Consider the following 57,671-nt stretch of genomic DNA (forward strand, 5'->3'; position numbering starts at 1 on the left):
CGCAGGCCCCGGCTCCGGTCGCCCCGGTCTCGAACCGCCCGACGATCCAGCTCACCCCGGGCAGCGCGCTCGCCCTCGCGGCCGGCGGCGGTGCCGTGGTCCTCGTCGTCGGAGCCGTCCTGGTCTCGCTGCTCCTCGCGGTCGCCATCACGGGCATGTCCGTCGCCGTGGTCGCGGTCGTCCTGCGCTCGCTGCTGAAGGACCTCAACAACCAGCGTTAACCGGCACCCGGAGCGGCCTCGGTCGCCAAACTTCCGCCGCTCCGGGCGCCTCACCCATTCCTGATCCAACGGACCCGAAAGGGACAGCCCCATCATGCCCCAGCACGCCCCGAACACGCCCCTCTGCCGCGACTGCGACGGTTTCGCCACCGCCGCCATCACCACCGGTGCCCGCCACCGTGACGGCACCCGCGTGACCCTCCGCGTCACCTGCCCGGCCTGCAAGGGCACCGGTCACACCGCCCCCGCCACCGCCCTCGTCCGCGCCGGGAGGTGACCGCCATGTTCCGCAAACTCCCTGCCGACCTCACCCCGACCGAGGACCGTCCCGGCCTGCGCGTCAAGGTCGGCACCCGCTACAGCAGCTCCCAGGGCGACTACATGTGCGGCGGCTGCGGTGCCGAGAACCACGCCAACGGCGACACCGACGTCACGGCCCTGGTCGAGGACTACAGCGCCAACCACGGGCCCGCTCACCGGAACGGCAGGTGATCGCGTGACCGACACCGCCACCTTGGCGGGTCTCGACTCGGCCACCCTCAGTGACGTGCTGAGGGTGGCCGGTTCGGCTGACTTCGACCGCTGGCAAGAGCAGATCCGCCGCACGGGCGGTTGCTCCGACCCGATCCGGCTCGCCGGTGCCACGAAGACCATCGACCCGACCACGAAGACCGTGCTGTACGCCTACAGCACCGAGAACGAGCCCGGCGGCATGCTCCGCATCGCCTGCGGCAACCGCCGTGCCTCTCGCTGCCCGGCCTGCGCCTGGACCTACGCCGGCGACACCTACCACCTCATCCGTGCTGGGCTCGTCGGCGACCCTGCCAAAGGCACTCCGCACACCATCCGGGACCACCCCCGCGTCTTCGCCACCCTCACCGCGCCCTCGTTCGGTCCCGTCCACAACCGACCGGGCAACCGGCCTTGCCGCTGCGGCACCCGCCACGACGAGGACGCACCCGAACTCGGCACCCCCCTCGACCCCGGCACGTACGACTACGCGGGCGCGGTGCTGTGGAACAACCACGCCTCCGACCTGTGGCGCTACTTCACGATCTACCTGCGCCGCGAGATCGCCCGACGTGCCGGCCTCACGCAGAAGGAAGCTCGCGAACAGTCCCGCGTGGCCTTCGGCAAGGTCGCCGAGTACCAGAAGCGCGGTGCCGTCCACTTCCACGCCGTGATCCGCTTTGACGGACCGGACGGCCCCGACAGTCCCCCGCCGGCCTGGGCGACCCTCGACCTGCTCGACGGTGCGATTCCTGCTGCTGCTGCTCGTGTTGCGGTCGAGGTCGACCCGGCTGAGGATGAGCCGGCTCGCACGCTGCGGTGGGGCACCCAGCTCGATGTCCAGCCGATCGGCGCTTTCGGCCACGGTGAGGAGATTACGGAAGCGGCCGTGGCTTCTTACGTCGCGAAGTACGCCACCAAGGCAGCGGAGACCACGGGCACGGTCGACCGTCGGATCGGCAACAAGGAAGCCCTCGTGCTGCTCGGCGTGCCCGACCACCCGAGCCGGCTGATCGAGGCGTGCTTGGACCTGCACGCGCTCTACCCGGACCGCAAGCTCCGGGACTGGGCTCACATGCTCGGCTTCCGGGGCCACTTCTCCACCAAGTCCCGCAGCTACTCGACCACCTTGGGCGCCCTGCGACAGGTCCGTGCCGACTACCGGGCGGCCCAACACCGCGAAGCCCTGGGCCTGCCCGACCCCGACGACCATCCGGAGGCAACCACGCTCACCCTCGCGCACTGGATCTACGCCGGCCACGGCTACACCCCCGGCGAATCCTGGCTCGCCGCCAACATCCGCCGCGACATCCAACGCAACCGCGAGACCGCCCGCGAAGCCCTCGCAGACTTGCCCGACCCCGGCACAGAGGGGGAGTGGTGATGGCTGATCAACTCTTGGACGTCAAGCAGGTTGCCACTCGCCTTGGCACAGGCGTCCGCTTCCCTCGTCGGCTGATCGAAGAACGCCGCATCGCCTTCGTCAAGGTCGGTCGCAACGTCCGCATCTCGGAACGCGTGCTGGACGAGTACATCGCCGCGAACACCGTGGAACCGGTCGTCCTCCGACCGACAGGCTTCAGGAGGGCTGCCTGATGGCTGGGAAGCGCAAGTCTCGCCGGGGCTTCGGCAGGATTCGGAAGCTGCCCTCAGGGCGGTACCAGGCTCGCTACCCGGGGCCTGATGGCGTACTGCGGCCTGCCGACCGCACGTTCGCCACGACCACGGACGCTGATCGCTGGTTGGCAAAGAAGCGCATCGAGATCGAAGACGGCCGCTGGATCGATCCTGCTGAAGGACAGACAACGGTCCGGGACTGGTCGGCTCGCTGGCTTGCCGCTGTGTCACCGCAGCTCAAGCACAAGACACAGGCTTCGTACCGGTCGCTGATCAACTCGCTGATCAACCCGGCGCTCGGGGACCGTGAGCTGTCGAGCCTGCGTCCGATCACCGTGACAGAGTGGGTCGCGCAGATGCGAACCAGGGGGCTCAGCCCATCGCGCATCCGGCAGGCGTACCGAGTGCTGTCCCAGGTCATGGCCTCGGCCGTCGACAACGACCTGATCGCGCAGACACCTTGCCGGGGCGTACGTCTCCCCCGGATGCCACAGACCGAGCCGCACATCCTGACGCCGCTCGAAGCCTCTCGCGTCGTGCGGAATGCCGACAAGCCGCATGACCTGCTGATCGCGCTTCTCGCCTTCGCCGGCCTGCGGGTGGGTGAGGGCTTCGCACTGCGCCGCGATGATGTCGACGTGGCGGGCGGCACGGTGCTGGTTGACGAGAACCTCGCTGAGGCGAACGGTGCCCTGGTCTTCGACACCCCGAAGTCCCATCAGAAGCGGCTACTGCGCGTGGCACCCACCCTCGCGAAGCGGCTCGGGAAGCACCTGGAGACCCTGCCGGACGATGGCCGCGCGCTGCTGTTCACCACGGCTGCGGGCAAGCCCCTGCACTACAACCAGTGGCGCAAGGCCTACTTCGACCCTGCCGTGTCAGCGGCCGGCCTCACCGACGTGACCCCGCACGATCTCCGGGCCTCGCACGGGACTTGGGTAGCCGACAAGTACGGTGTCATGACGGCCGCTCACCGCCTCGGACACTCGAACGCGAGCGTGACCACTCGGCACTACGCCCGTCCGGTCGCCGGCCGCGATGACCAGGTGGCCGAAGCCTCGGACGCGTGGGTCAACGGGCACGATCTCGACCGAGGGGCACGTAGCGGGCACGACGACGATGACGATGGCCTCTCCGGGGCACTCGTACCCGTCTGACCTGCGGCGGAGACCTCACCGCCCATGATCGGCGAAAGGTCTTGAAAACCGTAGGGACGTGAAAGCGTCCCCGTGGGTTCGAATCCCACCGCCTCCGCAGGTCAGAGATATGCAGGTCAGAAAGGGTGCTCCTCGTTTGAGGGGCACCCTTCTGCATAGAGCCTGTCTCACCCTGCATCACTGATGTGTCGCTCGGGTTCAGTGCTCACGGACCAGCCACGGACCAAAAAAGGCCCCGCCCTAGTTTGGGCGGGGCCTGTCGTGGCCGTTCTACTCGTCACTCTCCGCAAGGGCCTTGTCGATGAGCGCGTTGGCGCTCTCCTGCATACCGCGGAGCACCTTGGCGTAGAAACGGTAGAGCACCGCCAAGCTGTGGCCGGCGCGGCGGGCGACCTCCACCTTGTCGACTCCCGCCTTGAGCCAGAACGAGATACCTGCGTGCCGGAGAGAGTACGGAACGGCTGCGAGCGGACTGTCCGCTTCCTCGGGCGTGAGCGCCTTCTGCCGAGCGGCGTCCCACATCTTGGTGTACTCGGTGGAGCGCACTCTGCCGCCGCGCACGGCGCGGAAGAGTCTGCCGTCTTGCGCCGTGCCGTACTTCTTCAGATGCTCTCGCAGCATCTTCACCAGGACGGGCGGGATGGGAATTGGGCGTGTGGCCTTACGGGCGCGTCGCTTCAGGCCGCGCGCCTCGTAGGACTTTCCGTCATCGGTCCACGCTGAGCCGACCTCGGGACGGCTCTCTGCGAGGATCAGTTCCCCCCATCCAGACTCCGGCAAGCGGCAGTCTCGCCGAGTAAGAGCCGCGATCTCGGACGGCCGCATGGCCGCGTGGTAGAAGCAACCGAAGAAGGCGTACATGTGCTCGCCGCGCGGTCCCTGTTCGCGTACGGCTTCGATGAGGTGCTTTACCTGCTGCGGCCCCGGCACGTATCGGAAGTCGATCTCGTCATCCGTCTCCGGCGCCTTCCAGTCGATTTTCGACAGGGGGCTAGTGGGCACCAGGTCGAGTTCCACCGCGTACCGCCAGCAGTTGCTCAGGACGGCGAGTTTGCGCTTCACCGTGTTCTCCGCTGCCTTTCGGCCGTTGAGTTTGAGCGAGATCGCGTCAAGGGCCGGACGGAGGTGAGCGGCTTGGGCAGCTTCTTCGACCTTCAGAGACTTGTCCGAAAGCCACTTCAGAGCGGCGGCTATCTCGGCAGGAGGTTCCTCATTGTCAAGCCGCGGCTCCGTCTTGCCCTCGTCGGTACGGATCATCTTGAACGCCCACTCCTGCAAGGCGCGTCGCAAGATGCGGCGGTTGGGGGCACCCCGGGTACTGCTCACCAGCACCGGAGTTACGACGGCGAGTGATTCGGCGATGCTGGCGCGGTGCTTAGCCGCGACCTGGGGCCACTTCATCAAGGCGTAGGCACGGGCGTGGTCGTACCAACTGGGAGCCTTCAGAGCGCGCAACTCGGACTCGGGCAGACCGGTTTCGGTATCGAATCTCTGGTGGTCGCGGAGCGCGGCGCGGAGATCTGTCTGACGTCCTTCCGCCTGGGTTTTCGTGAGGTAGCTCTTCGAGTGCTCCTCAACCCCCACCCGCCAGCGCAGCATGTGCGCTTTGCGGCGGTCCTTGCGGATGCGGATGTTCCATATCTCGACGTCGTACGTCAGCAAGTGAGGTCTTCTTCCAAGGTGTTGAGCCACTGCTCGAAGTCCGCTCGGCGGAACCGGAGTTGGCCGTTGGGGAGCTTGAGGCACTTCGGGGACTGGCCACGGGCGCGCATGCGGTAGAAGGCGGCCCGGGACATGCCGAGTTCGTCCAGGACGTCGGTGAGCTTCATGTGCGGTTCGCGATGCTGGCGCAAGGTGATCAGCCCTCTGAGCGGTTCAATTTGTCTCGCGCCGGTCTTGATCAGTCCGGCATGGATCAGTACGCCGATCATCGAAATCTGTTACAGCCCGGCGGTCGATCACCGTCCGCACGATGAGGTTGCTCCCGTACTTGCTCCGCTCTTGATCGCGCCGCCGAACACCAACTCGGGCCGGGTCTTGCCCGGCCGTCTGTCAGGTGGGTGATCTTGCGGCGGTCGTGTCTGAGCGGCAGCGATACCTAGAGCGACATGGAGTTGCGGCGCCTGCGGCGCGGTCCGGGGTAGACGCGCATGACGTCCTGGTCGGCTCCTGCGCCACGGGTTCGCAAGACGCCACGCCGACGACCCACGCGAACGACGCTGGTGGCAGCGTCCTCATCGATCTCGGCGCAGCGCGCGGCGGCGGCGAGGGAGATCCACTCCTCGAACGGCAGGAGCATCAACGCGCGGTCGGTAGCACTCATGTACGGGGGCATGGCCGTAGCCCTTTCGCTTCGGGTCTTTGTGGGCGCCGGGTTGCTCTCCCAGCACGTGCCCGCACGATACTTCACGGCGGCCGTCACAAGCTATCGCTAACCCGTTCGACGCGTTACGTAGACAGCCAGTTATGCTGCCTCGCGTCGCATCGGAACGTGATCTTCCCTCTGTGGGGGAGTAGTGGAGACCGTGCCCGAGGTGGCGTTGCAGCTACAACGCAGCATCGGCTCTTGGGGGGACAGCACGCTGTGACCGACATTCTCGAATCCCTAGTCGCACGCGCCGCAGCGGGCGGAGAAGACGGGGCCGATGCCATCGGTGTGCTGTACGACGAACTCAACGACACCGTGTACCACTGGGTTCGGTACTACATCCGTGATGGACACATTGCGGAGGATCTGTGCCAGGAAGTCTGGTTGAAGGTCTCCCAGAACATCGGCAAATACCGGCCGGGCACGAACCTGATGGGCTGGCTGCGCACGATCACGAAGAACACCTCTCTTGACCACCTGCGCTCGGTGCAGCGACGCCCCTCGGAGGTCCTGTACGCCGATCACCTCGAACTCGACCGGCCGCGAGCAGGGGAGGGCCCGGAAGAGTACGCCGAGCGTCGTGAACTGGCGCGGGCCGTTGAGGCGCATCTGCACAAACTGAGACCCGAACAGCAGCAGGTTCTGATCCTGCGGTTCTTCGACGGATTGAGTCCGACGCATGCCGCGCAGATCATGGGCAAGACGGACGGTGCTGTACGCACATTGACGGTACGGTCTCTGCGCAAGCTCGCCGAGGTCATGCCGGCCGGGGACTCATCCTCCCAACTGGTGGAGGCCCTGCTGACCGCAGCAGTGAGCAGGGGGAGAATCGGTGCACAACGGGTTGAGAGACGAGAGGCGAGGGCGCATGTCGAGACGCGCTGACCAGAGCGAGCGTGTGGAGCAGGCGCTGGACGGCGGCCCGGTTCCTCACGACGAGGAGACCCGCCGCCTGCTCGCCGCCGCGGGCGCCCTGCGGCCTGGCTTCCAGCGCAGCTCTGCGCGGGTGCGAGACACCCGCGCGGCGATGCTGCGCGAGTACGCGCGCGCTCAGAACCCGCAAGACACACGCGAAGACGCCGGTTCGGGCGATGGGCTGGACGAGCCGGAAATCCATCGCGCCGAGGTCGAGCTGCCCGGCGGCGGCCACGTCGTCCTCACGGACATCGAAGCCATCACGCCCGAGCGTGCCGAGAAGACCGCGGCCCGCATCGCCGAGATCTTGAAGAGCAAGGAAAGCGACCGGCAGGCGTGAGCAGCGTGATACCCGGCAGGCTGGAGGCGCGGCCGTGACCTCGTCCTTGCCGCCCATCCAGATTCACGTCCTCAAGCCTGGCGAGGACGATGACGATGAGTCGCTCACCGATGTGGGCGTGGTCAACCTCAACGGCGAGCGCCACCTGTTCTTGATTCCGCAGTCCTTCGGCTCCGCCGTCCGGCAGGTCAGCTCCGCGATGCCGGACTTGCCGTTGGAGCAGGTCGAGAACCTGGTACGCAAGCACTGCCCCGAATTCAAGGACCTCGACGAGCTGTTGGGCCCCGTCGATCCTGCTCCGCCCATCGATACCCCTGGCCCCTGGGCCAAGCCACCCCAGCCCGCGCGGGTTCCTGGCCGCGCGAAGAAGTGGGCCATCGTCGCAGCGCTGGTACCCGTGCTCGCCGGGACCTGGGCGCTGGGCTACGTCACCGGGGGCAACACGGCGGGCTCCGCGGCCAGCGCCCCGGACGCGGCCGACAAGGTAGAACCGTTCACCGCATCGGACTTCATGAACTTCTCCGACGCGGGGAAGATCGACTGCAACCCGATCGACGATCTGGAAGCGGAGTGCACTGACTCCGACGGGATGGTGATGGCGTCCAAGGCCGCCACCGGCCCGGACTCGACGATCTTTACTTTCAGCTATGGGTCCGAACGTATTGGGTTGCGGATTTTCAGGGACGCCGATTACGCAGCCACCTGGACCCGGCAGGACGGTTCAAAGGAGCTGTACCCGAACCTTGCCCGTTCCGGCCGCTACGTGCTGTGGGGCACGGACAAGGAGCGGCTGGACGAGTACCTGGAGCTGCTGCGCACGGCCCCAAAGAAGGCTTCTTCCTCACAGGTCGTGGGCGCCGGTGCCCTGCCGCCACGCCTCGCCGCGCTCACACTGGGCACCCTGGGCCTCAACGAACACGACGTGCGCACCATCTTGTTGGCGCCGCAGGACTCCCCAGTAGGCACGCCTGTCCTGATGGCAGCCCGAGCTGTGCTCGGCGTGAACGACGCGACGAGGTCGATTGTGATCGCGGGTGAGGACGACATCGTGGCGCTCGCCGTCGGGATCGAGCCCCAGCCGGTCGTCACCCAGCCGAGCACCCACAGCGAGGGCAGCGTCGTCCTCGTCACCACCCAGGTGGACTCGGGGTCGACGTCTCCAGACGGCTCGGCCGGGGTATCGCAGGAGGTCCCGGCTCCTGCCACCGATCCTGCGCCGGATGAGACTCGCGAGCCCTCCGGGGACGGGCAGTCGCAGATGCCGGTCGAGGAGAGCCCCACGCCGGAGCCCACGCAGCCGACCGAGCCCGAGCAGCTTGATCCGTCCCCGACGGACCCCACGCTGCCGGTTGCCGAGACGCCGGTTGTTGAGACGCCAGCACCGTCGCAGGACCTCGACTCTGCCGAGCCGCAGCCGTCCGCCGAGGACGACGCTGACGCGGCCGAGGAGCCTGTCCCGCCCGCGCAAGAGGACACCGTGGCCGCAGGCGATGAGGAACCCACGGGCGGCGTCCTGGTGGCGCTGCCCGAAGCCTGGATCGCCCCCGCTGCCTAGAACGAGACGCGCCGCGCGGGTGGACCAACCTCCTGCGCGGCGCGTACTGGGGTAGTGCCAGTTTCAGAACGGCGGCTGCGGGCCCGCCCACTGGTCGTCGGCCACTGGACTCCCCCCGGGCGGGGCCGCGCGCCGTCCGCCGGTCTTGGTGACCCTGGCGGTCGCGTTCTTCAGGCTCACGCCGACGTCCTCCACGTCGAGTTCGTACACGGTGCGCCTGATGCCCTCGCGGTCCTCGTAGGAGCGCTGCTTGAGGCGACCCTGAACGATGACGCGGGTGCCGCGCGTTAGGGACTCGGCGACGTTCTCCGCGGCCTGGCGCCAGACGGCACAGGTCAGGAACAGGCTCTCGCCGTCCTTCCACTCGTTGGTCTGACGGTCGAATACCCGGGGCGTGGAGGCGACACGGAACTTCGATACCGGCGCTCCGCCAGGGGTGAAGCGCAGTTCGGGATCGTCGACGAGGTTGCCGACGACGGTGATGGTGGTCTCGCCTGCCAAGAGGAACCTTTCAGGAGGCAGGGCGGTCGGCCCGCGGGCAGCGGGCCGACCCCGGACGGTCAGGAGAAGAGCGAGTTCCAGGTGAGCGGGCCGGGCAGCCCGTCGGCGTCGTTCTTCAGCTCGGCGCGGGACAGTTGGAAGTCGCGGACGTTCAGGCGGTCTGCCTCGCCCCACGTCTGCGACGGGCCGACGCGGTAGTGCTTGCCGTAGCCCTTGGCGACCAGGCGGTCGCCAAGCTGCTTGACGTACTTGTTCTTCTTGCCGGGGCCGAACTTGTCCCGGCCGGGGAACGCCGGCGCGGTCGGCTTCGGCTTCGGCGTGGTGGTCGAGCTGCCGCTCGACGACTTGCCGACGATCGCCTTCGCCTTCGCGAGGATCTTGGCGAACGGGAGGCTCCCGGGATCTCCGTGCACGTTCTCGGGGGCGTGGAGGTGACCGCAGACGCCCTTGAAGGCGTTCCACTCGGCGAACGTCATGCGAGCCGACGTCGCACCGTACGAAGACGGGTAGGCCGGCCATTCCGACGGGCCGGAGAGCGGGATGCCCATGTTGGTGTGCATCCACGCGATCAGTTCGGCGAGTTCGTCGTAGGCCCACTCCGGCGCGTCCGGCCAGTAGACGTAGTCCTCTCCGGCCTTGAGGCCGTTCCAGGTGCTCTTGTGCTTCGGGTCGCAGGTCCCGACCAGTTCCACCTGGATGACGTTGTTGGTGTTCGTCTCGACGCCACCCGCCTGGTTGACCAGGGCGCGCGCTGAGCGGTTCAGCGCGAAGTGCTGGTAGACGTCGATCGTCTTCTTCGCGAAGTTCGGCTTCGCCGTGAGGTTCGGGGCCGAGGCGCCGTTGCCGTAGGAGACGACGGTCGTCCCCTCGGTGGTGTGCAGCACGAGGGTGTTGGGGTCCATCAGGTCGCCCTCGTACGTGTCGCCGTACCAGTTGGTACCGCGGATGGCGCCCGGGTACAGGGTCGTGGTCACAGTGCTTCCTCCGGTGCTGGTGAGCAGGAAGGGAGCACCGTGACCGGCGGTGCGGGCTAGTGTCGCGTGCTGCCTGCGGAGCCTGCTGGCCCCGGTGGTCAGCCGTCGACTACCTCGGCATCCACGACGTCCTCCAGTTCGGGCGGGTCGGGGTACTGCACCGCGAACAGCGTCTGGTTCAGGCGTTCGGCGAGCGCGCCCAGGTCCACGCGTTCGTCCGGAGCAGATTCGCTGCTGTCGAGTCCGGTGATTTCGATTGCGAGGGCCGCGTCCTTGCCGTAGTGCTTGCGGTGCTGACGCTCCAGGTACCACGCGTCGGCGCGCCAGTCTGGGGCCGTGCGGTCCTCGGTGACCTCTTCGACGATCTGGCCGGTCTCCGGGTCGCGGAACTTCCTCGTGGTCACCTTGGTGACGATCCCGCCGTCCGCGACTCTCCTGATGTTGGCCATGGCACGGGCGGCTGCCATGGCGCGGGCGGTGCGCACCTTCTCGAACAACTCGACGTACGGGTCCTCGTCCCGGTTCGGTGGTTGTCCGTCCTCGCGCATGGCTACTTCCGCGCGGCCACGGGCCATCCACCGGTGGTAAGTGGCGCTTGAGATGCCGGCGGCCTCGGCGGCGAGTTCGACAGCGATGCCGGTACGGGACGCGGTGATGATGCGGGCCTCGACCTCCTCAGAGAGCAGGGAAGGACGTCCGGCGCCAGGGCGGTGGGACTTGCGGCGGCTGGCCACGGGGCGACTCCTCAGCGGCCGGACGTGAACGCGTGGCCGCAGGCAGGGCAGGTGGCCAGGCGGGCGCGTCCCTCGTCGTCGAGGCTGAAACCGTCACCGCCCGGGACGTCCCCGTTGTCGTCCGGGAGGTGAAGCACGGGCGTCTGGCCCTCGTTGACAGCACCGGGCAGCGTTTCGGGGTCGACCTGCCGCAGCAGTTTCTCCAACTCGTCCTCTGGGATGGCGAGTGAGTCGTACAGCGCGGCGTCCTCGGTAACGATGTCCTCCAGGTAGGCGGCAAGGGAGCGTGGTCGCCAACCACCGTCGGCGCCGATCTTGTTGAGCTTGATGTTCAGGGCCTTGGCCTCGACGTCGGAGCGGGAGGCCCAGCCGCGCTGAACTGGCACCAGCCATCCGCCGTCGTGGTCCAGGAGCAGGCCGCCCGGCAGCCGTGCGCCGCGGGCTTGCATCTCGATCAGGGCCTCGCGGCGTCCGTGGCCGCCGAGGATGGTGCCGGTGCGCTCGTCGGCGATCGGCTGGTCGACGAAGCCGTGCGTGCTGATGCTCTCGATGATCCGCTCGACCTCGTGCTTCTTCGGGTTGCCGGGTGCCGGCGCGAGGTCGGTGAGCGGTACGTAGGTGGTGTAGCGGGGGGCGGGCACGGTCTCGGCCACGGCTGTCCTTCTGGCTGATTCGGAGGTGCCGGCGGCGGGCGTGGTCTGCGAGCCCGCGGACTTCAACCGCGGCGCCCCGCCTCGCAAGCGGGGTGTGCCGTCATGGCCGGGCCGCGCCTGCCGCCGGGCCGGGGCCGCCCTCGTTCCGGATGGGGCGACCCCGGAGCCCACCTGCCTCTGACGACGTCATCAGAGGTGGGAGAGCCGCGCGGAACGTAGAGGGCCTAGCTGGCTTGTGTCGCGGCTCCGGGCTGATCGAGAGGCTCGGACGATGGCCTGAGGCCCTGTAATAACGCGGACCTGTACCGCTGAGGAGTCGATACGGCCGCCGTTTCGAACGGCACTCTCGCCACGGCGCGACGCTTGCTGTACTATTTCGCACGGCTGGGAGAGCAACCCAGCCGCCTGGGGCTAGGTGTCACAGATTTCGCCGGTCGACGTAATTACTGGCGACACCCTGTGCACCCAGCCCGGGAAAGACCCGAAAAGCCCTGGGCCACGCCTTGGGTGAGAAAGGACCCGGCATGTCGTACGACGACACCGAAGAGAAGCCGCTGCCCACCCTGCCCCTGGGTGATGCCGCGCTGCTTTCCGTCTTCGCCAAGCTGTTCAAGGAACACGTCGTGCCCGCGATCGACGAGAAGATCGCCGCCGTGAAGGGTCCGCTCCTGAGCGCGTACGACGACCCCGAGAGCAGTACCAAGTCCGTCGACGCCAAGGTCAACGGCATCGCTGTCGCGACGCACACCGTGGCGATCTCCAAGGACAAGTACATCGTCGGCGACGAGGACTTGTTCAACGCGTTTGCCGAGGAGCACGGAGAGGTCGAGGTCATCATCCAGGCCCGGCCCGCGTTCCGCGAAAAGATGCTCAAGAGGGTGAAGTACGACAGGGCGACGGACTCCATCGTCGACAAGCTCACCGGCGAAGTAGTCCCCGGACTCACCCGTATCCCCGGTGGCAAGCCGACCGGAACTGTGACCCTGAGCTGGAAGGAAGGCGGCCAGGAGGCCGTTCTGGAGGCGTACGAGCAGGGACAGCTCGACAGTCTCCTGCGCGGTGTGCCCATGCTCCCCGCCGCGCCCGCCCGCGACGGCGATAAGTAGCCCGCGCACAGTCGAACGACGGCCCGGCCGCACGCCCTTTGACGGCCGGGCCCCTCCTCTAAGGACCATCGCCTTGTCCACCCGCACCAACCTTGTCCCGGCACTTGCCGAAGGGATATCCGACCGTGCGTTCCGCCTGTACTGCTACCTCGTCTTGGAGAGCGACGGCGGTTGGGTCACCGTCCAGGACGTCGCTGATGCGTGCAACCTGACCAACCACCAGGCTCGTGAGCCCCTCTCCGAACTCCGCGACGCGTGCATGGCTGAGTCCCGACGCGTGTATGAGATGGGCGCCCACGGACGCAAGACGTGGCACACCCACTTCCGGCTGCCGCACGAGACGGCGAGCGGGGCAGCAGCGTGACCAATCGCAGCGGTGTGCGCCGCAACAGGCGCTCCCACTTCGTCCAGGTCGAGTCCAAGACCGCCCGCGACACGCGCGTCAGCTACCGCGCACTCGGCCTACTGACGTACTGCCTCGACCAACACGATGGCTGGAACGTGCGCTCCGAACAACTTGCTCGCGGTGCAGGGCGCGAAGGACGCGATGCCGTCCGTAAGGCCCTCCATGAACTTGCCGCACACGGCTACTACCGACTTGAGAAGCGTCGGTTCCTCGACGGCAAGACGGCCATGGGCGCAGCGATCAGCGAGTACGCCAACGAGCAATGGGCCCAGGACTACGTCACCTTCGGCGGCAAGCTGGACATCCCTGTTGTCGAGCAGGAGGACGGATCGTTCCGCGTCCGCTACCCCGACGGCACCCTCGGCCCGGACGGTTTCGCATCCGACTCCGACTCGGTCTCCCCGGACGAGGAAGTCACAGAGGCCACTCCGGAGCCCGAGCCGAAGGCGAAGAAGCAGCCGCGTGTCACCCCGCCGGCCGCCGCCCGTTCCGCTGCGCAGAAGCGGGCTGGGCAGAGCGATACGCCGGACGCGGAGGACAAGGGGGCCACGGCGAAGGAGAAGACGCCCGCCCAGGAAGTCGCCACCTGGTACTACGACCACGCCAAGCAGCACCTCGGCCCCTACGCGGGCAACAAGAAGTCCGGCTGGTACTTCGCGCTCGTCAAGCTCAGCCAACAGGCCCTGGACGCCGACTACACCCAACGCGAAGTCGCGAAGGCGTTCCAGCGCACCGGTGTCCACTTCCCGACGGCCCACCAGTTTCAACGAGCGCTGAGCGACGAGCGGAACAACAAGCCGATGCCCGCCCAGTACGGCGGGCGCCCCGCGCCCTACAGCGATGCCGCCACTTGGGGTACCGGCGCCACGGGCGTCCCGATCACCCCCAACGACCTTGACGACGATGCCGCGTTCGGCATCGTCCCTGCCTGACGCGAGAGGAGAAGGAGCAGTGAGCACCCTGGCAGCCGAACGCTTTGTCCCCGAGCGTGAGCCGAAGCGGCTGTTCGAGATCACGGACCGCATGATCTCGGCCCTCAAGCGCGGAGGCGCAGACCTGTCCCAGCTCGGAGTGCCCGCCCCGGACGGGGAAGACGACGTGGAGCTGTGGGAGGACGTCTCCGTGCCGCAGGCCCACGCCCGCAGTCTCGCCTGGACGAACAGCATGCGCAGGGCCGCGCACGACGACTATCTGAAGTGGCGCTTCGCCGACCTGGACGACCACCAACGCCCGCAGACGCTGAACGGGTGGCTCGACTCGCTCGTTGAGGCGAAGAGGAAACAGGCGCGGCCCAGCACGATGCACTTCATCGTTTCCGGGAACATCGGCTCGGGGAAGACCACGGCGGTCGCCGCGCTCGGGAACGAGGCCAGCGCCCGAGGGCTGCTCGTGCGATTCGTGCAGCACGCCACCTACCTCTCCTGGCGCCGCCCCGACGGCGGGCCCGACGGCATGAGTTCCTACACGGTCCGTACGCGGCATGTCGAAGACCCTGACTTGCTGATCATCGACGAGTTGTGCGGCGAGATGGACGGTGTGCAGACGGAGTTCGTCCGCAGGGAGACGACCGACCTGATCGGCTCTCGCCTGGCGTCAGGCAGGCCCACGGCGTTCTCCACGAACTTGCGGCGTGACGGCATCGTCTCCGTCCTCGGCGAGCGCCTGCTGTCCCGCATCGAGGACCGCGCCTATCTGGCGAAGGTCGTGGGGCCGGACCGGCGTACGCCCCGCAAGCCGCTGGACTGGTGAACTCTCCAGCTCCGAGGCGGTGATGACGGGCCATCTGACGATGGGGAGCAGCGCGGGGGGCGCGAGACCCTATATCGTTTGGGCAGCCTGAGGACCGATGAGCATAGGTCCTTGGGAAGACCCGAACGAAAAAGGGGAGTGTCTTGCCCAAGTTGCCTACCGTACGTGCGATCACGCAGGGCGAGCGGGAGTTGCGAGATTGGCACCGCAACCTCCGCATCGGAGCCGCCGCCGCAGGCTTCGGCATGATGCTCGCCTCCCTCTACCAACTCCACTGGGCCGGAACGCTCATTGGGTTCCCCACCCTCGCGGCGGCGGCGATGGCGGGTTCCCTGGAACTGCTCCTCGCGTTCAACGCAGGCGCAGTCACCTCGATCCGCAAGCGCACGGACAAGGGCGCCGAGGGCGGTTACTACTGGTCGCTGTGGTGCATCTTCGCGTTCCTGCTGTGCATATCGATCGCCGCGAACGTCGGCCATGCCGTGATCGCGCTCTCCGAGTGGTTCAGTGCCGGCGGTGCGCCGACCGTGATGGCGGAGAACCGGGTGTACGTGTACGCGGTCGGCAGTGCCGTCGCCGCGATGGTGCCCCTTGGCGGCAGCTTCGGGCTGCACATCTCCGGATTCGTCCGCGCGCGTGGCGCGGGCTCGGATTGGGTCGATGCGGACGGGACCGGAGCACTGCTCGACTCCGGGGCGCCTGCTCCAGCGGCGCAACGGAAGACACTGCCGCCGCGCCCCGAGGTAAAGATCCCCGCCCAGAAGTCCAAGGGACCTGTTCCCGAGCAGAAGCAGGCTGAGGACCCTGAGCCGACCGAGCAGAAGCAGGCTGAAGAGGAGCCGGAGGAGGCGCCGGATAACGAGCCGGTGGAGGTCGTGTCCGAAGACGAGCTGTACGCCATCTACAAGGCGGCCATGGACGCTGGCGAGCACCATCGGTTCGGCCCACGCGGGGATTTGAACCCGACGCAGCTCGGCCGCCGAGTGGGGCAGAGTCCACAGAACGGCCGGAAGAACGTCGGCCCCCGTTTCAAGTCCCGGTACCAGGCAGAGAAGCAGGAAGAGCGGGGCGACGGTGTGGACATGGACGGCCTTGCAGCCGGTAACGGGTCCGCTCAGGCATCCTGACGTTCCGCACCTGCACGACCTTGCGGCGGGCGCTCCCGATTAGGGGCGCCCGCCGCTGGCACGATCGGACCCTTTCATGACCCCCGAGATCCTTGCCCGATTCACGGCCGCCCGCGCTCACCGCGATCTCTCTGACCTCGCCCGGCAGGGCGTAGGCAGCATCAGTTCGGCCGCGAGCACCCGTGAACGGATCGAGGGGGCCCGGCGACTGAGGGTTCTGGCCAACGAACTGGTCGACCTGGTCGTGCTCGGCGAGGCACTGGCCGGGGCATCGTGGGAGGAGATCACGCAGGCCCTGAACCGGCGGGATGCCGAGACCGTACGGGCCGAGTACGAGGACGCCGTCAACCAGTGGCAGGCCGCGCCGGCAGAAGCGTTCGACGGGGTCGACGACGATGCGCGGTCTCTGGACGCCTGGTACCAGATCCACCGCGAGGACGCTGATCCGGCCGTGCAGAATCCGGTATCTGACCTGCTGTAGCGGATTGTTTCTCTGCCTCCAGAGACGCTAAAATAATACAGCGAACGTCAGGGCGAGAAGCTAAGGCCCTGCGCGCCGCAGCATCCGGGAGAGCAACCCGGAAGACCCGAAGCGAAAGGCCCCGTTCCGTGGCTGGAATCACCGTGCCCCAGCGCACCCGAAAGAGCCGGAAGCCCACCGGCAAGCCGAACCCCCCGATCATCCTGCTCACCGGCCCGGAGAAGACCGGCAAGAGCTTCGAGGCCGCGCGCGGCACCGGCTCCGACCTGATCGGCCAGTCGTACTGGATAGAGATCGGCGGCACCGAGGGGACGGCTGACTACTACGGCCGTGTACCCGGCGCCGACTACGAGATCGTTCCGCACGACGGCTCGTACCAAGACATCCTTGACTCGATCCGCTGGGTGAACCACCAGCCCCGCGCCGACGGTAAGCCCAACCTGCTCATCGTCGACTCCGGGACGTCGATGTGGGACATGCTCAGCGACGAGATCGCGATGTACGCGCGCAACCGGGCGATCCGCAAGGCCCAGCGAGACCGCTCCCGCGTGCCAACCCTCGATGCCCCGGTGGTCATCGACCCCGATCTGTGGAACCGGGCCAAGGATCGGTGGGGTGAATTTCTGTGGCTGCTGCGCCGTCACCCTGGCCCCGTCCTGCTGATCGCGCGCCAGGAGGTTGTGACGGCCTTCGAGAACGACAAGCCCACCAGGAACACCACTCGCAAGGTGAAAGCGGAGAAGAACTTGCCCGCGGCCGTCGACGCGATCGTGGAACTCCACGCCATCGGCGAAGCCTGGCTGACCGGCGTGCGCAGCCTGCACATGCAGATCCAGTCCGGCGAGACCCAACGGTTCACCGACTTCACCGTGGACGCCCTGCTGCGCCGCCTCGGCCTGCAAGACGCTGTCGAGTCCCGCTCCGTGTCCGAACTGCGCCCCGACGCCGATTTGCTGGAGCACGGCCAGCAGGCCCAGCAGTCGGCCCCGAGCCAGGAGCCCGTCCGGCAGGCCCCGGGCCTGAACGGTGAGCAGGCCGCCAAGCTGATCCGCGACGCCCTGATGCACCCAACCGACCCGGAATCGGCACTGCGAGAGGTCCGAGAGGATCACGGCCGTCGCACCCTCAGGGCGGTGAAGACGGACACGGCCTGGGGCGTGATGAGTGCCGACGAGCTGATCACCAAGTCCCTGGACCACCTCAAGGCGAAGGCGGAGCAGGCCCACACGGGCGGAGGCAGCGAGCAGTCCGGCAGCAAGCAGGAGACGACCGGCGACGAACAGGGCGACGGTAGCGCGCCCCCGGACCCGGACGGCGTGCCTGACCCGATTGGGGAGGGCGCGCCGCCGCCCCCGGACCCGGCCGACGAGCCGCCCGTCGCTGAGCACCCCGAGGAGGTCAGCGAAGCCGAGGAGCCGCAGGATCTCCCCCGCGCCCGGACTCAGCCCACCCAGACGAACCGCGTGAACAAGGTGATGGCGGTGTTGCTCACCGAAGCGGAGATCCAGGCCCGTATCTTGGGCGTGACGATGGAAGAGCACCTTGCACCGGTCTCCGGGCCGGACGAGGGGATGCCGCCGCCGATGACCAGGCTGCGGAAGTACGTCGTCGATCACCGTCCCACGGTGATCGAACTCCTTGACGGGCGTGGCGAGCGGGACATCGCCAACGCCTACCGGCTCGCGGGAAAGCCGGAGCTGAAGATCGCCGACATGTTCTCGACGCTCTACAGCGACCTCGCCACGGTCGGGTGAGGTGACGTGCTGTGACGCGCTCCGAGAGCGCCTGATCCACTCTTGGCCGGGACGGTGGGCGCGCCCTCGCATCACGTCACATCATCTGACGAGGCGCGCCACGCGACTCCAGCCACCGCGAGGGCGCGCCTTTGGCGAGCGCTGTCCCATCACAGGCCGCGCGCCGTGGCGCGCCGACGGTGCGGCGGCGCGCGCCGGGCTGGGCGCGCCGCCGGCACTACCGCGGAGCGCGTCTTCACACCATGAGCCTTCGGGGGCGCGCCTACCCAGTTCGGCGCGCCCGGCAATGGCGCGCCGTACCGTCGGTGGCGTGCCATTCCGAGTGGCACCCCGCGCCAGGCGCGCGCGTCCTCAGGTAGCGCGCCACAGGGTGACCTGCGGTTTTGCCCGGCGCACCTGGGTATGGCGCGCTGGACCCTGCTGCCGCCACAGCACGGTGGCGCGGACGGGACTCGACCGGATGGTGGCGCGGACGCGCCGAACGAGCGCGCCACCGCGACGGGGGCGCGCTCGGGCATGACGAAAGGCGCGCCCGAGCCGGGCGCGCCGAGCACACAGGTGGCGCCGTCAGCTTGCCGGGCGCGCCTGCCTACGACGCGCCGTCCGTCGCTCCTGGCGCACCTGCGCGCGCGCCTTCTGCGCGTCGACGCGTACCGCGCTGCGCAACTCGGAGAACTCCTCGGGGTACTTCTCGGCGAGGAGTCGCATCGCTTGGAGACGGTAATTCGGCGCGCTCGGCATTCGCCCCCACCGCGCCTCCAGGTAGTTCAAGGTGTACTGCAGGAACCGCAGCTCGGCCTCCAACCGCGACCGGAGCTGCGTGACCCGCGCCTCGTGCGACGTGCGCGACTCACCCTTCACGGCCGGCAGGAACTTCTCAGGGGTACGCAGCATCTGCACGGCCAGCGCCCGAGTGCGTGGCGCTACCTCTGGGGAACGGAACGCCAGGCCCAGGACATAATCGCGGCCGGTCCGCGCGTTGCCAGCGACGGCCTGAACGAAAGACGACCACTCCTCGGCGAACGCCTCGTCGTTGAGCTGTGCCAGATACTCGGCCTCGTCCCAGGAGAGTTCCTCGACCGCGGCCACGATGGGCTCCCGCGCGACCTGGAGCTGAGTCCGGAAGTCGGTGATGCGGGTCTGGTAGTCGCGCTTGGACTCGCCGTCGTTGCGTTCGATGACCGTCTTGAGTTCGCGGGCGGCGCGATCGGCTGTGGCAAGTGTTCGAGTGGCCAAGTCCCGAGAGCGGAAGGCGGCAGCCTGCACCTCGCGTGGGGTCCGCTTGTCGGTGCCGCCCTGTACGTATGTGGTCCACGCCGTGAAGAACGCCTGGTGCGACATCTCCTTCAGGCGCTCGACCTCTGCCGTGATCTGCTCGGCAGGTGGCTGCGCGTCGGACATCCCCGCGGTTCCTCCTGGTCGGGGCGGCTCGCTGCTCTCAAGCCGCGGTGTTCCGCGCATGGCGGCTCGTGCGTAGTACGCGATGGCCGCCTCGCAACCGAACCCACTCCGTGTGCCGGGTCGTCGCAGGAGCAACCGCTCTCCGGCCCTGGGCGCTCTGCACGCGCGCAGTGGTCTCGGACTGTTTGTCTGCTGTAAGACCCCGGAGGAAAGGGAAGACCCAAACTCCAGAACCAGCAGCAGCCCTCGACGCAGTGAGTTCGGCGGCGAAGCGGCCACCTTGGTGCGGATGATACCCGCCGGCATTCCGGCGGGCCGACGCCTAGGGTGCTACCCGGCCTGTTCCGGACGCTTCGGGCTGGTAATCGACTCGATCGCCGGGGCGACCTTGCTCGGCTTCCAGATCAGGTCGTACGTCGTCTGCGAGGCCGCGAGGACGGCGGCGAGCGTGGCGGACGTGAGCGCGCCGTGCTGGAACTGCTCCAGTCCGCCGGACGCTGTCACGGTGGCGATGCCCGCGACCAGGGCGACGACGACGGCGACCACCTTCTTCGCCCTCGCCGACCAGGCCGGGCGCTGCACGATCGCAGTGAGCAGGGGGAGGGCGGCGCCGACCTGGGCGCCGGTGGTGATCGAGTCGAGGGTCGACATAGGGGTTCTGCCCTTCTGGTTGGAGAACGTGAAGGGCAGAGCATCCGGGGGGCCAAGGGCTTGCGTCGCGTGCTGGACTAGGTGGATCAGCGCTCGATCCATTCCTTCGTGATCACCGCGCCGAAGCCTCTAGCAGCGGATTGGGCCGAGGTCCCGGGGGAGGCTGGCAGCGTGCTTCTCCTGCGCCTTCCGCTGTTGGTCTCGGTGCAGGGCGTCCGCTCGGGCCTCGGGAGTGACGGCCCCGCCGAGGGTGATAGCTGCCCCGTCTGTGACCGGAGCCAGTGAATACCGGACGGGAGAGCGACTGGACCGCGTCGGCAGGTGAAGGCGGGCGACACCGGCTGGGAGTTCGGCACGCAGCGCCCCGTGCCAGCGGACCCATACCGCGGGGCGCCCGCGGAGTGCTTCGTCGCGGAGCTTATCCACGGCGGTGCTGTCGTCCTCACGATCGATCTCCACAGCGACTGGGGGGTTGTCCTTGCGGATCAGACGAAGGTCCAGGTAGGCGGACCAGGGTGGCGACCAGTAGATGCGGCAGCCCCCGTCCATCCTGCGAGGCGGGTCGATGTAGCGCATCGGTGCTTCCCACCTGCTCCTCCAGCCTGACGCCTTCGCCCACCCCGTGACCGCCCGGGTGATGAGTTCGGTTGCCTCCTTGCCGGTTAGGCCGGTGAAGGCGAAGCGGGTCTCGGACAGTGCGCGCGTAAGGCAGTGGCGAGGATTGCGGACTCGCCGGCCGCCGTCGGTTCGAAGGCCATCCGCCGATTCTCCGCCCGCGCACTGACAATGGCCGGGCAAGATCTGGAAGAAGCGGCTTATTCGACGTCGGCGGCGATCTCGTCGGGCGGCTCGGGGGCCGGGCGGTTCAGCACGTCGCGGACCAGGTCGCGCAGGTCGTGGATGTAGTCGATCGCGGCGGCCTTCCAACGGCGCCACTGCCGCTGCTCCTCCTGCAGATGCTCGACACGGCGCTCCAGGGTGTCGTACCGCGCTTCGAGCGTGGTCATCCGCTCCAGGGTCTGGCTCGTTGACGCGCGCTGTTGTTCGAGGAGGCTGGTGAAGCCGTCGGTGAGGCTCTTGATGGCGGTCGCCTCGGAGTTCTTCTTGTTCTGCCGGTACACCAGCCACGCGCCGCCCAGTGCGCCGAGCATCCCGAAGAGAGGAGCGAGTACGGGCGCCAGCGAGACGAGCCGATCCACTGGCACTCCCTCGGTTGGTTGGTCACGGGTGCGCGGGAGCCGGGCCGTGAGGCCCCGGCTCCCGCAGTCCGGCACACTGCACTACTCCCGGGCCTTACGTCGTCGCCTGCGCCGACTCGGCGGCCCTGCTCGGGTTCACGCCGGCGACCGCGCCCCATCCGCCGCGGACGGCGTCAATGATCTGCTGGTCGGTGATTGCCGCCGCCATGGTCGCGGGATCGGTGGACCCCGCTCCGGCGGCAGCGGTGAGCAGATCCGGCGTTACGACGAGGCCGACCATCATCGACGCCGCTTGGGCCTCTGTCGGGCTGAGGATCGTGCGGGCAAGACTCCAGCGCAGCGGGTATCCCGTTGTGGCCGAGTCCTCCGCGATGACCTCCTGGGCCACGATCGCGATGGCAGCACGGACGCGAGGTAGTAAAGACGGCTCGCAGGCCAGGGCGCAGATATCGGACAGCGAAAGCGGTAGGGAGGGCATGCCGGGCTCCTTACTTGGTGTAGGTGACACGTAGTTTCGGGGGGTTGGTCTGTCCGTAGCCGCGCGCGCGGCCGTAGTAGGTCAGGCCAGAGGTGTTTGGGTCCAGGGCGATGCCCCTCCACTTCGTTGAGTCGAAAACCGACGTGATGTCCACCCATTTGCCGACGTTCTTGGCCCAGGAGATCGTCATGGACTCGGAGTCGCTGGAGAACGTCGACGGGCGTGCAGTGTGGCTGTGTGCCTTGATCACTGCCTTGCCGCCGGTGTTGTAGTACCAGTGATCGAAGTAGAGGTAGAGCGACGCCTTCTGGATGGTCGCGCCCGAGAGATCGGTGGCCAGGGACGACGGGAAGCCGATCAAGCTGGCTTGCATGCCGTTGGTCGACGAGTAGTAGCCCTGGTAGCAGGAGTTGCCCCAGTACGAGTTGTAGGAGCCGCGGGCCGAGTACGAGCCGGACCAGGTCGCCGAGTACGTCTTCGTGTACTGCACGATGGGCGGATCGGCGGTGCCACCGCCGGTGTTGTAGACACCGGTCTTCGGTACGGCGGCTCCGATGTCCTCCACGACGAAGAAACAGGAGCGACCGGTGGTCGGCAGGCCCAACTCCATGGTCTGGCCGCTGGTGCCGCCCTCGTTGAAGAACGAGAGCAGAAACCGGTGCAGTCCGGCACCGAGCGTGCTGCCGGGGACGATGTACTCCAGGTCGGCCTTCCAGTACCGGCCCGTGTGGCTGGGCGTCATGATCACCATGTGGCGCAGCGTCGAGGTGATCGTGGGGGACACGGTGCCGCCGTCGCGCAGGTAGATCCGGGCTTCGCCGTCGTTGTAGTAGTCGAAGTCGGCCGTCGCCTGGAACGTGATCCTGTACATGCGCCCGGACTCGATCGTCGCGGGCAGCTCATAGAAGCCGATCTCGGTGCCGGTCGAGGTCACCGTGGTAGCGGGTACGCCGTACGAGAGGATGCCGCGGGGCCGCTGGTCGAGGATGGTGGCGATGTCGTCGCCGCCGATGGTCAGCCCGTCGGCGATGGCCAGGGACTGAAATCCGGCGTTGCCGTCCTGGTCGATTGTGGCGACGGGCACGCTGTCGGCCGCCAGGGTCAGGTAGTTGGGGCGGCCGGTCATGAGGGACACGGCCTCGTTGCCGTCGGCGTCGAAGAGCTGGACGCCCAGCGGGGACAGCTCGGCGCGCTGGCCGGACGAACTGGACGCGGTGACGTAGCGGGCGACGGCGTTGTCCCACAGAACGCTGCCCGCCGTCGAGGTGACCGACTTGAGCCGTACGACGACCTGCGCCGTGTTCTCCGGTGCGGCTACGTCGGCGATGCCGGAGATCCGTGTCCAGGAGCCGAGGACGGCGTTGCCGGTGCCTGTGGTGATGACCGCGTAGCCGAGCGGGGTGCCGGAGGCGTCGCGCCACTCGGCGTAGATGCTGATCCGGTCCCCGACCCAGTCGGTGGAGGCGTAGTAGTCGACCGCGAGGTAAACCTTCTGCCCCGGGACGGCGGAGATCGGACCGACGAGCGTCGGCTCGACGCCTGACGTAGCGTCCAGGCGCAGCGCCTTCGCGGTCCCGTTCCCGCCGGTGACGAGGGACATAGCTGTCGAGCCGGACACACGCTGCGCGCTGACCGCGCCCTCGAAGCTGGGGTCGGCGATCAAGTTCTCGCCCCCGGTGCCGATCGCGAGCCGGTCGGCGGTGAGGGAGCCAGCCTTGATGTGGGTGGCGTCGATGACGCCCGCGGCAATGGCGGTCGCCGTCACGCTGTTCACGGCGAGCTTGTCCGCAGTCACGGCCAGCGCGTTCAGCTTGTCCGTTGTGACGGCCAGAGCGGCGATCTTCTCCGCGGTCACCGCGAGAGCGGTCAGCTTGTCCGCGGTGACGGCGCCGGCGATCAGCTTCGGGGTGGTGATCGCGCCGTCCGCGATGTTCACGGTCTGGACGGCGCCGGTCTCGATCACCTCGACCGTGATCATGCCGATCTCGGTGGTGCCCGTGCCGCCGGAGTAGTTCGCGTAGAACACCGGGCTGATGTAGCGAGCGTTGGCGTGCAGGACGCCCGGCGACGTCGGCGACGCGGCGGCGGACGTGGTGCCGGTCGCGCCCGAGGCCGCGTACCCCTTGAGGTAGCCGGTGAAGCGCTGCCAGCCGCCGCCCGCGGTCAGGTTCTGCGCAGCGGCGGCCACGTAGTGCTGGGAGCCGGCCGACGCGCTGCCTGACGTGTTGACCAGGGTCGTGCCGTCCGCGGCAATCCCGGCGACCCCGAAGTAGAACCGCTGCTGGGTGGTGTCCGAGCCCGCGGCGGTCTGCCGGACGGTGACGCTGACGCGGTAGAGGACGGCCGAGTCGTACGGGATGAGGATGTCCGGCCGCCAGCAGGCGCTGACCGCGCCGACGGCCCGCATCACGTACCCGCCGGATTGGGCGTCCGTGACCTGGACGGAGGTCAGGTTCGTGAGGGTGGTCGCGGTGGTGGTGCTGGAGCCTGCGGTCCGCCAGCGGGCGGCGTCCGCTCCGGCGTCGTAGAGCTTCTGCACGACGGACGCCGCGGTGGTCACCGACAGTTGGCTCGTGGTGATCGAGCCGGAGACGATCCGGTCGGCGGCCAGCGAACCGGCGGCGATCCGGTCGCCCTGGATTGACCCGGCGATCATCTTGGGCGTGGTGATCGCACCGTCCGCGATCTGCACCCCGCCTATGACCGGGCGGACGGCGGCGTTGTCGAACCACAGGCTGCCGGCGGCTGCCTGGTACGACTCGGCCCAGATGGAGGCTTGGACTGTGGCGGCAGGTGCGGTGACGGTGCCGGAGACCCGGGTCCAGGTCGTGCCGCCCACGGTGAGCGTGGCGGGCTGGGCGACGCCCCAGCCCAGCGTTGTCCCTGCGGAGTCCTCCCACTTGGCGTAGAGCTTGACCATGCCGGTCGCCGTGTAGTCGCTGCTGGTGAGGTAGTCGTAGGCGAGATACAGCTGATCGCCCGCCAGGATGGGGACGGATGTGATCTTCAGGGAGCGGGTGGTCGCGGCCGTGGCGACCGCGTTGACCTTCAACGACTTCGCGGAGTTGTTGCCGGTGGAGTCGACGGAGAAGACGGTGCTGCTCGCGACGAGACCGGCACTGTAGGAGCCCTCGAAGGACGGGTCGGAGAGGACATTGGAACCCCCGACGATGGTCAGCTTGTCCGCGGTGATCGCGCCCGCTGCCACGGCCTGCGCAGTGACCGAACCTGCTGAAAGCTCCAGGGCCGTGACCGAGTTGGCCTGGAGTTCCCGCGCGCTGATCGCGTCCGCGGCGATCTTTCCTGCGGTCACCGAGTCCGTCGCGAGCGCCGCGGTGGTCACGCTCCCGGCGACCAGATTGCTGGAGTCGACCAGGCCGGTCTTGAGGGCCTCGATGGTGAACGCGTCGACCTGCATGACGCTCGCGGAGGCGCCGCCGCCCACCGCGTTGTAGTTCAGCCACAGGTACGGGGAGACGAACCGGACGTCGGCGTGGACTAGGCCCGCCGCGCGCGGGTCGGTGTTCGGCCCGGCCGCACCGGTCGCCCCGGCGGCGGCCCGGTCCTTGAGGTAGCCGACGACGGTGACCCAGCCGCTCGACGTCGTGATCGTCTGCCCGGACGCGGCCACGTAGTAGTGCGAGTTGGCGCTGTTCGCACCGTTGCGGTTCACCAGCGTCGTCTGGTCCGCGCCGACGCCCAGCACGCCCACGTAGAAGGTGTCCGAGCCGGAGGTGGCCGCGGTGAGCCTGAGCCGGGCGCTGACCCGGTACAGGACGCCCGGCTCGTAGGGGATGAGGGTCGTGCCGCGCTGCTGGACGAAGCCGGATGCCTGGCCGACGGTTTGCCCGGTCGGGGCGTCGGTGACGCCGCTTACGTGTGTCCAGGAGGCCCCGCTGCCCTTGGTGATGGTCGTCCAGGCCGCGGCGTCGCCCATCGCGTCGACATAGCGCTGGCTCGCCGAGTCGCTGAGCGCGCCCCCGAGCGCGTTGAGGGTCACCGCGCCGGAGGCGATCTTGGAGAGGGTGACCGCGGACTTGGCCAGCTTGTCTTCGAGGACCGCGCCGTCGGCGAGCGCGGTGGCGTTCACGGCGCCGGCGGCGAGCTTGGCGGCCGTCACGGCGTCGTCGGCGAGCAGCAGATCGTTGATCGCGCCCTGCTGGATCTTCTCGCTGGAGATCGCTTCCAGCGCGAGCTTGGCCTCCGTTACGGCGCCCTCAGCGAGCTTGACCTCCGAGACAATGCCGTCGAGGAGATCCTGTTCCACGGCCTGTCGGGGCGTGCCTGACGCAGCTTCTGAAGGGGAGCCCGTGAGCCCGGCCGTGGTGATGGCGAGCAGGCGCACCCACCGCTCGGTGTAGCCCTCCAGCGCGATCGTGACGCTTCCGCCGGAGACGTCGGTGATCGCTGCGCCCAGCGTGGTGACATCGGGGGTGAAGTCGGTGGTTTGCCCGACGTGCACCTGCATCGCTGCGAAGTCCGACGGCGGAGCGTCGGAGTCGTCCCACCAACCGTCCCAGGTGACGACCAGGCCGGAGAGCGCTGAGGTCACGACCGGGGGGCCAGGGGTGGGGGGCACCGTGGCGGCTGTGGCATCGGGGACGAGCGCGATACCGCCGTCCGGCTGGACCCCGACCGAACCAGCAAGCTGCCCGTCATCGGTGTAGATGTCGAGCGTGCCGCCCTCGATGGAGGTGTAGGCGGCTTTGGATGTGCGTTCGAGGGCCTGGAGCCGCCGGTCGTAGTCGGCCAGCAGCGCCGCGAAGCGCTTGGCGTCCGACTGGTTGTCCAGGAAATTGACCATGGCGCCGGATGGTCGGCGCCTGCGTGGCTAGTGTCGCGTCCTGATCAGTAGTGGAAGCTGTCGGAGCGCTTCAAGGTGAGGGTCACGAACCCATTCGCGCTGATCTCGTCGGAGACGATCCGGTGCCAGACGTCGATGTCCCCGACCCACGGCACGTGGACCTGCACGCGGATGTCGTCGCCGAGGGACCATGCGCCGAACTCGGCATTGCGGTGGTCGACGATCTGGATGGCGGGGATCTGCAATGCGGCGGTACGGCCCGCGAGTTCCTTCTGCCCGCGCTTGCGGAGCGCCGAATCCGAGGCGAGCGTCTTGTCGGTGACGGTCGCCACCCTGCGCAGCCGTCGACCGCGGTTGCCCACGACCTGCGCCCGCTTCATCTTCTGGCCTTCGCCTTTTCCCAGGACGATGGCCTCATCGGCGTAGTCCTCGCCCATGCCCTCCGGTTTGGCGATGGCGACCACGTTCTCGCCTTGGGCGAAACGGAGATCGCTGCGCTTCCGGCCGAGGCGCGGTGTGCCCAAGCGCAGCCTGTGAATGATCGTGTTGCTGGTCGAGTCCTTCCAGGTGTGGGTCTCCATCCAGTCGAACTGGTACTGGCTGACCAGCGTGTCCAGCGTCTGCCCGCAGTCGGGGTTGTCCCACCAGGCCAGCTCCCAGGGGTCGCTGCCGTCCTTCGCGCCCAGCAGCTCGCCCTTGTCGTGCGTGTCCAGGGTCAGGCCGACATCCCCGTGCGGCCGGGACTGCACGTGAGACCAGACCTTCCGGAATGCGTCGAAGACGTCCACGCGCGGACCGCCGTACGGCTTCGGCGCTGCCGGCACCTTCTGCTTCGGGCTGCTCCCGTCGATGTAGCCGTCGTGGTTCTTGTCCTTACCCGCGTACGGGTCCTTCGGGGTGATCAGCTTCCCGGAGATGATGTGGTCCTCGAACGGGATGCCGTGCGGGTACGACGCGAAGCCCTCGCAGGAGATCGTGGCCTGCGCTCCGTCGTACGCGGTCTTGGTGACAAGACCGCCCCACCGGAGATCGCCGTCCACCTCCAGGTAGAGCTTGGTGCCCCACTCCTGCAAGATCGGTTGGCCATCCGGACCGAGCAGCCGCGCGTACTCCGGCTCGACCGTTCCTGCCATCGCTCCCGGCCCCGACAGATCGCGCGTCGGATTCGAGGACAGAGTGAACGGCACTTGCCAGTCCAACACCTCCTCCGTCAGCGCATCTTGCGCGATGAACCGCCACCCGGTCGGCACAGCTCACACCTCCTCTTCGTCCGGGTGCTCGACGAATTCGACGTCGGCGATGATCGAGGTGTTGGCGTCGACGGACACGTCGCCGGTCGGGCTCTTGTACATGTACGTCTGCACGGAGAGGGTCTGCGTCGTACCCCGCAGCGCGCTGGTGATGGCGTAGTTGTCGGCGAGGACGATGGTGGAACGCCGGGTGTTGGCGCCCTGGTCGTCGTCGATGCCGGTGTCTTGCCCGAGGAGGGAACCGAACTTGGTCTGCATCCGCGCGTACACATCGGCTTTCGTCATGCGGAAGCCCGCGAACGTGATCACGAGCTTGGCCCGGGTCGCCCACGACGGCACGTCGATGTCCCAGCTCGCCGCGCCCGGCCAGTTGTGCCACTTGGCGTCGGAGTAGGCGAGCGTCGACAGGTCGCCGGGGAAGGCCGTGTAGAGGCGCCGGTCCCGGCGCGGGCTGACCATGTCCCGCAGGTCCTTGATCATTGCCTGTGTGATCGACGAGGTTCCCGCCGGGATGTCGATACGGGCCAAGGCGATGGCCGAGTCGGTGGGACGTACCTCGCGGACGTTGGTGGTCGTCTTCGGCACCCCGGAAACCACCCGGGTGAAGATGTACGGGCCGATAGTGGGATCGGTGGGGTTGGGCCAGGTTTCCCCGTAGGAGTAGGGGTTCTCCACCCGGGCGACAATCAGGTCCGAGCGCGCGGACGTACCGGTCCCAGCGATGTTCACCGTGTCCGACGCGGGCAGTCGGCCCGCGTACGCCTGATACGTCGCGCCCGCGGCCCGGTTGAGGACGGCACACGCTCCCGGTCGGACCTGTACCTGGGCGGCCGGTGACGACAACGCTTTCACCGCCAGGTCCCCGGAGCCGACGACGCCCTCCGCCCCGCCGAACGCGGCGTACGCCAGGAGCCGCGCCACCTCGCTGCTGTGCTCAGCACTTCCCTCGGTGAACCAGGGCACGCTGTCCCACATCTTCATCCTCCTTGCTGACGGCCTCTGGGCGGACAGCGGAGGATTACGAGGGACAGCCGTTTACGTCGCCTCCTGGCGCCGGACAGCTTGCTCAACTGGGCAGGATTGATCTTGGGCATCTACAGGTAGGCGTAGGCATCCCGCCAGGCCACCGTCATGTACGCCGTGGCAGTGGCGTCCGTTCCGCGGAGCACGAAGTCTTGCCGACCGGGCGGGATGAGCAGGTCCTCAAGCAGCGGAGACTTCCGGGTGATCAGGCCGGCCACGCTCGCGCTGCCTTTGAGCACCGTGCGGACCCACGGCCGCGGATCGACGGTGACCCGCTCGCCCGCCTTAAGAGTCAGGTCAAGTTGGAGCTTCCACTGGCTGACGAGTTCGCACACCGGCTGCGAGATCGGCCCGTAGATGTTGATCACCGGCCACGCAGGGCGATTGCCGCTCACGTCTATCTGCCCCGGGACGCGGACAGCTCCCTCGCCGATCATCGTGAGGGGCGACTTGAGCGGCCCCACCAGTCCGCGGTGGGGCGGCGGGGCCATGTCCACGCGAACGGTCTGCTCGACCTCGTCGAAGCTACCCGTATGTGACACCGCGAAGTTGGCGACCACTGGCGTGTATCCCTGCCGAGTGAGCTGGGACGCGGCCGGTGCGCACTGCCGGGGCCGTCCGTACCACCGACGTGCGCGACCGCCCTGCGTTGTGGACAACACCGCCGGTGTGGCCATGCGTGCGCGGACCGCTCGCGCATCCCAGACCTGCCGTATGACGGATACCGCATCCAGATTGGCGCCGTGCCGGGTCATCCGGTCACTCCCGGCGTCGACCGTGTCGACACCAACCTCGAACGTGATCGTGGCGCCGGTGGTGAAGTCCTGACCCAGCCGGACGCCGTCCTCCCGCGGAAGCGGGGTGTCGCCCGTAGTCGGATCGGAGTCCTTGATCTCGAACGGTTCGAGCAGGTAATAGCCGCTCCGCAAGGTCCCGAAGGTGAAACTCGCCCCCGGATGCACGCCGTTCGCGCCGTACGTGAGTTTCCACTCGCCCTCAGCCGGTGGCATACGCACCTCCCAGTCGAATCCGGCGCAGCTCGAACATCGCGTCGCCCAGTGCCTCCCCCGGGCTCATGGGGCGGCTGGCCATTGTGAGGTTGAGGTCACCACCGACGAGGGCGGCGGTCCTTGCGGCCTGCGGGACGGAGGCACGAGGCGCGGATGCTCGCGTGCCGCGGTTGATGGTCACCGCGCCATCGGCGTACTGGCGCAACGCTCCGTTCGCCCACGCGACGACGCCGCCGAACTCCTGCACCACCTGCTCGACGATGGCCTTCGACCGGGTTCGCTTAGCCGCGCTGAGCGGCACGTAAGCCTCGCCCCCGGTCTCCGGCTCCGCCCACAACCGCCACTCGCCCGGCCGGGCGATTTGCGCGACATGCCGCTCGGCTCCGGCCGCGAACGCCCTGATGCGGTTGCCGGCGCGGCGGATGCCGCCGTTGGCGTACCGCACGATGCCGCCGTCCGCGTGCTCGGAGACGTACGGCTTGCCCTGCGTCGTGTACCGGATGGTGACGGTGACGGTCTTGCCCGTGAGGCTGTTGATCTTCCCCTGAATCGCCTGGACTTGGGCGATGGGCAGCTTGTTCGGGGCGGTGATCCGGACCGTCTTGCCGGCTGACCCGTCGACGGTCCGGATCTTGTATCCGAGATCCTTCAGCGCGGCCTGGGCGGTCTTCGTCGGCGCCTTGACGTCAATGGATTTGCCCTTGGGTAGACCCGCGACCTTGTCCTGGACGCTCTTGAGGTCACCGGCTGCCTGTTTGATGATCGCCTGGACGGTGACCCGCTTCTTGTCCGGCGCCGCGGCGATGTCCTCTGCCAGGGCTGCGATGTTCACGCGGGCTGCGCCCGTAGGCGCCGTGACCGTGATGTTCTTGCTGCCCGGGATGCGCTGCACCTTGAAGCCCAAAGCCTCGATCTGGTTCCGGGCCGCGATGGTCGGCGCCGTGATCTGGATCGACTTGCCTGGTTTGATGCTCTCCAACTTGCTGCGCAGGCCAAGGAGTTCAGCTGTCGCCTCCGGGATTCCCTGAGCCGTGATCAGTGTGGTGATGGTCGCGGGTACGAATCCCATCTGGTCAGCCAGTGCCTTGGCCTCGGCCTTCGGGATGCCCATGTCCCGGGCGAGTTCGATGGCCTTCGCTCGGGCCTTCTCCATGGCGCCCTGGCTCTTGTCCATCGCGTCGGACATGGGCATCAGGCCCTGTTCCGCGGCCTCCTGCGCCTTCGTGGCGACGCCGAGCATCGAGTCGCGCAACTCGGTGAGCTGGCTGTTGAGGGTCTGGCCGTTGCGGGAGGCCGTGTTCACCAGGCCATCGCTGTCGACGAGCGCCTTGCCCCAGCCTTCGGCCCGGTCGGTGTTGCTCTTCATCGTGTCGTCGATCTGGAGCATCACGGAGTTGAGCTGGGCCGTCGCGTCGTGGAAGGAATCCGTGTTGTTGTTGAGAGCGTCGAGAGCCCGCTTGAGGGCGTCGACCCGGTCGTCGGCGGTCTTGGTCTTGTCGGCGAAGCCCTGGACGGCGGACTGGAGGCGGTCATACGCGCTCGTGCCGGTGGTGCCGCTGCCGTTGATGGCATCGGAGAGTTCCTTGTGCTTCTTCTGGCTGGTCTCCAGTTCGCCGCGCACGGAGCCGATCGCGTTCTTCGCGCGGATCGCGGCCAGACCCTCGTCGTCCCAGCCCTGTACCGCGCCGGCCGTGGTCATGGCCCATTCCTCGTGCGCGTCCGCAGTGGCCTGGAGTTCCTTCTCCAGCGCTTCCAGGCTGGTGCCCTGCCCGAGGTAGGCGTTCGTCAACTCGCCGAGATCGACCTTGGCCTTCCTCATCATGTCGACCAACTTGCCCTTGCCATCGGCAAGTTCGGTGTCCTGCAAGAGCTGCGCGGCGGCGGCCCTGACATTCGCGTCGATGGCACCGCCGGAGTCCGTGAGGGCCTGCGTGAGCTGGTCGATGCGCTCCTCGTGGGCCTTGGCCGCGCGAGCGGCGTCCTCTTGCCGGGAAGCCAGGAGACCGAGGCCGATCGTGGTGGCGGCGATGGCGATACCGAGGGGCCCGCCGAGCGCGGAGACCATGCCGCCCATGGCGCTCGACGCGACCCGGTTCGCCGCACCGATGCCGCGGACGGTGCCGCTGAGCCGACCGCCTTCCTGCGAGGCGTTGCGGTACGCGAGGCCCATCCGCTGCCACGTTGTGATCTGCGGGCCCATCACGCCGGGGCCGAGCTGTCCCCGCACCGTCGCGCCCAGCGTCGTGAATCCGGTGCCCGCGGTACGCACCTGCGTGCCGAGGTTGCGCAGCATCCCCGCGACGCTCGTGATGATCTTCAGGGCGAGCAGCGTGCCCAGGAACGTGGCCAGCACAGTGTTCGCGCCGGGGACCACGCTCATCAGGCTGTTGAAGACGTGGAGCAGCCCATTGAAGGTGACCAGCAAGACGCCGAGCCCGCTGCCGGCCGCCGACAAGTTGCCGATCGCGGTAGCCAAGTTGGAGACGAGGCTGATCAGCGCGGGCCCGATGGAGTGCCCGATGGAGTTGAAGAACGTCCCGAGCGATGGCATCAGCTCGGTCCTGATCTGCCGGATCAGGTCGGTGACGCCGTTGTCCTTCGAGGCCCGCCCCAGGCCACGAAAGAAGTCTCCGACAAGGAGGTTCAGCTCATGGAACGTCGGCGCGGCGTCCGAGAAGAGGTCCCGCATCGACGTCTGGCCCTTGGCCGAGTTCGCCCACCGGTTGAACCGGGTCATGGTGCCCTCGAACCCGTCGAGCAGGGCGTTCCCGGACTCCTGCGCCGCCTTCCCGACGCCTCCTAGCCCCTTGACGAGATCCCAGGTGGAGCGGCCGAGTTGGGCAGCCTTGTCCCCGGCGTGATCAAGGAAACGCGCAAGGGAACCGGTCTCTCGCCCGGCTTGCACGGAGGCCCGCGCCCACTGCGTGACTCTCTCAACGCCGCTGCTGACCCGCTCGACAAAAGGGCCGGAGGCCACCAGAAAGTCGAGGGTCGTGTGCCCGAGATTCGCGAGCCCGTCGGTCATGTGGCCGACGGCCGTGCTATTGGTGTCCGCGATCTTCTTGAAGTCGCGGCGGAACGGGCCGCTCTGCATGAACGTCGCGCCGCGCTTGGCCAGGTTGCCCATCTGCCCCGCGGTGTCGCCGAGCGAATCCCGCAGGAGCGGCAGCACGGAGGACGAGAGAGGCTTGATCTCGTCGGAGACCTGAGAAAAGAAGCGTTCCTGCACGGACTGGCGCATCTTGCGCCACGCACCGCTCAGGCTGGCGACCGTCGTGACCGACTCGCGGGCGGAGACGGAGAGCCCTTCGAGGGACTGTGCCAGAGCCTGCTGTTGGGCCTCGGTCTGCTTGGCCCCGGACGCGGCCTGCTGCTGGGCCTTGAGGGTCTGGGTCAGGGCCTCGCCGAACCCGCTGAAGGCGACCTTCGTGCCGATCGCCGCGGTGCCGGCCGCGACGATCATGCCGGGTATCGCGCCCAGCACCCCGACGGCGGGCGCGGCTGCCGAGACGAGCGCGGTCAGCCCGGCGCCGTACTGGGTGAGCAGTGCGACAGCGGGTTGCGCGAGCGAGAGTAGAGAGCCGATACCGAGCATCCGCAGCGACCCACGGCCGCGCGGAAGCCGCATCCGCACCGGCACGTTGACCGGCGTGCGGTCGGCTTCGCCTTGCGCGCCGCGGATCAGGTCGCGGACACCTGACACCAGGCCGCCGTTGCGGCTACGGCTGTCCGAGTCGCCGTCGGGCCGGACAGGCACCCGGACGTCCGTACCGGCGATACGCCGCGCGATGTTGTCCAGCTCGGCACGGAGCCGCTGGTCGTCGACCTTGATCTTGACCGTGGCTGTGACGCCCTTCGACGCTTCCTTGACGACGGTCTCAAGCCTCTTGCGCAGGCCCTTGGAGTCGACCTTGACCTTGACCTTTACGGCCAGGCCCTCGGCGGCAGCCTCGATCTTCGTGCGCAGTTCACGCGCGAACCCGGTGAGGTCGGCCGCGACCGGCACGTCGAGGCGGCCAGCCTGGAGGCCCTCAGCCACTGCGAACCATTCCTCTCTGCATCGCAGCCGCGAGCATCTGCCGGTGCCCCGTGAGCTGGGGGGCGGGCTGCGGCTGCGCGCCGGACCGCTGAGGAGCGGCGTCGGCGGGGTTGAACGGGCGAGGGATGGACGTCGGTTCGTCACGTCGCCGGTCGGCGGCCAGGATGCTGACCTCTTCGATCAGCTGCGCCAGGAGTTCCGTCTCTTTGGTCCACCCGTTGATCTGGGCTGACTGGACGCGGGATTCCTCGGGGAGGCCGTCGATCAGGACGATCAGACGCCTCAGTCCGATGAAGCCGTGTTCTCCTGGCTGTCGCCAGATTCCTCGGGCGTCGAGCCCGTGGTGGAATCGGCTGAGGTCGGACTCGACGTCTCCCCATCGCTCTCGGAGGAGTCGCCCAGTCCGAAGGACTTTCCCAGGTCAACCCCGTAGACCTTGATCAGGCCCAGGGTGAGGCGGACGTACGCGGGGAGGGAGGGGCCCAGTGCCTCGAACCGCTCGTACTCCTCCTTGCCCAAGAGGATGCGGTGCACCTCGTAGATCGCCTCGACGAACCGCCGGGGCAGGTTGGGGCGCTTGAAGACAAGGTCGATGACGACCGACGCGGTCGGGTTCTCGCTGGCCTCGACGACGTCGCGGAGCAGGCCGACCAGGTCCAGGTCCTCGGACAGCAGCGGGTCGAGCACCTTGGCCGGCAGTTCGGACGGGTAGATGAACTGCTGGTCGCGGTACTTGATCGGGATGCCGTGAGGGTGCTGGACTTCCCGGCGTTCGGCGGCGTCAAGGTCGATGACGAAGGACATGAAGAGCTTGCCTCTCGTGTGTGCGGGCTGAGTCGCGGGGTGCGGCAGCGCGCGGACACTGGCAGGCCCGTGGGCCTTGCGTCGCGCGCCGCCGCGAGAGGTCAGCCGCCTGTCGGGGCGAAGCTCGGGTCGTCGGTGATCACGTACCAGGCGTCGGCGTCGTCGCCGCCCTGTACCGCCAGGCGCAGGGGCAGGACGGCTTCCTTCGTCTTGGCGAGTTCGGTGTTGACGCCTTCCATCTGCATGGATCGAGGGACCATGTAGCGGTAGTGCTTGCCGCCGTCGATCACCTCGATGCACGCGGCGATCTCGGTGCGTCCGCCGATCTTGGGCGGCGTGAACTTGTAGTGCTTCTTGGTGTCCTGGCCGGTGACTTCGGTGATCTCGCCGCCGCCGTACACCGCCCGGAAGTTGTCGCCGGACCACTGCTGAAGATCGACCTCGATCGTCGACGCATCTTGGGTCTGGAAGGTCCTGGTCGGGTACGAGGACTGGGCGCTGCGCACTTGTTCGAAGCTGGGTTCGTTGTTGAACTTCAAGCTGTCCTCGGTCGTGAGCCCCACGGCGCGCCAGCCGGTGGGCATCGCGACGGTGGCGTCGGCCGGCGCCGCGGTGGCGACTGCGGCCAGCCACACGCGGGTGAGCGAGGGAACGACTATTTCGTTGTTGTTGGCGGTCTCGCCTGCCATGACGGGCATCTCCCTGGGGGTCCGGTGATCGGGCCCCGGAACCTTGGGGAGAGCAGGGAGCTAACGTCGCGCGCTAACCGGAGACGTTATGTCGCTTCCCAGAGGGTCCGCGCGATGTGTTCGGTACCGCGAGGGGTGCGAGGGCGGCTCGCACAGTGCCAGCCCCCGCGGGGCGGGCGCTGCGCGATGGTCCGCCAGCCGGCGCCGCGGAGACTGGCTCCGCTCTCGCCGTCCTGCGTATACGTGATCAAGCGCGAGTAGCCCAGGGCCTGCGCCGCTCGCCAAGCGGCCCCGTAGAGCATGCTGTTGGCGTTGCGGACGCCGTCCGTCGCCGTGCGGGTGACCTCCAGCGTTTCGCCGTTGTCCAGGTGACGGGCGACGGGGCGCCCGATGATCGCGACGGCTCGCAGTACGCCGTGCTGATCGGCGACGCCGACGGTGAATACGGCGCCGGGCGGCGGTTGGTGGTGGCGGTGCCACTGGGTGACGAACTCCTTCGCCTGCTTCTGCCGCAGCGGCACGAGGTGGAGGCGCACCTCTTCGTCGTCAACGTCCACAACCAGGTCCGCCTACGGGTGCAGGGTGACCAGCAGGCCGAGGAGCCAGCGGGGCTGTCCGTCGACGAGCGGCGACCAGAGGAGCGTGCCGGAGGGCCGGACCCCGCTGATGACGGGACGACCAGGTGTGTGCGGGGACTCGGGCAGCTCCGTCGTGGCCGCCGCGCAGACGAAGATGATCCGGCGGAGTTCGGCTTGCCCCGGCCAGCCGCCGGGGTCGCCGTACACCTCCAAGGTCACCTCGGGTTCCGTCGCCCACGCCAGAGTGCGCAGGTCCCCGCCGGGGCCATGAGTGACGCGCAGGTGCGGCCAGGGAGCCTCGGTGACCCCGGACACGCGGTCGGGGCCACCCAGGGCCTCGACCACGCGCGGGTGCTCACGGAGCCAGGCGAGTACCGCCGAGACCGGATCGGCGTCGGCGAGTTCGTACGGCGCGGCCATCAGGTACGGGCGACGTAGCCCTGCAAGCGCAGGCGGCGGGCGTAGTCAGCGGGCACGCGGACCTTGGCGCCCGGAAGGTAGCTGGTGCCCTCGATGTTGAGGTGGTGCGACAGCGTGATGATCTCCATCTCCGCGCCCAGAACAGCGGTGACGTGGACGGTCTTGATCTCCTCGACCGGGGCCGCAGTCGCGTCGGCCGGGGCCTCCGGCTCGGCGGTCTTGGTGACGTTCTTGGTAGTCATGCCGCGCACTGTGAGCGGTCGGCGGTGCTTGCGTCGCGGGCTCGGCGTCAGCGTTGGGCGGCCACGATTGCGGCGGCACGGGCCATGAAGTGCGTCCCGTCGGCGATCAGGTTGCCGGGGTAGACCGTGCCCACTTCGGCCTCGACGACCATCGGGCCGCGCGCGGTGACGGTCACGGTGACCTTCTTGCCGGTGATGATCGGCTGCCCCGTGCTGATGTTCCGGGCGACGCCTTCCGGGTCGATGGCCGTGGTGCAGCGGCAGTTCTTCAGGTTCGCGACGGCCCGGGACGACTCGTCGCGCGGCTGGAGCATGTACGTGTTCGGGCCGACGCCGCGGTGCTTGCGGTCCCAGTCCATGCTGTTGATCGTGAACCGTAGGTTGCCCGGCACGACCTGGCCCTGCGCCTCGATGTGGGTGGGGCGCACCCTGTCGTCGGCCATCGTGACCCACCGCTTCGTCGGAGGGGCGAGACGCCGGGCCTCGACCTCGACCTGGTGGGCGATGCGCTGGACGTACGGGGCGATCATCTGCGCGAGCATCGCCTCCAGCGCGGGGTTCGGGGTGAACTTGGCCATCACGGCACCTTGGGCGGGTTGCGGGTCGCGGTGACCTGGACGTAGTCGGCGGCCGGGCAGCCGGGCACACGGTGATTGCGGGCAGTGGTGACGGTCCACGTCATGCCGGTCTCGTCGCCGACGATGTCCCCCGGCTCCACGGTCCAGGCGGCCGGGTCCAGGCGCAGGGACCAGGTGCCGTCCGGCTGCTCCAACGCAGAGCCGGGCCAAGTGCCCCGAGGCGCGGACTGCTGGTTGGGGTTCGGCGGCACCGGGACGCCGTTCGCGTCGCGAGCCCATGGATGGTTGATCGCGTACAGCGTCAACAGCCGGTTCGGGAGGACCACGGCCACCGTGTCTTCCTTCCTGTCAGCGCCAGTGCCGCGTGCCGCTGGACGAGTACGGCCATGGGGCGCGCGGCGGGCGGGACAGCGGTTGGAACACGAGACGGCGCAGCCGGTTGAGGCTGTCGATCGTAGGGAGGGCGCCCGCCTGCCCAACCGCGGGTGCGGAGTCGTACGAGATCGACTGTCCTTCTGCGCTCACCGAGGAGACTCGCCGCCCCGGCCCCGTGCCCTGGTCGGGGCGCTGCCGAACGGACTCGGCGGCGTGCGCGACGACGTACCGCACCACCGTCTCCTCCTGGGCGCCGTTCAGGCCGACGAGGAGGTCTACGTCGTATGTGCCGTCCGAGTTGGCCCGGAAGGAGACGACCTCGGCGATGTCGTCGAGGCGAACGGGCCAGGTGTCGATGTCGTCGAGGGCATCCGTCCACCGAGGCGCGACCCCGCGGAGGGTGGTTGCGGTCGGTACGAGGGACCGGTTGAGGTGCCCGGCGACGTCGGCCTGGGCGTTGCGGATCTCCTCCTCGTAGGCGCTGCGCTGAGCGGAGGTGAGGGGAAGCGGGACGCCGAGCGCGTCGGCGACCGCTTCGGGCGATCCGACCAGGCCCTGCCCGGTGGGGAGGTCGAGCCGTACGGACGGGTCCGTGACGGGCTGCGCGGCCGAGTTGGGGGTGAAGGTCACCGCACCCCAGTACCGGCCCGGCGCGACGGCTGGCACGTCGAACCGGTACACCCCGGGTCGGAGCCGGACGGCGGGGGCGGCCGAGGCCACCACCGCCCCGTTGCGCTCGGGGGCGGCGTACAGGTCGAGGCGCAGGACCTCGCCGCCGGCAGGAACCGGGTCGTAGTGCGCCCCGGCCCATATGGGCTTGTGGTCGTAGACGGACACCGGTCATCTCCCTTACTGGTTGCTGCCGTTGCCCGCGGCTTGCTTGTCGAGGCGTTCGCGGATTCGCGCGGCGATGCCCTCGGAGACCACGGCGCCCTTGGGCTGGAGCAGGCGGGTGACAGGGGTGCGGTGCGGCCCCAGGAAGGTGCGCTCGACCAGGCGGACGGTGCACGTGAGGGTCGAGCCGAACGGGGTGAGAGGCACGAACACGGCGTTCACGTCCGCAGGCGGCTCGCCGGTGGCGTCGTCGAGGATGACGTCCGCCAGGTTCTCATCGTCAGGGATGACCTCGGTCGGCGCGACGTACGGACTCGGCGCCGGCGCTTCCGGGGCCTCTTCGACCCGCGGCGGCTCCAGAGGAGCGACATCCGGCGCGGCAGGGGCCGACTCAGCCGTGGAGACTCCGGTGTCGGGCGTGGTCGGCTCGGTCTTGCTCTCCTCAGGGACCTTGACGGCGGTCTTGCGAGGGCGGGCGGTGGTGGTCATGGGCAGGCTCCTCAAGCGGTGTCGATCCGATCGCGCGCACCATGCCCAAGGAGTTCGGTTTGTGTCTCGCCGTGCGAGGGGGATGGTGTCTCGGCTCCGGGGCCCCGCTTCAGGCAGGACCCCTATCGCTGAGGTCAGCCTCAGGCCGGGGCTTCGTAGGTGAAGCCGTTTGCCTTGGAGATGGTGCCGCTGTCGTCGGCGAGGTCGATGGTGACGGCCCCCAGCACGCCGGGCGGTGTCTTCACGGTCATCTCACTGGCCGAGCGGATGTGTAGATCGGTTCCGACCGCGCCTGCGAAGGTGACCGCCGAGACGCCGTCGAGGCTGGTGCCCTTGATGGTGACGGTGGTGCCGCCTACGGCCGGGCCCCTGGCGGGGCTGACGCTGGCGATGGTCGCCGCGGTGAACAGGCGGTCGACGGCGGAACGTTGGACGACCGTCCCGGACTGGTAGAGCAGGAAGAGCTTGGAGCCTTCGGGCTGCCCGTCTCCGGGTCCGTACGACTCGGAGACGTAGACGTCCTCAGTGACCTCAATGGGCGGGTCGTCGAGCGTGGCCGCGGGGAACGCGGCCCTCGTGATGCGGGTGCCATCCTGGCGATACAGACCCATGGTGTCCTCCCTGTGAATGTGGTGGTCGGCGAAGGGTGCGCAACGGCGGGAGCTTGGGTCTCGCCCTGCTAGAGCAATCGCAGGTGATCCCAACCGTCCGGGCCGATGCTGAGGACGAGCAGCCCCGCGGAGGACACTTCGCCGGAGCGAGCCGTGTACCAGTCAGATCCGTTGTCGAGGGTGGGCGCCTGGATATGCAGGCGCCTCCCGAACTGCTGGGCGCGGAAATGGTGGTAGTGGCCAGTGATCAAGACGGCGGCATCCGCGATGGCCTGACGACCGAAGCTCTGTGCCCGCCACCAGTCCCCGGCCTTCTCGGGCCGCGGGTACTGATGACCGTGCGCGAGACCCACCGTGGTCCCGGCAACGTCCAAGCTCACGGCCTCCCGCCACTTCTCCGGCAGGACAAAGCTGACGTGGCCGTAGGCATCGGTGTTGCGGGCGTACGCGTCAGCCACCTGCGACATGACCTCGATGCCCCAGTCGTCGCTCGGCGGTCCCACGGCTTCACGGCCGCGGCGGACCCGGCCATGGTTCGAACCGCACGTCGCGGCGACGACGCGGCCGAAGCGCCCGGCGAGGCGGTCCAGGCCCTCGAACGTGATTCGACGGTGGACGCGGATCATCTCGGTCATGGCCAGATCGTTGGTGTATGCCTGTTGTGCGGTGTTCTCGTAGTTCTCGACACAATCCCCGGCGTCCATCCAGTACGCGGCCGTAGGGCGTTGGCCGATGGCCTTCAGATCCCGAATGTGGTCGTCGAGTCGGTCGAACCGTTCCGCAACTCGGGCGATCAACTCCGGGGTTCCGCCGTCCCGGCCCACTTTGCCGACCTGAGCGTCGGCGTACACCACGACGAGCGCGCGTTCTGCGCTGTCTGTGGAGGTACGGGGCTTGCGACGGCGGCGCATCGCGTCGCGGACCAGGGCGTCGACGTCGCCCGCGGACAGCCAGGCGGGAGTGGTGGGTTCAACGGCGTAGCGGCAGCGCCAGACCGGCCGTGTGATCGCGTCCTCACCCTGGGCGTCTCGGTGCCATGCGGCTGGATCATGTCTGGCCTCGACCAGACGCACTCTCCAGCCCTCGGGGACGCTGAGTCCGAGTTCTTCGACGCGGGCGCGCCAGTCGGCTTCGCTGTTCGGAGGCTGCTCGGCGGCCGGGGCGGTAACGACCATCGTGCCGCCCGGTTCGTAGCGGACTCCGATCTCCCAGCCGCGTGGCGCCGGAATCGGGGCGCGCAGGACCTCGCTCGGCTGCGACTGCGCGATGGAGGTGGGCTGGAGCAGCGCCTCCAGGTCGTTCGTCAGGCTCATCGCGCGCACCGGCACCCGTTGGCCTGGCCGCGCCGGCGGTGACGCGCCACGGTGTACGACGTAATCAACTGACCATGCTGGCTGAGGACTTCGGCGATGGCAGTCGAGGAGACCGTGCGGGTGTCGAGGATGCGTCGCAGCGTCGCCGCGGTCTCCTCCACGGCCGAGTCCAGTACCGCCCCGACCCTGCACGGCGGGCCTTTGCGCGCGGCCGGTGCACCGGTGAGTGCGTCCAAGTCTGCTGCGAGTCCCACGAGTTGCTTCTCGTCCACCGAAGTTCCTTCGTCTCAGGGCGTATTGAAGGGGTAAGGGGGAGGCGCCACCTGAAATGGCGAGCGGCACCTCCCCTTCAGCGCGATCAGTCGGTGGGGTCGGTCCAGGCGCCGATCACGAAGGACTCGGGACGCGGGACCTCCAGGGCGACTCGCTCGTCCCCTCTGAACGTGATCAGGCCCTTTTCGAAGTTGTCGGCGTTCTCGCTGCTGACGGTGACGCTGACCGACTCCCTGTCGTGGAGCTGGGCGCCGAGTCCGAACGCACCGACGAGGAAGTTCTCGTCCGCCATCGCGGTCGTCTCGACGACGTCCAGGCGCCAGACGCGCTTGGTCGCGCCGACCGCGATCTGCAGGGCGACGCGGAACGCACCGGTCTTGTCCTCCTCGACCTCAACGTGCTCCCACATGGTGGGGCTCAGGACGATGCCGGTCGGGTCGTATTCGGCGAGCAGCGCCTTGGTGATGCTGCGCCGGATCTGGACGCTGTACTGGTCGGTGTTCAACCCCACGTATTGCTGTACGCCGGGGGTGTTGAAGATGCCGGTGAGGCTCTGACCATCGCCGACACTGTGCAACAAGTCCCAGTCTTCCTGGTACTTGACCCCTTCGATCATGCGCGAGTTGATGAAGGTCTTGAGCCTGGGCTCGTCGCTCAAGATGTTCTTGTGCGCGTCCAACAGGTGGGCGATTTCGCTGACCGGGTACATCACCGGGACGAGCGAGAGCTTCGAGCGGGGGGCCCGGCCCCAGGTGTCGCTGTCCGCGCCGGTTGCCGGGCTGGTGCCGTCGGCGGCGTAACGCTCCTTCACCTGCTTGGCGTTGTTGGTCCAGCCGGTCTCGCGCGCACCGTAGAGCACGGCCTGCTTCGTGCTGCTCTTGGGGAAAAGGTCGCGAACGTGGAACTTGCGGAACGGGCGCTCGGCGATGCCGAGGGCCTGCGCGCTGCCGAGGGTCTGGTGCGTGACCGTGCCCGCGGACAGGCTGAAGATGCTCTTGCCCTCCATCTCCGCGCGGACATACGGGCGGTCGCGGAATCCGGCCTGGGCTGCCTGCTTGTACGCGTCGCTCTCGACGAACAGGTCACCGAGACTCTTCCCCTCCATGAGCCCCGGCGGTTTCTGCCCGTAGTGCTGACCCGCGGCCGGCACGGAGTCGGGCTCGGCGAGGTACTGCTTGACCTCGCCCATGCCTTCGGCGTCGGCGATCAGCTGCTTCAGCTCCATCGCGTCAGCGGACACCTTCTTGAAGGCGGCGGCCTGCTCGGTGGACACGACGAAACCGCCGTTGTCCTCCACCTTGAAGGTCTGTGAGATCCGCTCGGCTTCGGCGGACTTCTCGACGAGCTGGGCCTTGAGGCTGGTGATCAGGCTCTTGTTCTCAGCCATTGCGGGGTGCTCTCTCCCTGATGCTGGGGTGCGGTTGACGTGCGTCGCTCGCCCGGCCAGCACCGGGACGACCCGACAACGCGGGGCATTTGAGAGAGCGGGGGTGGTTAACGTCGCGTGCTGCCGTCCCTACGTTTCGAGGGGACGGCAGCACATGAGCTTTGACCTGCTGTTTTGTTGTGCCCGGCGGAGTGACGACTCAGGGGCGGCCGGGCGGCCCGTGGTGGTGCTGAATCGTGGTCGCTACCCCTGGATCGCGGCGAGTTGGGCCTTCACCTCTTCGGCGTCGAGACGGACGGTGTCCTTGTTGTCCTCGTCCTCGGGCTCCTCGTCCGTGCCGTCGTCCGGGGAAGGCGGAAGGTCGTGGGGCTCGTCGTACGGGTCGTCGTCCCACAGGACGATGCCGCTGCCCGCCATTGAGGACGGCTCCGCCGCAGGCTGCTCCGCCTCTTCAGGGCGGATTTCAAGGCCCTTCGTGGAGAGCGCGGTAAGTAGTTCATCGAGGGTGGCGCGCACGGGCTCAAGCTGTTCGGCGCTGGTGGCGGACTGAATGCGGGCGGTGGCGTCCGCAAGGGCGCGCATGGTCGGCCGGACGACGCGGCTGTCGGCAGTCTCGCTGCCGTCCGCCGCACGTGCCGGCCCCACGTCGGGAATGACCACAGTGGTCAACTCGACGGGCTGCGGGGCGCCAAGGGATATCTCGGGTCCGCTGCTGTCGTAGGGCACGGCGTAGTTGACGGGGTCGGCGCCGTCTTCGTGGACGGAGACGATGACGCGGTCGGGGTAGGTCGCCTCGACGCACGTCCAGATCCCTTCGTCAGAGGCGAGTAGGCGACGGACGGCTGTGCCGACGCGGTCTCGGATCTCCTCGTACGACGCGGGCAACGGCTGGATCTGCGGCACGGTGGCTCCAGGAGTGATACGGGACTTGGCTTCGAGGACGGCGGCGCGAGCACTCTTGTTCTCGACGGCGTGGGAACCGCGGCGGGGGTGCTTGCCGGTCCCGCCCGCGGACTTGGCTTCGAGGACGGTGGCGCGGGCGGTCTTCGCCTCCATGTCGGCGCGGATTTCAGGATCGTCGGCGATGGCGCTCGGGCCTGTGAGGCGGATAGGGGTGGCATCGGGGCCACGCACGACGTGCACGGTGTCGAAGGTGACGGCGATGGACGGCACGACAGGGACGTCGATCGGCAGGTCGTAGCCCAGGGTGATGTGCGGAGTGAACCCGTGGTCGGTGCGTAGCGCTCCGGCCAAGGGCGACAGGGACAGCGCGCTGACGAGGCGTTCGCGCAGTTCGCTCAGGCCGGGTACGTCGACGGGGACGAACACCGGCTCACCGTCCCCGGCATCGGGGAAGCGGCCGATGCCTCCGATCTTTCCGGCGAGCGGTTCGGCGCCGTCGAGCGCCGCGGCGACGATCCCGGCGAGATCGTCGGGGTGGCCGGGAAGCTGATCGGAGTCTCCGAGGTAGGCCAGAGTGATGTGGAGGTCACGAGGCGCGGTGCCGTCGGGGTGGGCGATCGTCCCCGCGATGTCGGCGGGGACGAAGAGCGCGACCATCACACCGTGGCCGACTTGCTGCTCCGCGGACTTGATGTCGATGTGGCCGCTGGACACGGTGGTCTTGTGCTCCAACTCGATAAAGCCGGGGGCGGCCTTGACCTCCAAGGAACGGGTCATCGGGTGCGCGCCGTGCAGTACCGGGGAGACCTCATAGAGGTCGAGCTTGTGGATCACGCGCACTCCGTCGGAGCGCTTCGTGGCGCTGCCGGGCGGGACTTGGAAGCCGATGGAGAACTGGGCTTCACCGTGTTCGTGCCACTGCCGCACCTGCTCGTACACGTCCCGGCCCTTGGACGTACGCAGGTTGAACTGAATGGTCGCGACCAACGCCCCCGCCGCAGCAGGCCAGTTGGGTATCTCTGCGAACCGAGGGTCACCGGGCAGCCACTCGGCGATCTCAAGGACGACGCCGACGGGCTTCTTCCAGTCGTGGTGCCAGACCGCCTTCACGGGCCTGGTCGCCAGTGTGTGCGCGAACGCGCCAGGAAGAATCAGGTCTGCGACATCATCAACAACGCCGGTGACAGCGAAGATCGCCCGGCAGACGCCCTTACGGACAGAGGCGCGGGACGTGGGGGCGGTCGGCACGGCGAGGAACCTCCGGCGGGTGGACAGTTGGTCGCCGGGGACCGTGCCGTGCTCGTCCGATTACTGTCCTGCGCTGACCTCTGCCTGGGGGCTCTTCGCCTCTGCGGCCGTGCGCGCCGCCGTCCACCCCTGTTCCCAGTAGCGGGCGCCGAACTGCTGCTCCTGGTCGGCGCTGTACTTGTCGTACGGGCAGGCGTCGGAGGGATCTCCCTTTGTGAACGCGTCCTTGCCCTCGTTGAGCAGCGCCAGATAGCTCTGGCGGTTCAGCTCCACCGGTACGGCTCCTAACTCTGCTTCGGCGGGAACAGCGAGTCCTGCCCGCCGTGTTCGGCCGGCACGTCGCCGTCGCCGCCGCTGGCTTGGCTGTGCGTGCGGGTCATCTGGGCGTCGTCGACGTCGATGGCCCACACGTCCGGGTCCGTGTACCGCCACACCTGGCCGGTGGCATCGCGAACCCACCCGGTCAGTGTGCCGTCTGGAGCCTGATCGAGCCACGCATCTTCACCGTTGGTGCCCCTGTAGGCGGCGAACGCGGCGGCCGGGTCGGTCTCGTCGCCCTCGTCGTACATGTCCCCCGACCATGGTCGCGAGTCGTCCTCCGGGGCGGACGACGGGGCGTCCGCGGAACTGCCCTCCGACGTCTCTGTACTGTCTTCGGAGGGTGCAGCCGCGTCGTCAGGCATCGTCTCGTCGACCGTCTCCGGTTCCGGGGTGTCTCCGGCGGGATCGCTCGCAAGATCCGTGCCCGGTCCGGCCGCAGCCAGCGGAGCGCCGATGTCGGCGCTCTCCGCGGGCACCGTCTCCTCGTCCTGCTCCTCGTCCTCATCCCCGAACCGCTTCCCGCCGCCCTTGGGGAGTGCCTTTATGGCGAATCCGTATCTGGTCACGCCGGGCAGGGTGAGGCCGACGACGGCCTTGTGTCCTGTACCAACTGGCTGGGCACCTCTCAAGATCGGCCCTTTCGGAACTACGCAGGCTCTCAAATTCAGTCGTGCGCGCTGTAGTGGTCCTCAAGGACGTTGGTGTACCGGCGGAGGACGGCGAGGACAGTGTCCACGTCGTCCCCGGCCATCGTGCGCAGCGGGCCTGTGGGCGTCAGCGGGATCGACCGGCCCGCGTGCAGTTCCATCAGCGCTGCTGCACGGGCGGAGCCGACCACCGGCCGGTCCGCGTCCCCGGTGATCTGCACCTGGTAGGCGGACCCGTCGTCGAACGTGCCGGTGACGCTGCGCGGCATCGTCTTCTCCTTCATCGCGTGGCGAGCAGGCCGAGGAGGAACGCCCTCAAGTCGTCGTCCTCGTACCAGTCGCCGGTGAACATGGCCTGCAAAGACCGGGCGAGCGTGTCCCCCGTCTCCGTCTGTGTCTGCTGCTGGGCGAGGAGGCGCCCCAGGGCGGTGCGGTCGAGCCTGCGGGCGCCGGGGCGGCCGGTGTGCGTCCGCGTGAACCAGAACGCTCGTTGTGCGGCATCCAGGTCCGGCACGTGCTCGGCGAGGTGCTGCGCCAGGACGTGCGCGGCTGTGCCCATCCCCGAGTCGCCGAGGTCGGCGATGGTCGCACGGCGGACGTCGGATTCGTAGCGCCCCGCATCTCCGTCGACCGCGGTGAATCGGCGCCCGTCAGGGGTGGCGAGCCAGTCCCTGGGAATGAGGCGCTGCACGTCGCGTACGGCCCGCTCGGCGTCCGGGGTGCTGTCCGGACCGAACACGAGGCTTGCGTTGCCCTGGGGGCCGATGTCGCGGACTTCGGCCAGGGCCGCCGCTACGGCGGAGGGTATCGCCGCGGCGTACAGGACCCGAAGCTCCTCCCACTCTCGACGGGCGGCTGCCGCTTCCATGCGGGCGGCGGCGATCTCCACATCGACGTCCGGGTCCTGGAAGGTGCTGCTGCTGCGTGCGGCCTGGAGGTTGAGCAGGCGTCGCTCTGTGGCGGCCACGTAGCCGTCCGCGTGCTGAAGGGTGCCGTGCGGGTCGCCGCCGAAGTCGTCTCCGAGCGCATCGGCCAGACGACGGGTCACATCCTGGTCGACGTCGGCGCCGGCGGCCCGCATCGCGGCCATGTGGCGCAGCGCGGTGAGCCCCGGCCCGCCGTCGGAGGCCCGGTCCGGCACCCAGCGAGTGTCGCCTGAACGGCCGGGCAGGCTGCCTGCGGCGAGCTGCGACCACGTCGTCGGCCTCCACCAGGAGACGCGGCGGGATGCCTGTCCGAAGTGGCCCCGCTCGGGCAGCAGGCCCGCCCATTGAGCCACTCGCGCGGCCAGCGACTCGCCTTCGACGTCCGGGAGGTCGAGCGCGGAGTTCAAGCGCGCCAGGTGGCGAGACTCCGGCCAGTCGCGCACCCGGCCCACGAGGCGGCGCAGGAATGCCTTCAGCCTGGCGAGCCGGTCACGGCTGTTCCGCCACAGCTCGGCGATCTTGCGGGCGGCGGCCTTCACCAACTCGATGAGGCGGCTTCCCATACGCCCCAGCAGGGCGATCACCCGGGCGAGGAGACCAGGCTGTTGGCCGGAGTCCGGGGTCGGGGAGACGCGCCTGACGATGCGCTGAGCGGTGGCCTGCCGGGTTCCGTCGAGCTGCGCAGTCAGGAGCCGGGTAAGGGTGGCGATGTCCGCCGGGTCACCCCCGGCCTCTTCGAGCCGCCGCAGGAGTGCGGTCACCGCATCGTTGATGTGCGTGGTGGCGTGGTCGGACCCGTCGGTGCCGGGCCTGCCGCGGCGCCGGGATGGGGACGGGGCGTCGACTTGGTCCGGTATGAGCCGCAGGAGACCAGCCGCGCGCTGGGCCAGATCCTCGTCAGGCTCGCCAGGGAGAGGTTCGAGGTCGTTGATGGTGCGTAGCGCGGCTCGGACGGTTCGCTCGTGCGCCCGCGCGCGGGCCCGGCGGAGGGCCTGCTGTACGGCGGCGCGGTCGCGGCCGGTGATGCCGGCGGCGTTAAGGGCGTCGTTCGCGTCCCGGCGGGCGGCATCACGGGCGTGCTTCAGAGCCTCCGGGGTCAGGCGCTGGGCGATCTGCTCGCGCAGCGAGTGGATGTCGCCGGGCGGAGCGGTTCCGGCAACGGCCTCGTCGATGATGCGCAGGGCCACTGTGCGGCTGTGGTCGGCGACGATCCGGTGCCGTACCGAGGAGATCGGCGGGTTGGGGTCGCGCGGGTCCGGGGCAGGCACCGGGTCCGGGGTGTCGTTGCCGCTGGTGTCGGGAGTGGGTTCGGGGAGCTGCCAAAGCGGCATGGCTGCGTGGACGATGCGGCGCTTCCACTGCCGGTTCTCGTCCTCTAGGAGCAGGCTGCGCACCCCTCCGGGGCCCTCCTCCACGTCGATGACGCGATAGACGTGGACCTCGTCGCCGCGGCGTTCGTCGGGCATGGCGATGACGTCGCCCTCGCTGATCTGCGCGGCGTTGGACGGGCGGGGCCTGTCGAGCCCCTCCGGAGCGGGGCGGCCGGCGGCACGGTCGAGGTGGTCGGCGGCGCGCAGGGCGGCACGTCCCTCAGCCGTTGCCGGGTCCGCGTTCGCCCGGAGTTGGGCCGCAAGGGCGGCGGCCTGGTCCGGAGTGACGGGGAGGTCGGCGCTGAGCCGGGCGGCGGCCTGTTGGGCGTCGAGGTCGTCCGCGGGGCTTGCTCCGTTGTCGGCGATGGCGTCGCGGTCGGCCGGGGTGAGGTCCGGGTCGACGGTGGGGCCCGGGACGGGGTCGATGACGGGCAGCGGTTCGTGCACGGTCATCTCTTCGTCGGCGTCGGGCGCGTCGTCCGGGCCGAGGTCTGGAGCGGCGCCGTTCGGTCCTTCGGCCTTGTGAACTACGGCCGTTGCATCCATGTCGATGGTGCCGAGTTCGCCGGTCGTGGTGTCGACGTAGTCGAGGGTGACGCGGTCGCCGTCGCGGTTGTTGTCCAAGACCTCCGCGGTGATCGGGGCTCCATCGAGGTCGAGCACGATGACGTCGCCGGTGTTGATCTCGTCGGCGGTCGGCTCGCTGATACCGGTGACGGGCGCGGTGCCGGGGGCGTCATCGCGGACTTCACCGACGACGCGGAGATCTGCGGCGTCGCGGGTGACGGTGCCCTCGGCGGTGGTGACCGTGATGCGGTCACCGTTGACCTCGTCGACCGGCCCGAGGAGCGCGCCGTTCTTGTCAGAAACGACATGGCCGGGGCGGACTCGCTGGCCGGTGGAGGTCCACCCCGCAAGGCGATGGTCGTTGGTGTCGCCCACGGTGAGGGTGCTGGGTGCGACGCCGTTGTCGGTGTCGCCGTTGGCCCACCGTACGGAGACGGTGGTGTCGGTGACGCCGGTGACCGTGCCTTCGCGTTCGCCGGTGCCGGTGACATGGCTGCCGGGGAACAGGCCGCGGCCACGGGCGTCCGTGGCAATGGTGTCGGGCAGGTCGCCGCTGATGACGTTGCCCTGGGCACCGCTCACCGGGGCACCGGGTGCGGTGCTCTCCGGGTCCTCGGCTCGGGCGGCGCTGGCGTTGAGCGGTGTGTACACGGCGCCGCGGCGGCCGGTTCGGCCCTCGGGGCTCTCTCCAATCGTTGTGCGCCACATGTCCTCGGTACGGCCCCGGCGGGTCACGGTGACACGCTCTGGAGCGTCGAGGACGTACCCGGCACGGGTCACGGCGCGCCCGCGGTGAGTTGTGCCGTCGATGCGTGCCATGTCGCCAGGCTGGAGCTGGTCGACGCTGACCCAGTGGGCGGGCTGCCCGCCGATGGGCTCGGGCTCCGGACGGGGCACGGGCATGGCCGTGTCCTCATCGGTGCTGTCGGGAGTCTGGGTCGGCACCGGCTCGGGCCGGGGCTCGCGGGCCGGGCCGGCATCCGGGGACGACTCTTCGGCCGCGCTGGTGCGTGCGGTCTCGGAGTCGGTGCTGCGGCTCGCCGCGGGGCCGGTCCCGGCGTCCGGAGCACCGTTGCCGCCCGAAGCCTCCGCTGCGTCCGGGGCGCTGTCCGCCGGGCCGGGTTCGTCTGCCGTACCCGTACCCGTACCCGTACGCGGAGCGGTGGCATCGTCGACGGTGGACGGCTCCTCGGCGGCACGGAGGGGAGCGTTGGTTGCAGCAGGAGACGTTCCGTTGGGTTCGTCGCCGGGCGAGTCCGGAGCCTGGCTCGCGTCGTCCCGGGCGAATCCGTCGAGTAGACGCTCCGCCCAGAAGGACCGCCGCTCAAGATCCTTGAGTACGTCGCGGTCCCTCCGCTTGCCCTGGGCAATGGGAAGGGTGTCGCGCAGCCAGAGGAATTCGTCGCGGGCGTGCTCCAGGTCCTCCACCAGGTTGCCGCTCGGCGACCGCTGCGCGCGGAACGACTCGATGAGCTGAACAACCTGGTCGTACCGCTCCTTGACCCCAGGGTCTTTGCTGAGGCCATCGGGGAGTTCAGGCAGCTCCGGGTTGTGGCCCGCGAGGTGCACCTTCACCGTGTCCCAGATGTCCTCGTTGGGGTTCATGGCGTCAGCGGGGGTCCGCTCTGCCCGCACAACCAGGTTGGCGACGGCCAAGTCCCGGTTGGCGGAGCGGCTGTTGTGGTCGTGGTTGATGGTCAGCAGCGGCGTCGCGTCCCACATCGGCTCACGGCCGGGCGAGTTCGAGGTCACGTTTCGAACGGTGCCGATCCGGCGGCCGTTCATCCACGCCTCGAACGTGGCGGGGTCAGAGGCCGCTGGACGGAGGTCGGCACGCTCGGCGAGGGCACGCACCTGGTCGGCGCCGCCGAAGCGACGGTTCGCGTCCTCCTCGGGCTCCGGGGCGAGGGTGAACGACGGCAGGTCGATGTCGTCAATGCCGAGCGTCGGGGCGCTGTCCGTCTTGGGGGTAGCCGCGTCCGTGGCGGCTGCGGCGAGCCGCTGCTCCTCCTCGTACTGCTGGCGTTCGATCCTCTCGTCGGAGCGGCGCCGCAGCTTGAACTGGTTGAAGGTCAGGCGCCCGCCGTTGTTGTCGAACCACTCGATCAGTTCCTCGCTGGCGTAGTCCCGCCACCGGTTGAACCCGGACAGCGAGCCGCCGGAGAACAGGTCCCGCTCACCGACCGGCGGGAGCCTCCTGCTCGCCCTACTAAAGAAGTAGCCATTGGTAGCGTCGATCGCGGCGGAGTAGCGAGCCTCGTCGATGTCCTGGAACTCGCGCTGAAGACGCTCCTCGCGGGTCTGCGGGCGTCTGGTCACGTCCACGGTGCTGAACCCCAGTGCGGCGTCCATCGCCTCGCCACGGCGGCGAACCTCCTCGGCGTCGGCTGCCGGAGTGGCGGGGATGGCGTCGCGCACGCGCTGATCGGCGTCGTCGCGCCGGTCCATCTCCGCCGCAACGCGCATCTGGTCGGCCTCGGAGAGGCCCTGCCCCCAGATGGCGGCGAGGTCGTCGTCGCTCACGTCGGTCAGGTCCTCAGGGAGCGTCGCGACGGGTGCCGTGGCCGGGGAATCGGATTCGCTGTCGGAGACGTCGCCGTCCTGGAAGAGGTCGCGCAAGGCGCGCAGGGCCTCGGGCAGCGTGCGACCCTGGCGGTCGCGCCACTGGGCGATGGCGTCCGGGGTGAGCGGCTGGTGCCAGTCGATCGGCTGCCCATCTGCGTCGGTGGTGATCTCGAACAGATCGGCCAGGTCGCGGGCGTCATCGGCACTGCGCACTGTGAGGGTGATCTTGCCGAAACGGCCGCCGTTGCGGGCCTGCGCGAACTGCCAGCGCCTCATCCCGTCAGGGGCGATGTCGTCGGTCCAGGTGATCAGGCCGCCCCCCGAGGACAGGGTGAGCGTTGGGTTGTCGGCGAGCTGCGTGAGGAACGCGCGCCGCTCGGGAGTGTCTTCCTCGGCAGTCAGCCGGTCGCCGCGACGCCACACGTCGCGGAGGTCGGCCACGGTGCGGGGCTGCGTACCGTCGGAGGTACCACCGTCGCGGCCCGTGCCGCCGCTGCCGACCGCCGGGACGCGGGGCAGGCGCGGCAGATCGAGGCCGGGCAGGCTGGGTCCGCCCGGTCCGCCTTCACCACCGGCGCCGCGGTCACCACGGCGGCGACGGCGGCGCTCGCGACCGTCTCCGTCGTTCCGGGCGTCCGGCTCGTCGGGCTCAGCGCCGTCGTCCTCCTGGTCACCGTCGATCTCCGGGGCCTGAGGACCGACGCCGGTGCCTTCGGGGGCTCCGTCTGGCGCGGCGCTATCCGCGTCGGCGTCCCGGCCGTGGCGTTGCCGCTGGTCGTCTCCCTGCTCTTCCTCGTCCTGCGGCTCCTGATCGGGCTCCGGGGCTTCTTCGCGGTCGTCGTTCTGGGGAATCGCGGAGGCGTCGCCGTCGCGGTCGTTCGCTGAGTCCTCGGTGTCGAGGTCGGGCGTCGGCCGTTCGTCTTGGTCGTCGTCGATCTCCTCATCCGGGTGCCGCAACCGGAGTTCGGCGTCGCGGTTGTAGAACCGCTCCTTCCCGCCGTCGGTGACAATCCGGACGCGGCCTCGGCCGGTGCGCTGAGGCGGCTCGACGACCGTGTGCGTGCGGCCCTCCGCGTCGGTGTATCGGTCGCCCTGGACCAGGTCCTCGGGGATGCGCATCTGGACAGGCCGGAGGCGGCTGGTGTCGCGCCCTTCGTGGTCAGCGAACATGTCCGGGGTGCCAAACAGGTCGTCCGGCTGGTCGAGCGGGTTGTTCGGATCTGCGATTGCGGGGGACTGCGACTCCGGCTCGTCGATGTCGAAGAGGCCGCCCTCCGGCTGGGCGGGCTCGGGCTTCCTGGGCTCCGACTTCGGCGTACGTCCGGCGCGGCGGTCCTTCTCTGCCTCCAGCACGGCCATGCGGGTGCGGTCGGCGCCGGTCAACTCGCCGTCGGTCATCTCCCGTTCCATCAGGGCGACGATCTCGTCGGCGATCTCCTGATCGCCCATGGCCGAAGGCGCCTTGGTGCCTTCGGGGCGGATGGCGTCGAGCTGCTGGGTCACCTCGTCGCGGTCGAGGGTGACCGTGCTGTCCGAGTCCGGCGAGGTGTCAACCTCGGGGGTGACCGTGGCCTTGGCGCGTTCGGGGGTCAGATCGTCCGGCTGGAAGGTGGCGTGGCTGCCACCGTTGGTGACGGCGACCGAGCCGTCCGGATTCTCCGCGAAGACGTACCAGCCCTGTCCGTCGGGATCGGTGACGGGCTGGTTGAACGTGAAGCGGCCCCCAATGAGGTTGCCGCCCTGGGCCGGTGCCGCCTGTTCGGCCTGGTCATCCTCGGCATCGTCGTCATCGCCGGTCGTGATAGGCGGCGGGACGTTGCTGCCTCCGTCGCCGTCGCCAGCACCTGCCTCGGCGACTGGCTCCTCCGTGGTCTCCGCGGGGGTGGCGTTGTTGCGGCCGGCGTCCGGGCGGAGCTGGTCGAGGGTCTCAGCGACTTCCTCCGAGGAGAGCCGTACATGGTCCTGCCCCGGCTCCCGTTCTTCGGGTGCCTCTGGCTTCTCCGTACGCTCCGGCTCGGGGAACTTGCGGTCGAACTCTTCGATCGTGAGCACCGAGGCGCCGACGGCGCCCTGGAGCGGGATACGGGCCTGGCGCCGTTCCTCGACGATCTCCCGACGCTGGGCCTTGGTCAGCTTCTTGCTGAGTTCGTCCTCATCGATCTCAGGCAGTTTGTCGAGGTCGGCGATGCGGCCCACCACGTCGTCCAAGAGGTTCGCGCGAGCCCGCGCGTGCTCGATCTGCGGGGTGAAGTCCGCGGCGGCCTGCGCCGACTGCAACAGGGCTATCTGCTCGTCGAGTTCGGGCATCCGGGCCCGGTCCGCCTCCTGGAGCGCAGGGGCCTTCTCCAGGGCATTCGTGAGCCGGGTGACCATGCCCGATCCGGCGCCCTGCTTCTTCAGGTCCTCCGGACCACGCTCGAAGTCGGAGCGGGCGAGGTCGGGGAATCCCACATGTGCGACGAGCTTGCCGTCGGCGCGCCGTTCGGTGCGTACCCCGATGTCGAGCCCGCCGAACTGGCCGAGAACCTTCCAGGGGCCCATGCCGTCCCGGTCGTGCTCCAGGAGCTGGGTGGTGACCTGCCGGTGCAGGGCCGCCGCCGCGTCGGCGCGCTCCGTGTACGACAGGCCGCCGAGGCTCATCGTGAAGGGGCCGTGGACGTCGCGGATACGAGGCAGGGCCTCCTCACGGCGGGCGATGCCCTCGCGGGTGGCGGCGAGTTCCTGCTGGAGGTCGGCCAGGGTTTCCTGGCGGCGGACTCGTTCGGCAGCCTCGTTGTGCTGGTCGATCTCCAGGTCGCGCAGGAGACGGCGGGCCTTCATGAGCTGGCTCATGTACGGGTTGCCGCCGATTTCGGCTTCCATCGTCTCGTAGTCGGGGTAGTCGACGTCGAGTTCGGTGACGGTGTCGCGGGTGTCGCTGTCGGCCATCTCCGGGCGCTGGATGTCGACCAGGCCCTCCGCCTTCGAGGCGACGAAGCCCGCCTTCCAGCCGTCGAGGCTGCCCTTGGTCGCGAAGATGTCGATCTCGACTTCGGCGTTCTGGTTGCCGTATCGAAGGATGCGGCCGTTGCGCTGTTCCATCTGCGCGGCGCCCCAGTCGAGATCGACGTGGGTCAGCGACACCATGCGGTTCTGGGCGTTCATGCCGGTGCCGGCGACGCTGCTGGAGCCGATGAGCACGGCTATCTCGCCGTCGCGCGAGCGGCGGAACAACTCGGCGAGTTCCTCGGGCTTGCCCGTCTTCTTGTGGTCCTGGACGAACGTGATCTTGTGTTCCGGGATGCCGCCCTCGACCATGAGCCGCTTCAGCTCGGCGTAGGCGTCGAAGTCGCCGCGGTTGTTTCCGCCCGGCACGCCTTCATTCAGGAAGATCATCTGAAGGGCGCCGGGGGTCGGGTGGTCCTCGGTGCTGCCGTAGTACGTCTTGTAGACGCGATCTTTGTGCTGGTGGTAGCGCTCAACGTGCTTGGCGGCGACAGCGCGGAGCTTGTTGCCCGCCGGGGCTTTGCCGTCAACGAGCCGCGGGTCCAGCGCGACGGACGTGCCGTCGTTGGAGACGGCGAGCATGTTGTCCTGGGACCGGCTGACATCTCCGTTGTGGATCGCGCGGCCCCGGGCGACGAGATTCTTCAGCCGGGCCGTCTGGTCCTTGGTCGGGTCGACCATGACCAGGTTGGGGCCACCGTCCTTGACCTTCGGGCGGGGAATGCCGACATCGTCGGCGCGCTTGGTGTCGGAGACCAGACCCCACATGGTCTTCATCGCCCGGCGGTTGTGGAACTCGGCGAACCTCTCCACGATCCGCAGACCACTGCCGTCGGGGGCGTTCTCGACGCGGAGGATCTTCCGGCCGAAGGTCGCGGCCCACAGATCCGGAGCACCGGCCCTGTAAGCGTCGAGGACCCACGGGGCGGCCAGGGCGAGCATGGTGAACTGCTCGGTGATCGAATTGGACAGGGGCGTGCCGGTGGCCAGGGTGACCGTGGCGCGGCCCCCGCGGCGGCGGTGCAGGTCCGTGAGTTTCTGATGCAGGTCGATGCCGCGGATCGATGCGGGGTCGCCACCACCCTCACGGGAGCGGAACCCGACACCCTTGTACCGGTGCGCCTCGTCAACAACGGCGTAGTCGAATCCGAGGTCATCCCAGTAGGTCTGACCGGGCGTGCGCATCGGCGACGCGTTCTTGCTGATCTTGTTCTGGACCGTCGCGATCCGCTGCTCGATCTTGGCGACGATGAACGGGTGATCGGGGTTGGTCGCGTCCTCGTACTGCCGGTCGAGCTGTTCCCGCAGAGCCTCCAGCTCGCGGAACTCGTAGTCGTCCTGCGCTTCCGGCGACATCTTGATCGAGCCGAACGCTGGCTCAGTGAAGATCACCAAGTCCGGCTTGTTGGCGCGCAGCCACTCCAGCGTGCTGTCGCGCCGCCCGTCGGCCAGATCCCCGCTGGTGATCAGGTGGATCTCGGCGTTGGGGTAGAGGAACCGCGCCTCGTCGTACCACTGCTGGGCCAGGTGGTCGGGGACGACGGCGTACGGCTTCTCGATCTGTCCGGACGCCTTGAGGGCCTGGGTGCCCATGACGAGCGTGGACGTCTTGCCCAAGCCCACCTCGTGGGCGAGGATCACCGACCGCTCGAACTGCATGCGGGCCGCGCCGCTCAACTGCCAGGCGTGCGGGGTGCGGTCCGGGGTGAAGCCGTCCAGGGACGGGCTCATGCCGTCGTACGAACGGACGACGTGCCCGTTCATGATCTTGTTGTAGGAGTCGGTCAGCCGCGTGAGCCGGTCGGCGTTGGCCGTGGCGTACTTCGCGTACTCCGACCGCATCTGGTCGGCCTTCTGGCGGACCAGGCGGGATGTTTCCTCATCGACGTCGCGACGCTTGTCGTCGTGGTAGATCGTCAGCGAGCCGTGACCGAGGATGGCGCGGGCGATCTCGACCGCGTTCTTCCCTCTGGTGCCCTTCTTCTCGTTGGCCGGGACGCCGTACATGACGTTGTTGGCCTTCGGGACCTGGCCCGTGTAGAGCATCCAGCCGTAGCGGTCGTCGTGCGCGACACGCAGCGTCCGATCGCCGAGGTACTCGCGCAGGAACCCTTGCAGCAGCTCAGGCGGCGTCCAGTGCGCGCCCATCTCCGGCGTGAACTCGCCGATGGTGCGGTCGGCCGGCTGGACTGCTTCGAGCGCGGAGACGTTGACGGCGAACGCCGGGTCCTTCTCGGCGGCACGGCGCGCGGCTTCGAGCTTGTCGCGGACCGGGCCGGACAGGTAGGCGCCGGCCAGCTCCAGTCGCCCGGTGGACGGGTCAGTGAAGACCTCGTTGCCCAGGGCCCGGACGGCGTCCTGCGGGGTCATGTTCAACAGGCGGGAGATCTCGCCCAAGTGGACTTCACCGGTCGCGGCGACGACCGCGGACAGGGCTGTCTTCGGGTCGTCCGTCCGGTCGAGCGGCTGGCGCCGCGCGGCGGCGCGTTCAGTGAAGACGCGGGAGAGGATCGGCTCCTTCTTGTCCGCGTCCCACCGCTCCAGCGCGAGGACCGATCCGGCGTCCGGATCGGAGCGGAAGTAGCCGTAGGCGGTCGGGGTCCGCTCCTCCGTCCCGTCCGGGCGCGTCCCGCTCTTCATGCTGCGGAACTGGCCGGGCTTGGACAGCGGGCCGTACTGCTCGACGTACGCGGTGTGCAGGTCGCGGAGCTGTGCGCGCAGTTTCTCGGCGCGCTCGTCCTCGTCGTTCTTGCGGTCGAGCGCGCGCAGTTCGGCAGCGACGTCGCGGAGCTGCATCAGGGAGCGGAGCTGGTCGCCGCGGCCGTCGGACGGCTCCACCACGACGGGGTTGCCGCCGTTGACGTGCTGATAGAGCTTGCCGTCGTCGCCCTCGTAGAGGCGGCCGGTCCAGTCGTTGGCGTGCTTCTCCCGCGCGGTCTGGAGGAACACCGGCGGTCGGTTGTCGCCCTCGGGGTGGGACTCGTATCCGTTGCCGTTGGCCACCGCCTTGGCGGCGATCTCCTCCAGGGCGGCACGGAGTTGGTCGGCGGCCTTGGCCGGGGTGCCCTTGACGGTCAGGCGCGGCCCGTACGGGGACGACTCGGTGGTCAGCTCGCCGAGAATGTGGTCGGGGTGCTCAGTGAAGTACGCGTTGACGTGCTCACGGACGTTCCCGACCTTCCGCTCCGGGGCGTTGAGCCACTGCGCGTCCCCCGGCTCGTCTCCGTCAGCGCGGCGACGAAGCACGAGGACGTCGGTGACGACGCTGGTGCCGGCGTCGTTGAAGACACCGCTCGGCAGCCGCACGGCGCCGATGAGATCGCCGTACTTGGCGATCTGCTTGCGGGCCTTGTCGCCCTTGGAGTCCAGGGTGTGCCGAGAGGTGATGAGGAGCGTGATGCCGCCCGGTCGGGTCAGCGCCAACTCCTTGGTGATGAACCCGTTGTGCAGGCTCTCGGCGGGGTACCGTCTGTCACCGAAGGGCACGGACGCGAAGGGAACGTTGCCGATGCTCGCGTCGAAT

Annotated in this window: 49 protein-coding genes, 1 tRNA gene and 1 pseudogene (1 of these 51 running past the window's edge); 17 read left to right on the forward strand and 34 right to left on the reverse strand. The window is 68.7% G+C overall.

What is annotated here, in order from left to right; genetic code table 11:
• From AC31A1_RS02100 to AC31A1_RS02130, 7 genes are all read left to right on the forward strand, one after another.
• Positions 1–221: SpdD protein (locus AC31A1_RS02100; protein WP_489651510.1), on the forward strand; the 221-nt coding region annotated here is incomplete at its 5' end.
• 94 nt (positions 222–315) lie between these two features.
• Positions 316–498: a hypothetical protein gene (locus tag AC31A1_RS02105; RefSeq protein WP_489651511.1), complete on the forward strand. Its 183-nt coding sequence runs from the start codon at positions 316–318 to the stop codon at positions 496–498.
• A gap of 5 nt (positions 499–503) precedes the next feature.
• Positions 504–713 (forward strand): hypothetical protein, encoded by a 210-nt coding sequence (locus AC31A1_RS02110; protein ID WP_489651512.1) that lies wholly within the window; start codon positions 504–506, stop codon positions 711–713.
• Between the two features lie 4 nt (positions 714–717).
• Entirely contained in the window at positions 718–2,115 is a 1,398-nt protein-coding gene (gene repSA / locus AC31A1_RS02115) for a replication initiator protein RepSA (protein WP_489651513.1), read from the forward strand.
• Positions 2,115–2,327, forward strand: coding sequence for an excisionase family DNA-binding protein (locus tag AC31A1_RS02120; protein ID WP_489651514.1), 213 nt, complete (start codon positions 2,115–2,117; stop codon positions 2,325–2,327). The genes repSA and AC31A1_RS02120 overlap by 1 nt, the downstream gene beginning before the upstream one ends.
• On the forward strand, positions 2,327–3,505 hold the full coding sequence (locus AC31A1_RS02125; protein ID WP_489651515.1) for a tyrosine-type recombinase/integrase: 1,179 nt from the start codon (positions 2,327–2,329) through the stop codon (positions 3,503–3,505). Before AC31A1_RS02120 ends, AC31A1_RS02125 begins: the two co-directional genes overlap by 1 nt.
• A 6-nt stretch (positions 3,506–3,511) precedes the next feature.
• Positions 3,512–3,604 (forward strand) — tRNA-Ser (locus AC31A1_RS02130).
• A gap of 171 nt (positions 3,605–3,775) precedes the next feature.
• On the opposite strand, the gene AC31A1_RS02135 is transcribed toward AC31A1_RS02130, so the two are convergent.
• The 3 genes from AC31A1_RS02135 to AC31A1_RS02145 form a co-directional block, all read right to left on the reverse strand.
• Entirely contained in the window at positions 3,776–5,167 is a 1,392-nt protein-coding gene (locus tag AC31A1_RS02135; protein WP_489651516.1) for a tyrosine-type recombinase/integrase, read from the reverse strand.
• Complete coding sequence (locus AC31A1_RS02140) at positions 5,161–5,436, reverse strand: helix-turn-helix transcriptional regulator (RefSeq protein WP_489651517.1); 276 nt, start codon at positions 5,434–5,436, stop codon at positions 5,161–5,163. The genes AC31A1_RS02135 and AC31A1_RS02140 overlap by 7 nt, the downstream gene beginning before the upstream one ends.
• 167 nt (positions 5,437–5,603) lie before the next feature.
• Entirely contained in the window at positions 5,604–5,828 is a 225-nt protein-coding gene (locus AC31A1_RS02145; RefSeq protein ID WP_489651518.1) for a hypothetical protein, read from the reverse strand.
• 261 nt (positions 5,829–6,089) lie between these two features.
• Here AC31A1_RS02145 and AC31A1_RS02150 point away from each other — a divergent pair, with 261 nt between their 5' ends.
• Genes AC31A1_RS02150 through AC31A1_RS02160 form a run of 3 tightly spaced genes read left to right on the forward strand, consistent with a single transcriptional unit; the run spans position 6,090 to position 8,683 of the window.
• Positions 6,090–6,758 (forward strand): RNA polymerase sigma factor, encoded by a 669-nt coding sequence (locus AC31A1_RS02150; RefSeq protein WP_489651519.1) that lies wholly within the window; start codon positions 6,090–6,092, stop codon positions 6,756–6,758.
• Between the two features lie 13 nt (positions 6,759–6,771).
• The gene (locus tag AC31A1_RS02155; RefSeq protein ID WP_489651520.1) at positions 6,772–7,128 is read left to right on the forward strand and encodes a hypothetical protein; all 357 of its coding nucleotides are present in this window, start codon (positions 6,772–6,774) and stop codon (positions 7,126–7,128) included.
• Positions 7,129–7,162: 34 nt separating this feature from the next.
• On the forward strand, positions 7,163–8,683 hold the full coding sequence (locus AC31A1_RS02160) for a hypothetical protein (protein WP_489651521.1): 1,521 nt from the start codon (positions 7,163–7,165) through the stop codon (positions 8,681–8,683).
• Between the two features lie 81 nt (positions 8,684–8,764).
• Here the strand turns inward: AC31A1_RS02160 and AC31A1_RS02165 are convergent.
• The 4 genes and pseudogenes from AC31A1_RS02165 to AC31A1_RS02180 form a co-directional block, all read right to left on the reverse strand.
• Positions 8,765–9,184 (reverse strand): annotated as a pseudogene (locus AC31A1_RS02165) (single-stranded DNA-binding protein); the annotation flags it as partial.
• Between the two features lie 59 nt (positions 9,185–9,243).
• Positions 9,244–10,158 carry a peptidoglycan-binding protein gene (locus tag AC31A1_RS02170; protein WP_489651522.1) on the reverse strand — a complete coding sequence of 305 codons (915 nt, stop codon included), beginning with the start codon at positions 10,156–10,158 and terminating at the stop codon, positions 9,244–9,246.
• Positions 10,159–10,256: 98 nt separating this feature from the next.
• Complete coding sequence (locus AC31A1_RS02175) at positions 10,257–10,892, reverse strand: hypothetical protein (RefSeq protein WP_489651523.1); 636 nt, start codon at positions 10,890–10,892, stop codon at positions 10,257–10,259.
• Between the two features lie 11 nt (positions 10,893–10,903).
• Positions 10,904–11,545 carry a ParB N-terminal domain-containing protein gene (locus AC31A1_RS02180; protein WP_489651524.1) on the reverse strand — a complete coding sequence of 214 codons (642 nt, stop codon included), beginning with the start codon at positions 11,543–11,545 and terminating at the stop codon, positions 10,904–10,906.
• A gap of 524 nt (positions 11,546–12,069) precedes the next feature.
• Here AC31A1_RS02180 and AC31A1_RS02185 point away from each other — a divergent pair.
• From AC31A1_RS02185 to AC31A1_RS02215, 7 genes are all read left to right on the forward strand, one after another.
• Complete coding sequence (locus AC31A1_RS02185; protein WP_489651525.1) at positions 12,070–12,651, forward strand: hypothetical protein; 582 nt, start codon at positions 12,070–12,072, stop codon at positions 12,649–12,651.
• 73 nt (positions 12,652–12,724) lie between these two features.
• Complete coding sequence (locus AC31A1_RS02190; RefSeq protein WP_489651526.1) at positions 12,725–13,015, forward strand: hypothetical protein; 291 nt, start codon at positions 12,725–12,727, stop codon at positions 13,013–13,015.
• Entirely contained in the window at positions 13,012–13,989 is a 978-nt protein-coding gene (locus AC31A1_RS02195) for a hypothetical protein (protein WP_489651527.1), read from the forward strand. The genes AC31A1_RS02190 and AC31A1_RS02195 overlap by 4 nt, the downstream gene beginning before the upstream one ends.
• Before the next feature lie 19 nt (positions 13,990–14,008).
• Positions 14,009–14,806, forward strand: a complete 798-nt coding sequence (locus AC31A1_RS02200) for a P-loop NTPase family protein (RefSeq protein WP_489651528.1) — start codon at positions 14,009–14,011, stop codon at positions 14,804–14,806.
• Positions 14,807–14,949: 143 nt separating this feature from the next.
• Positions 14,950–15,933 carry a hypothetical protein gene (locus AC31A1_RS02205; protein WP_489651529.1) on the forward strand — a complete coding sequence of 328 codons (984 nt, stop codon included), beginning with the start codon at positions 14,950–14,952 and terminating at the stop codon, positions 15,931–15,933.
• A gap of 76 nt (positions 15,934–16,009) precedes the next feature.
• Complete coding sequence (locus AC31A1_RS02210; protein WP_489651530.1) at positions 16,010–16,414, forward strand: hypothetical protein; 405 nt, start codon at positions 16,010–16,012, stop codon at positions 16,412–16,414.
• A gap of 128 nt (positions 16,415–16,542) precedes the next feature.
• Positions 16,543–18,168: a DEAD/DEAH box helicase family protein gene (locus AC31A1_RS02215; protein WP_489651531.1), complete on the forward strand. Its 1,626-nt coding sequence runs from the start codon at positions 16,543–16,545 to the stop codon at positions 18,166–18,168.
• 567 nt (positions 18,169–18,735) lie between these two features.
• On the opposite strand, the gene AC31A1_RS02220 is transcribed toward AC31A1_RS02215, so the two are convergent.
• The 27 genes from AC31A1_RS02220 to AC31A1_RS02350 form a co-directional block, all read right to left on the reverse strand.
• Positions 18,736–19,569, reverse strand: a complete 834-nt coding sequence (locus AC31A1_RS02220; protein WP_489651532.1) for a hypothetical protein — start codon at positions 19,567–19,569, stop codon at positions 18,736–18,738.
• A gap of 330 nt (positions 19,570–19,899) precedes the next feature.
• On the reverse strand, positions 19,900–20,220 hold the full coding sequence (locus tag AC31A1_RS02225) for a hypothetical protein (RefSeq protein ID WP_489651533.1): 321 nt from the start codon (positions 20,218–20,220) through the stop codon (positions 19,900–19,902).
• 815 nt (positions 20,221–21,035) lie between these two features.
• The gene (locus AC31A1_RS02230; RefSeq protein WP_489651534.1) at positions 21,036–21,419 is read right to left on the reverse strand and encodes a hypothetical protein; all 384 of its coding nucleotides are present in this window, start codon (positions 21,417–21,419) and stop codon (positions 21,036–21,038) included.
• A gap of 94 nt (positions 21,420–21,513) precedes the next feature.
• Positions 21,514–21,897: a hypothetical protein gene (locus AC31A1_RS02235; RefSeq protein ID WP_489651535.1), complete on the reverse strand. Its 384-nt coding sequence runs from the start codon at positions 21,895–21,897 to the stop codon at positions 21,514–21,516.
• 10 nt (positions 21,898–21,907) lie between these two features.
• The gene (locus tag AC31A1_RS02240) at positions 21,908–26,701 is read right to left on the reverse strand and encodes a hypothetical protein (protein ID WP_489651536.1); all 4,794 of its coding nucleotides are present in this window, start codon (positions 26,699–26,701) and stop codon (positions 21,908–21,910) included.
• A 44-nt stretch (positions 26,702–26,745) separates the two neighbouring features.
• Positions 26,746–27,834, reverse strand: a complete 1,089-nt coding sequence (locus tag AC31A1_RS02245) for a hypothetical protein (protein WP_489651537.1) — start codon at positions 27,832–27,834, stop codon at positions 26,746–26,748.
• Between the two features lie 120 nt (positions 27,835–27,954).
• Complete coding sequence (locus tag AC31A1_RS02250) at positions 27,955–28,926, reverse strand: hypothetical protein (RefSeq protein ID WP_489651538.1); 972 nt, start codon at positions 28,924–28,926, stop codon at positions 27,955–27,957.
• 119 nt (positions 28,927–29,045) lie between these two features.
• Positions 29,046–29,984 (reverse strand): hypothetical protein, encoded by a 939-nt coding sequence (locus tag AC31A1_RS02255; RefSeq protein ID WP_489651539.1) that lies wholly within the window; start codon positions 29,982–29,984, stop codon positions 29,046–29,048.
• Positions 29,971–34,023 (reverse strand): hypothetical protein, encoded by a 4,053-nt coding sequence (locus tag AC31A1_RS02260; RefSeq protein ID WP_489651540.1) that lies wholly within the window; start codon positions 34,021–34,023, stop codon positions 29,971–29,973. The genes AC31A1_RS02255 and AC31A1_RS02260 overlap by 14 nt, the downstream gene beginning before the upstream one ends.
• Positions 34,024–34,305: 282 nt before the next feature.
• The gene (locus tag AC31A1_RS02265) at positions 34,306–34,827 is read right to left on the reverse strand and encodes a hypothetical protein (protein ID WP_489651541.1); all 522 of its coding nucleotides are present in this window, start codon (positions 34,825–34,827) and stop codon (positions 34,306–34,308) included.
• 101 nt (positions 34,828–34,928) lie between these two features.
• Entirely contained in the window at positions 34,929–35,516 is a 588-nt protein-coding gene (locus AC31A1_RS02270; protein WP_489651542.1) for a phage tail tube protein, read from the reverse strand.
• Between the two features lie 86 nt (positions 35,517–35,602).
• On the reverse strand, positions 35,603–36,073 hold the full coding sequence (locus AC31A1_RS02275; protein WP_489651543.1) for an XF1762 family protein: 471 nt from the start codon (positions 36,071–36,073) through the stop codon (positions 35,603–35,605).
• Between the two features lie 12 nt (positions 36,074–36,085).
• Positions 36,086–36,514, reverse strand: coding sequence for a hypothetical protein (locus AC31A1_RS02280; RefSeq protein ID WP_489651544.1), 429 nt, complete (start codon positions 36,512–36,514; stop codon positions 36,086–36,088).
• A complete protein-coding gene (locus tag AC31A1_RS02285) occupies positions 36,514–36,756 on the reverse strand; it encodes a hypothetical protein (RefSeq protein WP_489651545.1) in 243 nt (80 codons plus the stop codon). The genes AC31A1_RS02280 and AC31A1_RS02285 overlap by 1 nt, the downstream gene beginning before the upstream one ends.
• A gap of 47 nt (positions 36,757–36,803) precedes the next feature.
• Positions 36,804–37,334, reverse strand: coding sequence for a structural protein (locus AC31A1_RS02290; RefSeq protein WP_489651546.1), 531 nt, complete (start codon positions 37,332–37,334; stop codon positions 36,804–36,806).
• A complete protein-coding gene (locus tag AC31A1_RS02295; protein WP_489651547.1) occupies positions 37,334–37,666 on the reverse strand; it encodes a hypothetical protein in 333 nt (110 codons plus the stop codon). Before AC31A1_RS02295 ends, AC31A1_RS02290 begins: the two co-directional genes overlap by 1 nt.
• A 16-nt stretch (positions 37,667–37,682) precedes the next feature.
• Positions 37,683–38,546 carry a hypothetical protein gene (locus tag AC31A1_RS02300; RefSeq protein WP_489651548.1) on the reverse strand — a complete coding sequence of 288 codons (864 nt, stop codon included), beginning with the start codon at positions 38,544–38,546 and terminating at the stop codon, positions 37,683–37,685.
• Between the two features lie 12 nt (positions 38,547–38,558).
• Positions 38,559–39,032 carry a hypothetical protein gene (locus AC31A1_RS02305; RefSeq protein WP_489651549.1) on the reverse strand — a complete coding sequence of 158 codons (474 nt, stop codon included), beginning with the start codon at positions 39,030–39,032 and terminating at the stop codon, positions 38,559–38,561.
• Positions 39,033–39,172: 140 nt separating this feature from the next.
• Complete coding sequence (locus AC31A1_RS02310) at positions 39,173–39,643, reverse strand: IPT/TIG domain-containing protein (protein WP_489651550.1); 471 nt, start codon at positions 39,641–39,643, stop codon at positions 39,173–39,175.
• Positions 39,644–39,711: 68 nt separating this feature from the next.
• Positions 39,712–40,956, reverse strand: a complete 1,245-nt coding sequence (locus tag AC31A1_RS02315) for a metallophosphoesterase family protein (RefSeq protein WP_489651551.1) — start codon at positions 40,954–40,956, stop codon at positions 39,712–39,714.
• Positions 40,953–41,228, reverse strand: coding sequence for a hypothetical protein (locus AC31A1_RS02320; RefSeq protein ID WP_489651552.1), 276 nt, complete (start codon positions 41,226–41,228; stop codon positions 40,953–40,955). The genes AC31A1_RS02315 and AC31A1_RS02320 overlap by 4 nt, the downstream gene beginning before the upstream one ends.
• A gap of 86 nt (positions 41,229–41,314) precedes the next feature.
• Positions 41,315–42,616 carry a phage major capsid protein gene (locus AC31A1_RS02325; RefSeq protein ID WP_489651553.1) on the reverse strand — a complete coding sequence of 434 codons (1,302 nt, stop codon included), beginning with the start codon at positions 42,614–42,616 and terminating at the stop codon, positions 41,315–41,317.
• A gap of 243 nt (positions 42,617–42,859) precedes the next feature.
• Positions 42,860–44,767 carry an HK97 family phage prohead protease gene (locus AC31A1_RS02330; RefSeq protein WP_489651554.1) on the reverse strand — a complete coding sequence of 636 codons (1,908 nt, stop codon included), beginning with the start codon at positions 44,765–44,767 and terminating at the stop codon, positions 42,860–42,862.
• Between the two features lie 60 nt (positions 44,768–44,827).
• Complete coding sequence (locus AC31A1_RS02335; RefSeq protein ID WP_489651555.1) at positions 44,828–45,040, reverse strand: hypothetical protein; 213 nt, start codon at positions 45,038–45,040, stop codon at positions 44,828–44,830.
• Between the two features lie 11 nt (positions 45,041–45,051).
• Complete coding sequence (locus tag AC31A1_RS02340; RefSeq protein ID WP_489651556.1) at positions 45,052–45,654, reverse strand: hypothetical protein; 603 nt, start codon at positions 45,652–45,654, stop codon at positions 45,052–45,054.
• Between the two features lie 98 nt (positions 45,655–45,752).
• Positions 45,753–46,004 (reverse strand): hypothetical protein, encoded by a 252-nt coding sequence (locus AC31A1_RS02345; RefSeq protein WP_489651557.1) that lies wholly within the window; start codon positions 46,002–46,004, stop codon positions 45,753–45,755.
• 11 nt (positions 46,005–46,015) lie between these two features.
• Positions 46,016–57,671 carry the 3' portion of a hypothetical protein gene (locus AC31A1_RS02350; protein WP_489651558.1) on the reverse strand. Its footprint extends 4,787 nt past the window's final position, so 11,656 of the gene's 16,443 nt are visible here — the last part of the coding sequence; its start codon lies beyond the right edge, outside the window — the gene reads right to left on this strand; the stop codon is at positions 46,016–46,018.

This window comes from Streptomyces sp. P5F9 (assembly GCF_057961495.1).

Excerpts from the sequence above, each read along its gene's own strand:
- AC31A1_RS02265 (WP_489651541.1), bottom strand. The coding sequence starts at position 34,827 with ATGTCCTTCGTCATCGACCTTGACGCCGCCGAACGCCGGGAAGTCCAG.
- AC31A1_RS02325 (WP_489651553.1), bottom strand. The coding sequence starts at position 42,616 with ATGGCTGAGAACAAGAGCCTGATCACCAGCCTCAAGGCCCAGCTCGTC.
- AC31A1_RS02235 (WP_489651535.1), bottom strand. The coding sequence starts at position 21,897 with ATGCCCTCCCTACCGCTTTCGCTGTCCGATATCTGCGCCCTGGCCTGC.
- AC31A1_RS02290 (WP_489651546.1), bottom strand. The coding sequence starts at position 37,334 with ATGGCCAAGTTCACCCCGAACCCCGCGCTGGAGGCGATGCTCGCGCAG.
- AC31A1_RS02310 (WP_489651550.1), bottom strand. The coding sequence starts at position 39,643 with ATGGGTCTGTATCGCCAGGATGGCACCCGCATCACGAGGGCCGCGTTC.
- AC31A1_RS02110 (WP_489651512.1), top strand. The coding sequence starts at position 504 with ATGTTCCGCAAACTCCCTGCCGACCTCACCCCGACCGAGGACCGTCCC.
- AC31A1_RS02140 (WP_489651517.1), bottom strand. The coding sequence starts at position 5,436 with ATGATCGGCGTACTGATCCATGCCGGACTGATCAAGACCGGCGCGAGA.
- AC31A1_RS02250 (WP_489651538.1), bottom strand. The coding sequence starts at position 28,926 with ATGTGGGACAGCGTGCCCTGGTTCACCGAGGGAAGTGCTGAGCACAGC.
- AC31A1_RS02120 (WP_489651514.1), top strand. The coding sequence starts at position 2,115 with ATGGCTGATCAACTCTTGGACGTCAAGCAGGTTGCCACTCGCCTTGGC.
- AC31A1_RS02210 (WP_489651530.1), top strand. The coding sequence starts at position 16,010 with ATGACCCCCGAGATCCTTGCCCGATTCACGGCCGCCCGCGCTCACCGC.
- AC31A1_RS02255 (WP_489651539.1), bottom strand. The coding sequence starts at position 29,984 with ATGCCACCGGCTGAGGGCGAGTGGAAACTCACGTACGGCGCGAACGGC.
- AC31A1_RS02105 (WP_489651511.1), top strand. The coding sequence starts at position 316 with ATGCCCCAGCACGCCCCGAACACGCCCCTCTGCCGCGACTGCGACGGT.
- AC31A1_RS02145 (WP_489651518.1), bottom strand. The coding sequence starts at position 5,828 with ATGAGTGCTACCGACCGCGCGTTGATGCTCCTGCCGTTCGAGGAGTGG.
- AC31A1_RS02285 (WP_489651545.1), bottom strand. The coding sequence starts at position 36,756 with ATGACTACCAAGAACGTCACCAAGACCGCCGAGCCGGAGGCCCCGGCC.
- AC31A1_RS02220 (WP_489651532.1), bottom strand. The coding sequence starts at position 19,569 with ATGTCCGACGCGCAGCCACCTGCCGAGCAGATCACGGCAGAGGTCGAG.
- AC31A1_RS02305 (WP_489651549.1), bottom strand. The coding sequence starts at position 39,032 with ATGACCACCACCGCCCGCCCTCGCAAGACCGCCGTCAAGGTCCCTGAG.
- AC31A1_RS02315 (WP_489651551.1), bottom strand. The coding sequence starts at position 40,956 with ATGAGCCTGACGAACGACCTGGAGGCGCTGCTCCAGCCCACCTCCATC.
- AC31A1_RS02270 (WP_489651542.1), bottom strand. The coding sequence starts at position 35,516 with ATGGCAGGCGAGACCGCCAACAACAACGAAATAGTCGTTCCCTCGCTC.
- AC31A1_RS02345 (WP_489651557.1), bottom strand. The coding sequence starts at position 46,004 with ATGCCGCGCAGCGTCACCGGCACGTTCGACGACGGGTCCGCCTACCAG.
- AC31A1_RS02125 (WP_489651515.1), top strand. The coding sequence starts at position 2,327 with ATGGCTGGGAAGCGCAAGTCTCGCCGGGGCTTCGGCAGGATTCGGAAG.
- AC31A1_RS02245 (WP_489651537.1), bottom strand. The coding sequence starts at position 27,834 with ATGGCAGGAACGGTCGAGCCGGAGTACGCGCGGCTGCTCGGTCCGGAT.
- AC31A1_RS02185 (WP_489651525.1), top strand. The coding sequence starts at position 12,070 with ATGTCGTACGACGACACCGAAGAGAAGCCGCTGCCCACCCTGCCCCTG.
- AC31A1_RS02280 (WP_489651544.1), bottom strand. The coding sequence starts at position 36,514 with ATGGCCGCGCCGTACGAACTCGCCGACGCCGATCCGGTCTCGGCGGTA.
- AC31A1_RS02240 (WP_489651536.1), bottom strand. The coding sequence starts at position 26,701 with ATGGTCAATTTCCTGGACAACCAGTCGGACGCCAAGCGCTTCGCGGCG.
- AC31A1_RS02225 (WP_489651533.1), bottom strand. The coding sequence starts at position 20,220 with ATGTCGACCCTCGACTCGATCACCACCGGCGCCCAGGTCGGCGCCGCC.